52 protein-coding genes, 2 tRNA genes and 1 pseudogene (1 of these 55 cut by a window edge) are annotated in these 56,386 nt (G+C 71.2%); 25 read left to right on the top strand and 30 right to left on the bottom strand.

Annotation, left to right across the window (positions count from 1 at the left end; all coding sequences use genetic code 11):
• The 3 genes from ACZ4YL_RS30945 to pknB form a co-directional block, all read left to right on the top strand.
• Positions 1-666, top strand: partial view of an FtsW/RodA/SpoVE family cell cycle protein gene (locus ACZ4YL_RS30945; RefSeq protein WP_468121119.1) — the 3' end only. It extends 759 nt beyond the left edge of the window; the window shows 666 of its 1,425 coding nt (coding positions 760-1,425); its start codon lies beyond the left edge, outside the window; the stop codon is at positions 664-666.
• Positions 663-2,126: a peptidoglycan D,D-transpeptidase FtsI family protein gene (locus ACZ4YL_RS30940; protein WP_468121118.1), complete on the top strand. Its 1,464-nt coding sequence runs from the start codon at positions 663-665 to the stop codon at positions 2,124-2,126. The genes ACZ4YL_RS30945 and ACZ4YL_RS30940 overlap by 4 nt, the downstream gene beginning before the upstream one ends.
• Positions 2,127-2,321: 195 nt before the next feature.
• A complete protein-coding gene (pknB, locus tag ACZ4YL_RS30935; RefSeq protein ID WP_468121117.1) occupies positions 2,322-4,343 on the top strand; it encodes a Stk1 family PASTA domain-containing Ser/Thr kinase in 2,022 nt (673 codons plus the stop codon).
• A gap of 219 nt (positions 4,344-4,562) precedes the next feature.
• Here the strand turns inward: pknB and ACZ4YL_RS30930 are convergent, their stop codons facing one another.
• The 6 genes and pseudogenes from ACZ4YL_RS30930 to ACZ4YL_RS30905 all read right to left on the bottom strand — a co-directional run bounded on the left by ACZ4YL_RS30930 (position 4,563) and on the right by ACZ4YL_RS30905 (position 8,533).
• A complete protein-coding gene (locus ACZ4YL_RS30930) occupies positions 4,563-5,288 on the bottom strand; it encodes a class E sortase (protein ID WP_468121116.1) in 726 nt (241 codons plus the stop codon).
• Positions 5,289-5,301: 13 nt separating this feature from the next.
• Positions 5,302-6,141: pseudogene (locus ACZ4YL_RS30925) on the bottom strand (class E sortase); the annotation flags it as partial.
• Positions 6,123-6,761 (bottom strand): aminodeoxychorismate/anthranilate synthase component II, encoded by a 639-nt coding sequence (locus ACZ4YL_RS30920; RefSeq protein ID WP_468121115.1) that lies wholly within the window; start codon positions 6,759-6,761, stop codon positions 6,123-6,125. The gene ACZ4YL_RS30920 and the pseudogene ACZ4YL_RS30925, both read right to left, overlap by 19 nt.
• On the bottom strand, positions 6,758-6,934 hold the full coding sequence (locus ACZ4YL_RS30915; protein WP_030011120.1) for a hypothetical protein: 177 nt from the start codon (positions 6,932-6,934) through the stop codon (positions 6,758-6,760). Before ACZ4YL_RS30915 ends, ACZ4YL_RS30920 begins: the two co-directional genes overlap by 4 nt.
• 89 nt (positions 6,935-7,023) lie before the next feature.
• The gene (locus ACZ4YL_RS30910) at positions 7,024-7,788 is read right to left on the bottom strand and encodes a class E sortase (RefSeq protein ID WP_468121114.1); all 765 of its coding nucleotides are present in this window, start codon (positions 7,786-7,788) and stop codon (positions 7,024-7,026) included.
• The gene (locus ACZ4YL_RS30905) at positions 7,760-8,533 is read right to left on the bottom strand and encodes a DUF881 domain-containing protein (protein ID WP_468121113.1); all 774 of its coding nucleotides are present in this window, start codon (positions 8,531-8,533) and stop codon (positions 7,760-7,762) included. The genes ACZ4YL_RS30910 and ACZ4YL_RS30905 overlap by 29 nt, the downstream gene beginning before the upstream one ends.
• Before the next feature lie 91 nt (positions 8,534-8,624).
• On the opposite strand from ACZ4YL_RS30905, the gene crgA reads away from it, so the two are divergent.
• Positions 8,625-8,879, top strand: coding sequence for a cell division protein CrgA (crgA, locus tag ACZ4YL_RS30900; protein ID WP_030383881.1), 255 nt, complete (start codon positions 8,625-8,627; stop codon positions 8,877-8,879).
• Between the two features lie 115 nt (positions 8,880-8,994).
• Here the strand turns inward: crgA and ACZ4YL_RS30895 are convergent, their stop codons facing one another.
• Complete coding sequence (locus ACZ4YL_RS30895; protein ID WP_468121112.1) at positions 8,995-9,876, bottom strand: rhomboid family intramembrane serine protease; 882 nt, start codon at positions 9,874-9,876, stop codon at positions 8,995-8,997.
• Between the two features lie 121 nt (positions 9,877-9,997).
• A complete protein-coding gene (locus ACZ4YL_RS30890) occupies positions 9,998-10,525 on the bottom strand; it encodes a peptidylprolyl isomerase (protein ID WP_301374589.1) in 528 nt (175 codons plus the stop codon).
• A gap of 147 nt (positions 10,526-10,672) precedes the next feature.
• Between ACZ4YL_RS30890 and ACZ4YL_RS30885 the strand changes: the two genes are divergently transcribed.
• A complete protein-coding gene (locus ACZ4YL_RS30885) occupies positions 10,673-11,380 on the top strand; it encodes a DUF5324 family protein (RefSeq protein ID WP_468121111.1) in 708 nt (235 codons plus the stop codon).
• A 76-nt stretch (positions 11,381-11,456) separates the two neighbouring features.
• Here the strand turns inward: ACZ4YL_RS30885 and ACZ4YL_RS30880 are convergent, their stop codons facing one another.
• Complete coding sequence (locus ACZ4YL_RS30880) at positions 11,457-11,999, bottom strand: LysM peptidoglycan-binding domain-containing protein (protein ID WP_468121110.1); 543 nt, start codon at positions 11,997-11,999, stop codon at positions 11,457-11,459.
• A 209-nt stretch (positions 12,000-12,208) separates the two neighbouring features.
• Between ACZ4YL_RS30880 and ACZ4YL_RS30875 the strand changes: the two genes are divergently transcribed.
• Complete coding sequence (locus ACZ4YL_RS30875) at positions 12,209-13,114, top strand: ATP-grasp domain-containing protein (RefSeq protein WP_468121109.1); 906 nt, start codon at positions 12,209-12,211, stop codon at positions 13,112-13,114.
• 85 nt (positions 13,115-13,199) lie between these two features.
• On the top strand, positions 13,200-13,382 hold the full coding sequence (locus tag ACZ4YL_RS30870; RefSeq protein ID WP_468121108.1) for a hypothetical protein: 183 nt from the start codon (positions 13,200-13,202) through the stop codon (positions 13,380-13,382).
• 70 nt (positions 13,383-13,452) lie between these two features.
• Here ACZ4YL_RS30870 and ACZ4YL_RS30865 read toward each other — a convergent pair whose 3' ends face one another.
• Positions 13,453-16,659 carry an AfsR/SARP family transcriptional regulator gene (locus tag ACZ4YL_RS30865; RefSeq protein WP_468121107.1) on the bottom strand — a complete coding sequence of 1,069 codons (3,207 nt, stop codon included), beginning with the start codon at positions 16,657-16,659 and terminating at the stop codon, positions 13,453-13,455.
• Positions 16,660-16,833: 174 nt separating this feature from the next.
• Between ACZ4YL_RS30865 and ACZ4YL_RS30860 the strand changes: the two genes are divergently transcribed.
• A complete protein-coding gene (locus tag ACZ4YL_RS30860) occupies positions 16,834-18,306 on the top strand; it encodes an NB-ARC domain-containing protein (protein ID WP_468121106.1) in 1,473 nt (490 codons plus the stop codon).
• A 26-nt stretch (positions 18,307-18,332) separates the two neighbouring features.
• On the opposite strand, the gene ACZ4YL_RS30855 is transcribed toward ACZ4YL_RS30860, so the two are convergent.
• Genes ACZ4YL_RS30855 through ACZ4YL_RS30800 form a run of 12 tightly spaced genes read right to left on the bottom strand, consistent with a single transcriptional unit; the run spans position 18,333 to position 31,154 of the window.
• On the bottom strand, positions 18,333-19,310 hold the full coding sequence (locus ACZ4YL_RS30855; RefSeq protein WP_468121105.1) for an MmcQ/YjbR family DNA-binding protein: 978 nt from the start codon (positions 19,308-19,310) through the stop codon (positions 18,333-18,335).
• 29 nt (positions 19,311-19,339) lie between these two features.
• Positions 19,340-20,485, bottom strand: coding sequence for an NAD(P)/FAD-dependent oxidoreductase (locus ACZ4YL_RS30850; protein ID WP_468121104.1), 1,146 nt, complete (start codon positions 20,483-20,485; stop codon positions 19,340-19,342).
• 36 nt (positions 20,486-20,521) lie between these two features.
• On the bottom strand, positions 20,522-21,784 hold the full coding sequence (locus ACZ4YL_RS30845; protein ID WP_468121103.1) for an ATP-grasp domain-containing protein: 1,263 nt from the start codon (positions 21,782-21,784) through the stop codon (positions 20,522-20,524).
• 5 nt (positions 21,785-21,789) lie between these two features.
• Positions 21,790-22,293 (bottom strand): YbaK/EbsC family protein, encoded by a 504-nt coding sequence (locus ACZ4YL_RS30840; protein ID WP_468121102.1) that lies wholly within the window; start codon positions 22,291-22,293, stop codon positions 21,790-21,792.
• Positions 22,293-24,071, bottom strand: coding sequence for an ABC transporter substrate-binding protein (locus ACZ4YL_RS30835; RefSeq protein WP_468121101.1), 1,779 nt, complete (start codon positions 24,069-24,071; stop codon positions 22,293-22,295). Before ACZ4YL_RS30835 ends, ACZ4YL_RS30840 begins: the two co-directional genes overlap by 1 nt.
• Entirely contained in the window at positions 24,068-24,403 is a 336-nt protein-coding gene (locus tag ACZ4YL_RS30830; RefSeq protein WP_189738075.1) for an avidin-fold protein, read from the bottom strand. The genes ACZ4YL_RS30835 and ACZ4YL_RS30830 overlap by 4 nt, the downstream gene beginning before the upstream one ends.
• Positions 24,400-25,224: a dimethylargininase gene (ddaH, locus tag ACZ4YL_RS30825; protein ID WP_468121100.1), complete on the bottom strand. Its 825-nt coding sequence runs from the start codon at positions 25,222-25,224 to the stop codon at positions 24,400-24,402. Before ddaH (ACZ4YL_RS30825) ends, ACZ4YL_RS30830 begins: the two co-directional genes overlap by 4 nt.
• Entirely contained in the window at positions 25,217-26,470 is a 1,254-nt protein-coding gene (locus ACZ4YL_RS30820) for an ATP-grasp domain-containing protein (RefSeq protein WP_468121099.1), read from the bottom strand. The genes ddaH (ACZ4YL_RS30825) and ACZ4YL_RS30820 overlap by 8 nt, the downstream gene beginning before the upstream one ends.
• Before the next feature lie 14 nt (positions 26,471-26,484).
• Positions 26,485-27,789 carry an MFS transporter gene (locus tag ACZ4YL_RS30815; protein ID WP_468121098.1) on the bottom strand — a complete coding sequence of 435 codons (1,305 nt, stop codon included), beginning with the start codon at positions 27,787-27,789 and terminating at the stop codon, positions 26,485-26,487.
• 15 nt (positions 27,790-27,804) lie between these two features.
• Positions 27,805-29,424, bottom strand: coding sequence for a class I tRNA ligase family protein (locus ACZ4YL_RS30810; RefSeq protein WP_468121097.1), 1,620 nt, complete (start codon positions 29,422-29,424; stop codon positions 27,805-27,807).
• A complete protein-coding gene (locus tag ACZ4YL_RS30805; protein WP_468121096.1) occupies positions 29,421-29,789 on the bottom strand; it encodes a cupin domain-containing protein in 369 nt (122 codons plus the stop codon). Before ACZ4YL_RS30805 ends, ACZ4YL_RS30810 begins: the two co-directional genes overlap by 4 nt.
• Before the next feature lie 54 nt (positions 29,790-29,843).
• Entirely contained in the window at positions 29,844-31,154 is a 1,311-nt protein-coding gene (locus ACZ4YL_RS30800; protein WP_468121095.1) for a lysine N(6)-hydroxylase/L-ornithine N(5)-oxygenase family protein, read from the bottom strand.
• Positions 31,155-31,472: 318 nt separating this feature from the next.
• Between ACZ4YL_RS30800 and ddaH (ACZ4YL_RS30795) the strand changes: the two genes are divergently transcribed.
• The 11 genes from ddaH (ACZ4YL_RS30795) (at position 31,473) to ACZ4YL_RS30745 (ending at position 42,647) form a co-directional block, all read left to right on the top strand.
• Positions 31,473-32,339, top strand: coding sequence for a dimethylargininase (gene ddaH / locus ACZ4YL_RS30795; protein ID WP_382510533.1), 867 nt, complete (start codon positions 31,473-31,475; stop codon positions 32,337-32,339).
• A 107-nt stretch (positions 32,340-32,446) separates the two neighbouring features.
• Positions 32,447-33,001: a methylated-DNA--[protein]-cysteine S-methyltransferase gene (locus ACZ4YL_RS30790; protein WP_468121094.1), complete on the top strand. Its 555-nt coding sequence runs from the start codon at positions 32,447-32,449 to the stop codon at positions 32,999-33,001.
• Between the two features lie 32 nt (positions 33,002-33,033).
• A complete protein-coding gene (locus ACZ4YL_RS30785; protein ID WP_468121093.1) occupies positions 33,034-33,789 on the top strand; it encodes a 2OG-Fe(II) oxygenase in 756 nt (251 codons plus the stop codon).
• Positions 33,790-34,064: 275 nt separating this feature from the next.
• On the top strand, positions 34,065-35,150 hold the full coding sequence (locus ACZ4YL_RS30780; RefSeq protein WP_468121240.1) for a 50S ribosomal protein L11 methyltransferase: 1,086 nt from the start codon (positions 34,065-34,067) through the stop codon (positions 35,148-35,150).
• 78 nt (positions 35,151-35,228) lie between these two features.
• Positions 35,229-36,644: an iron-containing redox enzyme family protein gene (locus ACZ4YL_RS30775; protein WP_468121092.1), complete on the top strand. Its 1,416-nt coding sequence runs from the start codon at positions 35,229-35,231 to the stop codon at positions 36,642-36,644.
• A complete protein-coding gene (locus tag ACZ4YL_RS30770; RefSeq protein ID WP_468121091.1) occupies positions 36,635-37,009 on the top strand; it encodes a Rieske 2Fe-2S domain-containing protein in 375 nt (124 codons plus the stop codon). Before ACZ4YL_RS30775 ends, ACZ4YL_RS30770 begins: the two co-directional genes overlap by 10 nt.
• A 123-nt stretch (positions 37,010-37,132) precedes the next feature.
• A complete protein-coding gene (locus ACZ4YL_RS30765) occupies positions 37,133-38,383 on the top strand; it encodes an ATP-grasp domain-containing protein (protein WP_468121090.1) in 1,251 nt (416 codons plus the stop codon).
• Positions 38,380-39,666 carry an MDR family MFS transporter gene (locus tag ACZ4YL_RS30760; RefSeq protein ID WP_468121089.1) on the top strand — a complete coding sequence of 429 codons (1,287 nt, stop codon included), beginning with the start codon at positions 38,380-38,382 and terminating at the stop codon, positions 39,664-39,666. Before ACZ4YL_RS30765 ends, ACZ4YL_RS30760 begins: the two co-directional genes overlap by 4 nt.
• Positions 39,667-39,728: 62 nt before the next feature.
• Positions 39,729-40,688: an alpha/beta hydrolase gene (locus tag ACZ4YL_RS30755; RefSeq protein ID WP_468121088.1), complete on the top strand. Its 960-nt coding sequence runs from the start codon at positions 39,729-39,731 to the stop codon at positions 40,686-40,688.
• Positions 40,675-41,970 carry an ATP-grasp domain-containing protein gene (locus tag ACZ4YL_RS30750; RefSeq protein WP_468121087.1) on the top strand — a complete coding sequence of 432 codons (1,296 nt, stop codon included), beginning with the start codon at positions 40,675-40,677 and terminating at the stop codon, positions 41,968-41,970. The genes ACZ4YL_RS30755 and ACZ4YL_RS30750 overlap by 14 nt, the downstream gene beginning before the upstream one ends.
• 20 nt (positions 41,971-41,990) lie before the next feature.
• Positions 41,991-42,647 (top strand): LysE family translocator, encoded by a 657-nt coding sequence (locus tag ACZ4YL_RS30745; protein ID WP_468121086.1) that lies wholly within the window; start codon positions 41,991-41,993, stop codon positions 42,645-42,647.
• A 29-nt stretch (positions 42,648-42,676) separates the two neighbouring features.
• On the opposite strand, the gene ACZ4YL_RS30740 is transcribed toward ACZ4YL_RS30745, so the two are convergent.
• Complete coding sequence (locus ACZ4YL_RS30740; RefSeq protein WP_468121085.1) at positions 42,677-44,863, bottom strand: BTAD domain-containing putative transcriptional regulator; 2,187 nt, start codon at positions 44,861-44,863, stop codon at positions 42,677-42,679.
• A gap of 481 nt (positions 44,864-45,344) precedes the next feature.
• Between ACZ4YL_RS30740 and ACZ4YL_RS30735 the strand changes: the two genes are divergently transcribed.
• The 4 genes from ACZ4YL_RS30735 (at position 45,345) to ACZ4YL_RS30720 (ending at position 48,886) form a co-directional block, all read left to right on the top strand.
• The gene (locus tag ACZ4YL_RS30735) at positions 45,345-45,995 is read left to right on the top strand and encodes an RNA polymerase sigma factor (RefSeq protein WP_468121084.1); all 651 of its coding nucleotides are present in this window, start codon (positions 45,345-45,347) and stop codon (positions 45,993-45,995) included.
• Positions 45,992-46,768 carry an MGMT family protein gene (locus ACZ4YL_RS30730; protein ID WP_468121083.1) on the top strand — a complete coding sequence of 259 codons (777 nt, stop codon included), beginning with the start codon at positions 45,992-45,994 and terminating at the stop codon, positions 46,766-46,768. Before ACZ4YL_RS30735 ends, ACZ4YL_RS30730 begins: the two co-directional genes overlap by 4 nt.
• A 157-nt stretch (positions 46,769-46,925) precedes the next feature.
• The gene (locus ACZ4YL_RS30725; RefSeq protein WP_468121082.1) at positions 46,926-47,390 is read left to right on the top strand and encodes a hypothetical protein; all 465 of its coding nucleotides are present in this window, start codon (positions 46,926-46,928) and stop codon (positions 47,388-47,390) included.
• Complete coding sequence (locus tag ACZ4YL_RS30720; RefSeq protein ID WP_468121081.1) at positions 47,387-48,886, top strand: FAD-dependent monooxygenase; 1,500 nt, start codon at positions 47,387-47,389, stop codon at positions 48,884-48,886. Before ACZ4YL_RS30725 ends, ACZ4YL_RS30720 begins: the two co-directional genes overlap by 4 nt.
• 52 nt (positions 48,887-48,938) lie before the next feature.
• Here the strand turns inward: ACZ4YL_RS30720 and ACZ4YL_RS30715 are convergent.
• A tRNA-Ala gene (locus ACZ4YL_RS30715) sits at positions 48,939-49,011 on the bottom strand.
• Positions 49,012-49,174: 163 nt separating this feature from the next.
• On the opposite strand from ACZ4YL_RS30715, the gene ACZ4YL_RS30710 reads away from it, so the two are divergent.
• Both ACZ4YL_RS30710 and ACZ4YL_RS30705 read left to right on the top strand, forming a co-directional pair.
• A complete protein-coding gene (locus ACZ4YL_RS30710) occupies positions 49,175-49,723 on the top strand; it encodes a helix-turn-helix domain-containing protein (protein ID WP_468121080.1) in 549 nt (182 codons plus the stop codon).
• Between the two features lie 44 nt (positions 49,724-49,767).
• Positions 49,768-51,060 carry a serine/threonine-protein kinase gene (locus ACZ4YL_RS30705; protein ID WP_468121079.1) on the top strand — a complete coding sequence of 431 codons (1,293 nt, stop codon included), beginning with the start codon at positions 49,768-49,770 and terminating at the stop codon, positions 51,058-51,060.
• Here the strand turns inward: ACZ4YL_RS30705 and ACZ4YL_RS30700 are convergent.
• The 6 genes from ACZ4YL_RS30700 to ACZ4YL_RS30675 form a co-directional block, all read right to left on the bottom strand.
• On the bottom strand, positions 51,047-52,354 hold the full coding sequence (locus tag ACZ4YL_RS30700; RefSeq protein WP_468121078.1) for a hypothetical protein: 1,308 nt from the start codon (positions 52,352-52,354) through the stop codon (positions 51,047-51,049). The two genes, ACZ4YL_RS30705 and ACZ4YL_RS30700, sit on opposite strands and share 14 nt — an antisense overlap.
• Before the next feature lie 122 nt (positions 52,355-52,476).
• A complete protein-coding gene (locus tag ACZ4YL_RS30695) occupies positions 52,477-52,611 on the bottom strand; it encodes a DLW-39 family protein (RefSeq protein ID WP_208809277.1) in 135 nt (44 codons plus the stop codon).
• A gap of 144 nt (positions 52,612-52,755) precedes the next feature.
• A tRNA-Ile gene (locus ACZ4YL_RS30690) sits at positions 52,756-52,829 on the bottom strand.
• 118 nt (positions 52,830-52,947) lie between these two features.
• Positions 52,948-53,580, bottom strand: a complete 633-nt coding sequence (locus tag ACZ4YL_RS30685; protein WP_468121077.1) for a DUF3566 domain-containing protein — start codon at positions 53,578-53,580, stop codon at positions 52,948-52,950.
• 3 nt (positions 53,581-53,583) lie between these two features.
• Positions 53,584-56,190: a DNA gyrase subunit A gene (gyrA, locus tag ACZ4YL_RS30680; RefSeq protein WP_468121076.1), complete on the bottom strand. Its 2,607-nt coding sequence runs from the start codon at positions 56,188-56,190 to the stop codon at positions 53,584-53,586.
• A 43-nt stretch (positions 56,191-56,233) separates the two neighbouring features.
• Positions 56,234-56,386, bottom strand: a 153-nt coding sequence (locus ACZ4YL_RS30675) for a hypothetical protein (RefSeq protein WP_468115648.1), incomplete at its 5' end; no start/stop codon positions are given.

Raw genomic sequence — 56,386 nt, 5'->3', positions numbered from 1 at the left:
TCGCTGCTCTTCTTCGGCATGTTCGTGATCATGCTGTACGTGGCCACCGAGCGCACCAGCTGGATCGTCATCGGCCTGCTGATGTCGGTGGGCGGCGCCGTGGTCGTCGGCACCTTCGCCAGCCACGTCAAGGTCCGTGTCACCGCCTGGCTCGACCCCTTCGCCTGCTACACCACCTCGGGTGCGTGCGAGCAGGTCGGCCAGTCGATCATGAGCTTCGGTTCCGGCGGCGTCCTCGGCGCCGGCTGGGGCCAGGGCAACTCCGACCTGATCGGCTTCGCCGCCAACTCCGACTTCATCTTCTCCACCGTCGGCGAAGAGCTCGGCCTCGCCGGAGTGATGGCCTTCCTCCTGATCTACGGGCTCATCATCGAGCGGGGCGTGCGCACCGCGCTCGCCGCCCGCGACCCCTTCGGCAAGCTCTTCGCCATCGGCCTCTCCGGCGCCTTCGCCCTCCAGATCTTCGTGGTCGCCGGCGGCGTCATGGGCCTCATCCCCCTCACCGGCATGACGATGCCCTTCCTCGCGTCCGGCGGTTCCTCCGTCCTCGCGAACTGGATCCTCATCGCCATCCTCATCCGGATCAGCGACACCGCACGCCGCCCCGCACCGGCCCCCGCCCCGTCCCCCGACTCCGAGATGACCCAGGTGGTCCGTCCGTCATGAACAAGCCCCTGCGCCGCATCTCGCTGTTCTGCGGGCTGCTCGTCCTCGCCCTGCTGATCCGCACCAACTGGCTGCAGTACGTGCAGGCCGAGGAGCTCAGCACCCGCAAGGAGAACCGCCGGGTCCAGATCGCCCAGTACGCGACCGAGCGCGGCAACATCATCGTCAAGGGCGAGCCGATCACCGGCTCCAAGGTGACCGACGGCAGCGACTACAAGTACAAGCGGACCTATACGAACGGCGAGCTCTGGGCTCCCGTCACCGGGTACGCCTCGCAGGCCTTCGGCTCCACCCAGCTGGAATCCCTCGAGGACGGCATCCTCACCGGCAACGACGACCGGCTGTTCTTCGACCGCACCATCGGCATGTTCACCGGGGAGAAGAAGCAGGGCGGCAACGTCGTCACCACGCTCAACCCCGATGCCCAGAAGGCCGCCTTCGAGTCGCTGGGCACGAAGAAGGGCGCCGTCGCGGCCATCGACCCGCGCACCGGCGCCATCCTGGCCCTGGTCTCCACGCCCTCGTACGACCCCTCGCGCTTCGCGGGCAACTCCAAGGACGACGAGAAGGCCTGGGTCGAGCTGAAGGACAGCGAGGACAAGAACCTCGTGAACCGCGCCCTGCGCGAGACGTACCCGCCGGGCTCCACCTTCAAGGTGGTCACCGCGGCCGCCGCCCTCGAACACGGCGTCGTCCAGGACATCAACGCTCCGACGGACACCCCGGACCCGTACTTCCTGCCCGGCACCAAGACCGAGATGATCAACCACGCCAAGGGCTGCGAGAAGGCCAGCCTCAACGAGGCGCTGCGCATCTCCTGCAACTCGGTCTTCGCGAACATGGGCGACAAGGTCACCCGCGACAAGATGGTGGAGACCTCGGAGAAGTTCGGCTTCAACAACGACAAGATCGACATTCCGGTCCGCGCGTTCGCCAGCATCTACGACAAGAAGATGGGCAAGGACGGCAACGCCCAGAGCTCCATCGGGCAGTTCAACACCGCCGCCACCCCGCTCCAGATGGCCATGGTCACCGCCGCGATCGCCAACGACGGCAAGCTGATGAAGCCGTACATGGTGGACAACCTCGCGTCCCCCGGCCTGGACATCATCGAGAAGCACGAGCCGCAGGAGATGAGCCGGCCGCTCTCCGCCGCCAACGCGGAGAAGGTGCAGCAGATGATGGTCAACGTCGTCCAGAACGGCACCGGCACCAAGGCCAAGATGAACGGCGTGACGGTCGGCGGCAAGACCGGTACGGCGCAGCACGGCGAGGGCAACAAGAAGCGCCCGTACGCCTGGTTCATCTCCTACGCCGAGACCCCGGACAAGTCCTCGCCCGTCGCCGTCGCCGTCGTGATCGAGGACAGCGAGGCGGACCGTGAGGACATCAGCGGTGGCGGTCTGGCCGCTCCCGTCGCCAAGGCGGTCATGCAGGCGGTGCTGAACAGCCAGAAGTGACCGAGGGACGACGGACCGGAGTGCAGTGACCCACATCACAGAATTCCGGCCCGGTCCGCGCGTACGGTACCGGTCCAGTATCAGCCTGTGGCCACGAACCGATCACGGACGATCGGCCGGTAGCCTTTGCGCGAACAGCACACCGCCGGACCACACACAGGTGCGGTCGGGACTGACGGAGAGGGCTGCAACGTTATGGAAGAGCCGCGTCGCCTCGGCGGCCGGTACGAGCTGAGCCACGTGCTCGGCCGTGGTGGCATGGCCGAGGTCTACCTCGCCCACGACACCCGGCTCGGCCGTACCGTCGCCGTCAAGACCCTGCGCGCCGATCTCGCCCGTGACCCGTCCTTCCAGGCCCGGTTCCGGCGCGAGGCCCAGTCGGCCGCGTCGCTGAACCACCCGGCGATCGTCGCGGTCTACGACACCGGCGAGGACTACGTCGACAACATCTCCATCCCGTACATCGTGATGGAGTACGTCGACGGTTCCACGCTGCGCGAGCTGCTGCACTCGGGCCGCAAGCTGCTGCCCGAGCGCACTCTGGAGATGTGCATCGGCATCCTCCAGGCCCTGGAGTACTCGCACCGCGCCGGCATCGTGCACCGCGACATCAAGCCCGCCAACGTGATGCTGACCCGCACCGGCCAGGTCAAGGTCATGGACTTCGGCATCGCCCGCGCCATGGGCGACTCGGGCATGACCATGACGCAGACGGCCGCCGTCATCGGCACCGCCCAGTACCTCTCGCCCGAGCAGGCCAAGGGCGAGCAGGTCGACGCGCGCTCCGACCTCTACTCCGCGGGCTGCCTGCTCTACGAGCTCCTCAGCGTCCGGCCCCCGTTCGTCGGTGACTCCCCCGTGGCCGTCGCCTACCAGCACGTACGGGAAGAGCCGCAGCCGCCGTCGAACTTCGATCCCGAGATCACGCCCGAGATGGACGCCATCGTCCTCAAGGCGCTGGTCAAGGACCCCGATTACCGGTACCAGTCGGCCGACGAGATGCGTGCCGACATCGAGGCCTGCCTCGACGGCCAGCCCGTCGCCGCCGCCGCCACCATGGGTGCGGCCGGCGGCTACGGCTACCCCGACCAGGGGCACGGCTACGGGCACCAGGGCTACGACCAGCCCACCGCCGCCCTGCGCACCACCGACCCCGGTGGCCAGACGTCGATGATGCCGCCCATGTCCCCGGGCGACGGCGGATACGGCTACGGCGACCAGGGCGGCTACGACCAGGGCCCGAACCGCCGCCAGAAGAAGAGCAAGGCGTCCACCGTCCTCCTCGTCGCGGCGGGCATCCTCGTCCTGGTCGGCGCGATCCTCATCGGCCGTTCCCTCTTCGGCGAGGGCGCCGACAACCGGCCCACCGTGCCCAAGCTCATCGGCCAGACCTTCGAAAAGGCCCAGAAGAGCGGTACCAACGTCGGCCTCAACGTGGTCAAGGGCCCCGACGCACCCTGCGACGACCAGCCCAAGGGCAACGTCTGCAAGCAGGACCCCCCGGCCGACACCAAGGTCGACAACGGCACCACCGTCACGGTGACGGTCTCCACGGGCGCGCCCAAGGTGACGGTCCCCGACGTGGTCAACCTCAAGTTCGAGGACGCGGAGAAGGTGCTCAAGGAGAAGGGCCTGCAGGTCGACCGCAAGCCCCAGGAGTCCGAGCGCACCGCCGGGACCGTCCTCGACCAGAGCCCGAAGGGCGGCGAGGCGGAGCGGAACAGCGTCGTCACGCTGACCGTCGCCAAGGAGATCTCCAAGGCCGATGTGCCGGAGCTCAGGGGCAAGAAGAAGGACGAGGCGGTCAAGGCACTCACGGACGCCAAGCTCAGGCTCGGCAGCGTGACGGAGACCGAGTCGCCCGGAGCCGTACCGGGCACGGTCGTCGAGCAGCAGTTCGCGGCGGGCCAGCAGCTTGAGGTGGGCAAGACGGTGAACATCACCATCGCCAAGGCCTCGGCGCAGACCACGGTGCCCAACTTCGCCGGCCGCACCGTGGACCAGTACAAGGAGGAGCTGCGGCGCGCCAACCTCCGGCTCGGCATCGTCACCGGGGCGACGGACGGCAACGCGATCGTCGTGACCACCGACCCGCAGCCGGGCACCCCGGTGACCACGGGCCAGACCGTGAACGTCATCGCCTTCGGCGGCGGCGGCCAGCAGCAGGGCGGCAACAACAACGGCGGCGGCTTCGGCGGCCTGGGCGACAACCGCTGACGCGACCGCCGTCGCGGCCGCCGGCACAGCGAAAAGGTCCGGCCTCCCTCCCCGATATCGGGGAGGGAGGCCGGACCTTTGTGCGTCGCGCCGCTGTACGGCCGCCTGCGGCCGCAGCCGGGACGCGTGGGCCTCGTGGGACCCGGGAGGCGTCAGCGCCGCCCACAGGGGCTTTCCGGGGCCTGGTGGGGCCAGGTCCGCTCCGGTCCCGGCCGGCGCTCAGCGCAGTTCGGCCGGCGGGGTCCGCTTGGCGTCCACCTTCTCCGTCCGGACCAGCTCGCCCCACACGATGTACCGGTACTTCGAGGTGTAGACCGGCGTGCAGGTGGTGAGCGTGACGTACCGGCCGGGGGCGGTCTTCCCGGAGTCCTTGGGGACCGCGTTGATCACGTCGGTGTTGTACTTCGAGGTCTGGCGCAGCTCCGCGAAGACCTTGTAGACGTACCAGGTGTCGCGGGTCTCGAAGACGATCGCGTCGCCGCTCTTCACCTTGTCGATGTTGTGGAACTTCGCCCCGTGGCCGTCCCGGTGCGCGGCCAGCGAGAAGTTGCCCTTCTCGTCCCACGGCAGTGCCGACTTCACCGGCTGCGTGTAGTACCCGGCCACGCCGTCGTCGAGGATGTCCGGGTCGGTCCCCGGCTTGACGAGCACCTCGCCGTTCCTCATCGCCGGTACGTGCAGGAAGCCGACGCCGTCCTGGGTGTCCAGCGCCCCGGGTCCGGCGGCCTGCGGGGAAGGGGCCTGCCACTGCTGGCGGACCTCGTCGCCGCGCGCCGACGCCTGCCGGTCCGCGAGCACGTTCGTCCACCACAGCGAGTAGGCCACGAACAGGCCCAGCACCAGGCCCACGGTGATCAGGACCTCGCCCAGCAGGCTCAGGAATCCGGCGAGCACACTGCGGTTGCCGACGGGCGGGGCCGCGGCGCGGCGGCGGGCACGAGACACTGCTGATTCGTCCTTAGCTGGTCAGCGCGGGCGGCGGGCCCTGGCTGCGGGGGCGTTCCTCGGTCATCCTGCCCCATACGATCATCCGGTAGGTGCTGGTGAACTCCGGGGTGCAGGTCGTCAGCGTGATGTACCGGCCCTCGGATGTGAATCCCGACCCTTCCGGCACAGGCTTGATCACCGCCACGTTCGTCGGCGGTGTCTGCGCGAGCGACGAGGTCATCTCGTACGTGTAGTAGGCGTCCCGGGTCTCGACCACTACGGGATCCCCGGGCGCCAGCCGGTTGATGTAGCGGAACGGCTCGCCGTGGGTGTTGCGGTGTCCGGCCACCGCGAAGTTGCCCACCTTGTCGGCCGGCATCGCCGTCTTCAGCGCGCCCTCGCCGTAGTGCCCGACCATGCCCTTGTCCAGCACCTTCGGCTTGCTGATGCCCTCCGCCACCGGGACCTTCACGTCCAGCTTCGGGATGTGGAGGATCGCGAAGCCCTGGCCGGGCTCGAAGGCCGTCACGGGCGGTGCGGCGGGACCGGAGCCGCCCGGATCTTGCTCCCAGGTCTGGCGCAGGGAGCCGGCGGCGCCGTTCGCCACCCGCTCCGCCAGCAGGTTCGTGTACCAGAGCTGGTAGGCGACGAACAGCAGCATCACCAGGCCCAGCGTGATGAACAGCTCTCCGCCCAGCCGGCTCGCGATGACCACCGGGCCGCCCGAGGCGGGCCGCCTGCGCCGTCGGCCGCCCCGCCTGCGGGTGCGCCGGGCGGCCTGTTTCGCGGCCTCCTGAGCGGCCCTGCGTCGCGCGGCCCGGCCCTGCGTGGGCGCGGACGGCGCGACCGTGGTCACGCGACGGCCTTGCCCACCACCGGGGCCAGCCCCACCGAGCGCTTTACGGCACCCGCGTCACCGCACCGCACCAGCCAGTTGGCGAGCATCCGGTGGCCCCACTCGGTCAGCACCGACTCGGGGTGGAACTGGACGCCCTCGACGTCGTGCTCCCGGTGGCGCAGGCCCATGATGATCCCGTCCTCGGTCCGCGCCGTGACCTCCAGCGCGTCCGGCAGGGTCCCGGGCTCGGCGGCGAGGGAGTGGTAGCGGGTCGCGGTGAACGGCGACGGCAGTCCCTCGAACACCCCGAGCCCCTCGTGGATCACGGGTGAGGTCTTGCCGTGCAGCAGCTCGGGAGCCCGGCCCACGACGCCTCCGTAGGCGACCGCCATCGACTGCATGCCGAGACACACGCCGAAGACGGGAACGGCCGTGCGCGCGCAGTGGCGGACCATGTCGATGCAGACGCCCGCCTCCTCCGGCGTACCGGGGCCGGGGGACAGGAGCACGCCGTCGAAGCCGTCCTGCGCGTGCGAGAGCTCGACCTCGTCGTTGCGCAGCACCTCGCATTCGGCACCGAGCTGGTAGAGGTACTGGACCAGGTTGAAGACAAAGCTGTCGTAGTTGTCCACAACCAGAATGCGCGCGCTCACGGAGTGGCTCCCGATCCCTCGTCCACCGTCACATCGTTGAACGGAAGAAGCGGCTCGGCCCACGGGAAGACGTACTGGAACAGCACGAAGACCACCGCGAGGACCAGTACGAGTGAGATCAGCGCGCGTACCCACGCGTTTCCCGGCAGGTGCCGCCAGATCCAGCCGTACATGCCGCCTGATTCCTTTTCGTCCACGTTCGTTCAACGCACCGCGGGGGCGGTACGCGAACAGACTAAAGGCAGCGGCCCGAAAGGGTGGGTCACCCGGACAAACCCTCCGGCCGCCCCTGGGCCGCGGGGCGCGTACCGGTCAGCTCCGCCCACACGACCAGCCGGTGGCTGTGACCCCATTCCGGATCGCAGGTCGTCAGCGTCAGATAGCGGCCGGGCGCCCGGAACGGTGATTTCTCCGGAACCGGGTCGACCACGGCGACATCGGTGGGCAGGGTGCGCAGGGGCGCGGACCGGAGCGTGTACGTGTACCAGGTGCTCGCGTCCTTGAGGATCACCTCGTCGCCCGGACGCAGTTGCGGGAAGTCCTTGAAGGGGTCCCCGTAGGTGCGCCGGTGGCCGGCCACCGAGAAGTTCCCGACGGCGCCGAGGGGGGCGGTGGCGGCGTAGTGGCCGAGGCCCTTCTTCAGCAGTTCGGGGTCGGTGCCCTCCAGTACGGGCTTGACCCAGTCCGGGCCGAAGCGCGGGACGTACATCTCCGCGAAGGCCCGGCCGGCGGGGTGGCGCTCCGGCTCCGCGGTGGGCGGCGGGGACACCGGCGGGGCCTTCGGCGGTTCCGGCTGCGGCGCGGCGGCCGGGGCTGCCGGGGCGGCCGCCCAGCGGTCGCGCATCCGGTCCATCTCCCCGTCCATGGCCCGGTCGGCCTTGACCCCGGTCCACAGCAGGACGTACGCGACGAAGAGCACGATCAGCGTGCCCGCCGTCAGGCACACCTCGCTGAACGTCCGTACCACCAGGCGCAGTACGACGTCAGGACGGACCCGATCACGGGGTGGGCGCCACCGGCTTCGCATAGTGGAGGTCCACTGTGCCGGAGTAGCCGGGAAGTGTCAGCGCCTTGTGCTCGTCCACTTTCCAGCCGAGCCCGTACGCGTTCACGTACAGCTGGTAGTTCTGCAGGGCCGGGGAGGCGGCCAGGGCCTTCTTCATCGCGCCCGGGTCGCCGACCGCCGAGATCTTGTACGGCGGCGAGTAGACCCGGCCCTGGAGGATCAGGGTGTTGCCCACGCAGCGCACCGCGCTGGTGGAGATCAGCCGCTGGTCCATGACCTGGATGCCCTGGGCACCGCCGTGCCAGAGAGCGTTGACCACGGCCTGCAGGTCCTGCTGGTGGATCACCAGGTCGTTGGGCTGCGGCTCGGGCACGTTGGGGATGCGGGCGGTGGCGTTCGGCGGGGCGTCGTTCAGGGTGACCGTCAGGCCCTTGCCGGTCAGCTCCTCGGTGCCGGAGGCGGCGCGCAGGGCGGCCAGCTTGGCGTCCTCGGCCTTGGTACTGCCGTCGTCACGCTCCGCGAGGGTGTCCACCCGGCCGCGTGCGGCCGCGGTGCTCTGCTCCAGCGCCGCGTTGTCCTGGCTGCGCTCCTTGATGAGGTCCGACAGTTTCAGGAGTGAGGCATCCGTCCGGATGTTCGTACCCTTGGAGGTGTTGAAACTGGTGACGAAGAGCAGCCCGGCCAGGGCGAAGACGGCGGCCGTCAGCAGCCGGACCGGCCTGGCCCGGCGACGGGGACCCGCGGAGGAGTCGTCTGAATTGCTCAACGTACCCTTCTCCTTCAACGCCACAGGTCCACTACGCTAACGGACGCCCGGGGCAGGCAAGGTCCCCAGCGCATCGACAGGAGAGCCCCTCGTGCCGAAGTCACGTATCCGCAAGAAGGACGACTACACGCCGCCGCCGACCCGGCAGCCGCAGAGCATCCGGCTCACGAATCGCAGCTGGGTCGCACCGGTCATGCTGGCGTTCTTCCTGATCGGACTCGCGTGGATCGTCGTTTTCTACGTGACCGAGACCCAGCTGCCGATCGAGGCTCTGGGCAATTGGAACATTGTAGTCGGTTTCGGCTTTATCGCTGCCGGATTCGGCGTATCCACGCAGTGGAAGTAGCACCCGACAGCCCCTGATGGAAGCTCTCCCCATGAGTTATCCACAGCGTCATCCACACCTGAGGAAAAGACAGAAGATCTGTGGATAACTCTGTGGAGAGTTGACGCCGGTGTGATCAGGTGAGTTCCGCGGTGCGGACCAGGATCAGCATCGCGGCCAGCAGGAATGCCACCGCGCAGGTGCCCCACTGGACCAGTGCGCGATTGCGGCCGGCGGCTGGCATGAGCATGCCCAGACCCACCAGCGCTCCGGTGACCAGGCCACCCACATGGGCCTGCCAGGACACCGTGAGCGCGCCGCCGAGCGGTACGAAGGTCAGCACCAGCATCAGCACGACCATGACGATCACCGGCCGCATCTCGTAGCGCAGCCGCTTCGCCAGGACGACGGTGGCGCCGAGCAGGCCGAAGACGGCGCCGGAGGCGCCGAGGGTCGGGACGTTCGGCTCGCTCAGCAGGTAGACCAGCGCGCTGCCGCCCAGGCCGGAGAGCAGGAAGACCGCGAGATAGCGGACCCGTCCCAGCGCCGCTTCCAGCGGCCCGCCGATGACCCACAGCCCGATCATGTTGCCGACGATGTGCCACCACTCGACGTGCAGGAAGACCGAGGTCAGCAGCCGGTGATACTCGCCTGTGGAAACTCCGCGGACGGGGCCGACGAGGTATGCGAACTCCCGGTACCGGCCGATCAGCTCCATCTGGACCGCGAGCGCCGGGTCGAAGAGCGCCGCGAGGAACACCAGGACGTTGATCCCGATGAGGATCTTGGTGACCAGGTGGGGATCGGCGGCGACCACCCCGCCCGCGACGGTGCGCGGGGCGTTCGCGGTCGGGTGGTGCCCGGTGCCGGAGCCCGCGCGGACGCACTCGGGACACTGGAAGCCGACCGAGGCGCTGATCATGCACTCGGGGCAGATGGGGCGCTCGCAGCGGGTGCAGCTGATCCCCGTGTCGCGGTCCGGGTGGCGGTAGCAGCCCGGCAGACGGTCGGTGTCCATCGGTTCCCTAGGTCAGCGGCGAGGCAGGGGGGCCAGGAGGCCAGGGGGCGCCCCGCCGGTCCCGTACGTATCCAGTACGGACGGGCGGGGCCGAAAGGTTCCCGGCGTCAGCGCTTCCCGGTCAGCGCTTCTCGACGACCACGGACTGGATGATCACGTCGTCCAGGGGGCGCTCGGTCCGCGGGTTGGTGGCGCTGGCGGCGATGGCCTGCACGACCTTCTGGCTGGCCGGGTCGGTGACCTCGCCGAAGATGGTGTGCTTGCGCGTCAGCCAGGCGGTGGGCGCGACGGTGATGAAGAACTGCGAGCCGTTGGTGCCCGGGCCCGCGTTGGCCATGGCGAGCAGGAAGGGCTTGGTGAAGGCCAGATCGGGGTGGAACTCGTCCGCGAACCGGTAGCCGGGGCCGCCGGTGCCGTTGCCGAGCGGGTCGCCGCCCTGGATCATGAAGCCGCTGATGACACGGTGGAAGACGGTGCCGTCGTACAGCGGGTCCGTGGTCTTCTGGCCGTCGGTGGGGCGGGTCCATTCCCGGGCGCCCGTGGCCAGCTCGACGAAGTTCCTGACGGTCTTCGGAGCGAAGTTCTCCAGCAGCTCGATCTCGATGTCGCCGTGGGTCGTCTTCAGGGTGGCGTAGAGCTTCTCGGCCACGGATCTGCCTTCCATAGTCATCACTGTCGGTCCAGATGGTCGCACGGAGCGCTCCGCGGCACTGAAATCCTCCACCCGTATGCCCTGTCACGCATGCCTGTCCGCGATATGGCAGGCATGATCCGACAAAGGGTGGAAAGGTGAACTGTGTCCGCCACCGAGGAGGAGGATCCCGTGACCGGCAAGGAGAGCATGCGCCTGGCAGCCGAGAGCGCCAGGGAGAGTGTGCGGCACGCGACGGAAGTGGTGGCACCGTACGCGGAATCCGCCAGGGAAGCCGCGGTGCACTACGCCCAGGAAGCGAACGAGCGGCTGGCGCCCAAGGTGTCGTACGCGGCGACCAGCGCCGCCCAGCACGCCCGTACGACCTACGACTGCCATCTGCATCCACGGCTCAAGGCGGCGCGGGCCCATGTGCCGCCCTCCGTCGACCGGGCGGCGACACAGGCGCGCCTGGCGGCGCGGCAGGCCGCCGACTACACCCAGCCGAAGATCGAGAGTGCGATCGCGGCCGCCACGCCGGTGGCCGAGGAGGCCGCGTCCCGGTCGACGGCGGCGCTCGCGGCGCTGCGCGGCCAGGTGACGGCCAGGGAAGTGCAGAAGCTGGTGCGGCGCCACGAGCGGCACGCGCGCAACAAGAAGATCCTGCGCGGTGCCGCGCTGGTCGGCGTACTGGCGTGCGCCGCCTACGCGGCGTGGCGGTGGTGGGACCAGCAGTCGAATCCGGACTGGCTCGTCGAACCGCCGGCGGCCACCGAGCTGTCGGCGCGCGACGCGGCGCCGTCCGCCTTCGACGAGGAGCTGGCGGAGAAGGAGCGCGAGGCCGAGACGGGCCCCGACGACAAGCAGCTCTGAGCGGCGCACGCGAAGGGGCCCGGATCCCGTCACGAGGATCCGGGCCCCTTCCGCGTCCGCCGAGCCGTCGGCCGCGTCAGCTGGGGAGGGTGAGGACCGTGCCCGGGCGGACGAGGTCGGGGTTGGAGCCGACGACACCCTTGTTCATCGCGTAGAGCTCACGCCAGCGGGCCTCGTTGCCGAGCTCGTTCCGGGCGATCGCGGCGAGCGAGTCGCCGGGCTTGACGGTGTACGTGCGCTTCGTGGCGGTGGGCACGGGCTTGGGCATCGGGGCCGCCGGTACCGCCTTGTGCGCGGCCGAGTGCGGGGTGGGCGAGTGCATGGCGCCCGGCGCGGCGGCGGAGGAGGCCGCGGGCTTCGGCATCACGGTCGGCCTGGGGGCCACGGGCACCGCCTTGTGCGCGGCGGACGTGGGGGTCGGGGTCGCGTGGGCGGGCCTGGGCGGCGCGGCCGCCGCCATGCGCTCGGCGGTGGCCCGGGTGGCCGAGGCGGCGTCGGCCGCCGAACCCGAGGGAGGCCTCCTGGCCTCGCCCGCCTGCTGCTGCACCTGCTCCTTCGCCTTCTCGGCGGCGTCGTGCGCCTTCTGCTTGTCGGACTTCAGGAAGTCGAAGAGTCCCATGTCTGTACGCCTCCGGCGTGATGCTGCCCCCCGGGATCGGTACCTCCTTCCACTGTCCTGCACCGGGCGCCCCACGGCCCTGCGACGGGGCCGTCCGGGGGACACCCGGCCCAGGTCACGGCCCAGGTCACGGCCCGGCCGGGAACGCGGCGGGAAGGGACCGGGAAGGCCCGGCGCCACCATCGTGGGACACGATGGAGGAGATTTCTGTGATCATCAGACAGGCCGCGGAGCGGGTAATGCTGGTCAGGCCCGGACCCGGGCTCGTGAGCGCCGCGATCGTGGCGGGCCTGGACGTGTGGGTGGTGTCCGATCCCGGACCCCGCCCACCGGACGCGCCGCTACCCGCGGAGCTGCCCCCGCAGCGGCTCCTTCGGGTGGACTTCGATGACACGGCCGCGCTGCGCACCCTGCTGACGGACACCGTCCTCGAACACGGGATCGGGCAGGTCCTCCATCTCGCGAGCGATCTCGAACGGGGTCTCGGCAGCAGGACCGCGGCCGCCGCCGAGGAGGTGCTGAGGGAGCTGTCCGCGAGCCGCGGGAAGCCGGCCCGTGGGCTGCCGGACGCGGTGACGATCCGGCGGATCCTCAATGAGAGCCGGACCTCCGCGGTACGTGCCGAGGAGGCCCGGTCCGTCACCGAGGCGTGTTCGCTGGCGGAGGAGTTCCCCCTGCCCGTGGTCATCAAGTCCGCCGACAAATCCGGGTGTTGGTGGACCGTCCCGGTGCACGACCGGCCCGCACTGGCCCGGTGGGCCGAACAGGCCGTCACCGCACGGCACTCGGCCCCCTACCTCGTCGAAGAGCTCCTGACCGGAGCCAAGTTCAGGGTGGAGACGCTGACCGTCGACGGCATGCACCTGGTCGCCGACATCGCCCCCGAGGGAACGGCGGCGCCGCTGCGCGACGCGGAGCAGGCCGGGATCCGCGCGACGGTCCGGGCCCTGCTGGATCTGGCCGGGTACGAATCCGGCACCACGCGGACAGATGTGCTGGTCAGCGCGCGGGGATCACGTATCGCGGCGGCCACGGAGCCGGACCGGGAACGGCGCGGTGACGGCCGTTCCCGCGCCACGGTCACGAGCGGTATCGAGAGGGGAACGGACCGGTAAGGGCTGCGGCCAGTCTGTGTCTTGTCGAGAGCGGCCACCGCACCACACGGGAGCCGCACCGGGTACACACCAGGGGGTTCCACACATGCGCAGCAAGCTGGCCGGACTGATCGGGATCATCGCGGCGGCCCTGGCGTTCGGGTTCGGTGTGACGGTCGACAGCCAGACCGACACCGGTCAGTCCTCCGGCTACCAGGTCCTCGCGGAGGACAAGGGCCCCGGGGTCCCCTCCCCGGCCCCGTCCCCGGCCCCGTCCACCCGTAGGTGACCCGCTTGCCGCGCACATCACGGAACTGCCCCGCACCGGAGTCCGGTGCGGGGCAGTTCCGTTTCCGCGCTCAGTACCTGCGGCGGTGCGCCGGCAGGCCCATGAAATCGGACAGCTCCTCGGCGGCCGCCCGGTGTCCGGCAGCGGCCACGGCATCACCGAGCGCCTCGGCCGCCAAGGCGAGGCCCACCAGCGCGGACGCCTCCTCCGCCCGGAAGCTCATCGGCGCCGCGATCTTGTGGGCGTGGCCGTGCAGGGCCAGCGCGACCTCGTGCTCCCCCCACAGCAGGTGGAGCTGGCCCAGGACGTTCTCGACCCTCGCGAGCCGGATCGGGGCCCCGCTCGTGCGCCCGAGCACCAGGGAGCGCTCGGCGAAGGCACGCGCCTGCAGCACGTCGCCCCGCTCGTGCGCGACCTGGGCGGACAGGGCCAGCACCAGGGCGACGTCCCCCGGCGACCTGGTCTCGTCGCACAGTTCCCGGGCCCGCCTGAGGCCGGCGTCCGCCTCCGCGAACTCGCCGAGGCCCACCTGGGCGAAGGCCAGATCGGTCAGGGCCACGATCTCGTTGCTGCGGTAACCGAAGTCACGGTCGATCTCGATCGCCCGGCGCGCGACCTCCGCCGCTTCCGGGAAGCGGCCCCACCGCTCGTACAGCGTGCTGAGGATGGTCAGGCTCTCCGACTCCGCACGCGGATTTCCCAGTTCCTGAGCCATGGAGACGGACCGCTCCACCAGCGGCAAGGCCTCCTTGTACCTGCCGAGCATCGACATCAGCAGCCCGATGGTCGATTCGCTGTTCGCCTCGGTGTGCCGGTCCCCGGCCCGGATCGCCGTGTCGCGCGCCTCCGTGGCCACCTCCAGCCCCTCCTCGAAGCGGCCCAGCTTCCAGCAGGCGGCGCCCAGGTTGGCCAGGCTGATGCCGAGGAGCGCGGGATCGTCGAGCCGGCGGGCCGCCGCCACCGCGAGGTGCCCGACGCTCCAGAACTCGTCGAGCTGTCCGTGCGTGTGCAGGTGGAAGCCGACGTTGCGGCTCAGGCAGGCCGCGTATCGGTCGTGGCCGAACCGCTCGGCCAGGGACACGGCCGCCAGCAGCCCGGCCTGTTCCCGGTCGAACCAGCTCAGGGCCTGCTCGGTGTCCCTGAAGGCCGGCCGTTCGCCCTGGTACGGCGGGATACCGGTGGGGCGGCGTTCACGGCTGGGGAACAGCACCTCGCAGGCGGCGTCCGAGGTCGTCAGGTAGTAGCCGAGCAGCCGCTCGACCGCCGCCGCGTCGTCGTCCGCCGTCGCCGGGCCCCGCAGGCTCTGCGCGAAACTGCGCACCAGGTCGTGGAAGGTGTAGAGGCCGATGTCGGGCTGCTGGACCAGGTGGACGTCGAGCAGGAACTCCAGGGCGTCCTCGGCGTCGCGGACGGCGGTGCCGAGGAGCGCCGCCGCCGAATGGACGTCCGTCCCGGCGCACGGGTACAGGCTGAGGATGCGGAACGCGGTCCGGTACTCCTCGTCCATCGCCAGGTACGACAGACGCAGGGTCGCCGCGACGCTGCGTTCTCCCGAACTCAGCTCGTCCATCCGGCGTTTCTCGTCGCGCAGCCGCTCGACCAGATAACGCACCGTCCAGCGCGGCCTGTTGCGCAGCCGGGCGGTCGCGATCCGCAGCGCCAGCGGCAGGTGCCCGCACAGCTCGGCCAGTTCGGCGGAGGCCGCCGGCTCGGCGGCCACCCGGGTGGTACCGAGGGTCTCCGCCATCAGGCTGGTGCTGTCCTCGGGCTCCATCATCCCGATGGACACCCACTCGACGCCGTCGAGGTCCAGCAGCCGCCCGCGGCTGGTGATCAGGGCGAGACAGCCGGGCGAGGCCGGCAGCAGCGGCCTGATCTGCGCCGCGTCGACCGCGTTGTCGAACAGGAGCAGCATCCGCCGGCCGTCCAGCTTCGACCGCCACAGGGCGGTGCGCCCCTCCAGGTCCTCGGGAATCCGGTCGCCCGGAGTACCGAGGGTCCGCAGCAGGCCGTCGAGCGCGGCGGTGGGCGTCACGGGCTGGCGGCCCGGGGTGAATCCGTGCAGGTCGATGTGGAGCTGCCCGTCGGGATACCGGCCGGCCAGCCGGTGCGCGGCGCGCACGGCCAGGGTGGTCTTGCCCATGCCGCCCATGCCGTCGATGGCCACGATCCGGGCGTACCGGTCGCCTCCCCGGCCCTCGTCCTGCACGTAGTCGAAGAGCTCGGCCAGCTCCTTGGCGCGGCCGGTGAAGTCGGGCAGGTCGTACGGCAGGGTGCACGGGGCGTCGGCCGGCGCGACCCGCGTTCCCGGCTCTCCTTCCCGGTCCGGTTCCGTGCGGGCCGGGGCCTCGGGGGCCGCACCCTCGGCGACCGCGGGCACGGGAACGGCCGGTTCGGGCACCGGCTCCACGGGGGCCGCCGGCCCGGGCACCGTACGTACGGGCGGCGTGATCACCGGCGCCGGCCGTTCGGGCGCGGCCAGCTCGGGGCTGTCCCGCAGGATCGCCTCGTACAGCTTGGCCAGCCGGGGGCCCGGGTCGATCCCGAGCTCGTCCACGAGCAGCTCGCGGACCTCTCCGTACTCCCTGAGTGCCTCGGCCTGCCGCCCGGAGCGGTACAGGGCGAGCATCAGCTGGCCGCGCAGCGTCTCCCGCAGCGGGTGCTGGGTGATCAGGGCCCGCAGGCCCGATATGAGCTCACCGCTCTCGCCCAGTGCGAGGCTCAGGTCGAAGAACTGCTCGGCGGCGGCCAGCCGGCGCTCCTCCAGTGCGATCGCCGCGGCCTCGATCACCGGTCCGCCGGCACCGGAGAGGACCGATCCCCGCCACAGTGCGAGGGCGGACCGCAGTGCCTCGGCGGCCTCGGACCGCCCGCCTTCGCGCAGGGCCTGGCCCGCCGTCTTGGTGAGGGCGTCGAACTCCAGGAGGTCGACCTGCCCGTCCGCCACCACCACGCGGTATCCCGGCCCGTCGGTGGCGATCACCTCGGTGCCGGTGGGTATGCGCCGCCGCAGGTCGGCGACGGCCTTGCGGACCTGGTGCGCCGCGGTCACCGGCGGGTCCTTCTCCCAGGTCGCCTCGACGAGGCGGGCCACGGGCACCACCCGGCCGGCTTCGAGCAGCAGGACGCACAGGACCCGTTCCTGAATCGCTCCCCCCAGCCTCAGCCGTACCTCTCCGAACCATCCCTCAAGCGATCCGAGCACGTTGAAGCGCAGCCTGCCCCCCGCAGGTTCCACGCTTCGTCTTTCCCCGGATTCCGCATCCGCCCCCGGCATCGGACATCCACCCCCAAATGAACAAGACCCCTGGCCAGGTCATGTCAGCCGGATCATAGGGGTTACCCCTAGCAGGCGGTAAGCATCCGGTAGCAGATCAGGAAGGGCGACACGGACAGTTCATGGGCGGCCCGGAGCAGGCAGCACACGGAGCGAGTACCGAAGGAGCAGGCTGTGGGAAGACTGGAGAGACCGCTGGCCCCCGATGCCGGACCAGTCACCGCGTTCGCCCGGGAGTTGCGCAGGCTGCGGACCGCGGCCGGCAGTCCCGGCTACCGCGACATGGCAACCCGTGCCATGTTCTCCGCGTCCGTGCTCTCCGACGCGGCCGCCGGCTACCGCCTCCCGACCCTTCAGGTGGCCCTCGCCTTCGCCGAGGCATGCGGCGGTGACCGCGCCACCTGGGAGCGCCGCTGGCACGAGGCGGCACGCGCCGACGGGGACGACGGAACCGCCCGTCCGGCGGTCAAAGCCGTGCAGCAGCACCAGGAGAACGAGCTGCGCGCGGCCGACGTACGCGCCGTGCTGCCGCCCCCGTCACAGCTGCCGATGGAGTCTCATCCCCTGGTGGGACGGCGTGAGCTGCTCCAGCGGGCCCGGGCCCTGACCGCCCCCTCGTACGGCGGGCAGCGCCCCGCGGCGCCCTTGGTGATCAGCGGTCAGGTGGGCGTGGGCAAGACGGCCTTCGCCCTGCGGCTCGCCCACGAACTCGCCGTGAACCTGCCCGACGGACAGCTCTACGCGAACCTCGACCCGGCCGCGGACGGACGCAAGGACGCCGCCGGGATCGCGGGCGGTTTCCTGGAGGCGCTCGGTATCCCCACCGACCGGATCCCGAACGATCCCGGTCAGAGAATTGGCCTGTACCGGTCGCTCCTCAACCGGCGGCGGCTGCTCGTGGTGCTGGACGGCGTCCAGCACGAGCGGCAGATCCGGGAACTTCTCATCGCGGCGCCCGAGAGCCGCATCATCATCACCAGCCGATCGCGGCTACTGGGCCTCGACGGAATTGGCCGGATCCGGCTCCCCGCACTGGACCGCGACGAGTCGATGGAGCTGCTCGCGCAGCTTCTCGGCGGCGACCGGGTCGGTACCGAGCCGCGCGCCTGTCTGCGCCTCGCCGACGCCTGCGGGGACCTGCCGCTGGCGCTCAACCTGGCCGGCCGGCGCATCGCGGCCCGCCCCGAGTGGATGCTCCAGGACTCCGTGTCCGAGCTGCTCGGGGACGAGCCGGGCGGCCACGACGGGCGCGACGGGCAGCGGGCACCCGGCCGCTTCCTGGGCCGGCTGCAGATCGGGGACGACGCGCTGACCAACCGCCTCGACAGCGCCTACCGGCTGCTGACCCCGTGGGCGCGGCTGATGCTGCGCCAGTTCGCCGGCTCCGACAACCCGCCCTCCGTGGACAACGTGGTGTACGAGTCCGCGGACGCGCTCGCCATGCTGGTCGAGCGGTCCGCCCAGCCGGTGGAGGACCTCCTCGAACGGCTCCTCGACGCGGGGCTGCTCGACCACTCCGACCTGCCGGGGCAGTACGGACTGACGCCGATGGCCCGGGCGTACGCGCTGACGCAGCCGGACCCCACGGAGGAGGACCCGGCGCCCGCGGCGGCGCGGGGCCAGGCGCACGCGCGGCAGCCGGGGTAGGCCCGGCCCGGGGGGTGTCCTGGCGGTCAGGCCGCGTGGGTGATCGTGACGTACAGGTACTCGTCGAGGATCTTGGCGAGGGACACCCCGGGCCGGCCGATCCCGGCGCACAGGGCCGCCTCGTCCAGACCGCCGCCCTCCTCCAGCGCCGCACGTGCCCAGCTCCGGCCGAGCTCCAGGTGACGGGCGAAGGCGGCCCCGTCCCGGACCCCGTGCAGCCGCTGCGCGATGGCCGCGTCCCACGGCATGACCGAGTCGGGCCGCAGCGCGTACAACGCCTTGGCCGCGGCGGTCGGGCCGAGGCTGCGGCGGCCGATCGGCAGCGCCGCCAGCTCCTCGTAGGCGGCGGCGAACCGGGAGATCTCCCGCGGGGTGAGCCGGGCCAGCGGTGCGTACGCCAGGGTGTGCCGCTCCCACCATGTGGCGAGCCCCGCGCCGAAGGTGTCGGGTTCGCCCTCGCGCGGGTAACGGATGCGGCAGCCCCAGGAGTTCAGCCAGCGGTGCAGGGCGCTGCGGTGCGCGGCGAGCGAGAGGTCGAGGGCGGATCCGGTCTCCTCGCGCAGCGCCTGCCAGCTCCGGTCCACGCCCGCGAAGCCGTTGAACACCTCTGCCGAGGACCGCAGTTCGGCCAGGGACGGCGCGGGCGGGAGCGGCGGCGCGGCCGGCGGGTCCAGGTGGGCGCGGGCGACCTTCGCGGGCACCACCATCCGCCAGGCCTCGGTGACCAGCTCCGTCAGCTCCTTGTGGTCCAGGGCCCCGAGGTGGGCCTCGACCCAGTTGAAGCGCAGATCGGACTCCCGGGGCAGGAAGAACTTCTCCGGTTCGGCGGCGACGAGCGCCGCCCGTTCCTCCTTGGGGAAGGCGAAGCCCAGTTCGCTCTCGTCCCGGGAGAGGGCCAGGTAGACGATGCTGCCGATCCGGAACTTCACCCGGTCCCGGATCAGGTGCTCCTCGGTCCTCGGCAGGGCCATCGCGAGCCGCCGTACGTCGTCCACCGTTGCCACTGCCCGCTCCTTGCGCATCCGGCCGCCGCTCACAGTCCCGCGAGCTGCGGGGTGTGGACGTCCAGCGGTGGCCCGTCGAGCGCACCGAGGCCGATCAGCGACGGAGTCCTGCCGATCAGCCGGTCGGCCAGCGACCGCGCGATGAGCGGCGCGAACTTGAAGGATGTGCCACCGCAGGCCGCGTACGCGAATCCCGCGCCGCCCAGGGCGACCAGCAGCGGGCCGCCGGTCGGCGAGAAGGCCGAGTAGTAGGCGTCCTTGGCCGCCGTGACCCAGGCCGGGCCGAAGCCGGGGAGGATGTCCCCGAACTCCTTCTCCAGCTTGCGCTGCCAGTACGGGTCGGTGGCGTAGTCGCTGATCGCGTCCACCACCCGGCAGGCGGTGGCCGAGGTCAGTTTGAGGGCCGTGCCCGCCACCGGCGGGATCAGCCAGGCTCCGCCCGCGGTGCCGAGGGCCGGGACGGCCGGAGTGGCCGCCCAGGCCTGCGACTGCTGCCGGGGCACCCGGCAGTAGAGGAGGGACTGCCGGTACAGGGTCAGCTGCTCGGAGATGCTCTGCGGCAGCAGGTCCCGGGACCAGGGGCCCACGGCCACCAGGACCGCGTCGCTGCGCAGCACCCGCCCGTCCACCAGCCGTACGCTGCCGCTCTCGCCGTCGACGGCGGTCACGGCCCGGTGCTCGATCAGCTCGATGCCCCGCTGCCACTTCAGCCAGCCGACGCAGGCGGCGAGGACCCGTTCGGCGAGCAGTACGCCCGCCTCGTCCTCCAGTACCGCGCCGAGGCCGCCGCCCACGTGCAGGTGCGGATAGCGGTCGGCCAGGCCGGCCGCCGTCAGTTCCCTGGCGTGGCCGCCGACGTCGGCGAGCATCGCCGCCGCGTCGGCCGCGGCCTCGGGCGGCAGGACGGTGAGGGAGCCGACCTGCTCGTAGAACCGCGTCAGGAACAGTTCCTCCAGTTCGACCCAGCGGCGGTGCGCACGCAGAGCGGCCGCCGTGGTCCGCGGGTCCGACGGGTGCAGGGCCCGCAGGATCCGGTGCTGGTCGAAAGAGGTGGCTCTGCTGTGCGGGATGGGGCCTTGGTCCACGACCGTGACCTTGTGTCCGTCGAGCACGCACTCGACCGCCGTGAGCAGGGCGATCACTCCGCCGCCCACTACCGTCACCCTCGTCGACATCACACACCTCCCTTCAGTTTTCGTTGAGCCGACGGGTCAGCTGTCGAGGACGATCGTGGTCAGTGCGGCCGCCTTGGCGAGGGACTCCTCGCAGCTCAGGAAGTCGTCTCCGGCGCAGATCAGGTTGGCGTACCGGCTGAGGTAGCCCTCGGGCGGCAGCAGCAGCGTCACCCCGGGCGCCACCATCACGTTCGTCTCCAGCAGCCCCGGCACGTCCGAGGGGGCGGGTACGTCGACCGAGCGGACCGTGCCGTTCTCCGGCGGGTACAGGAAGCGGATCCCCACGGTGCGGGACTCGGCCGGGGCCCACTCGGGGCGGACGCCGGCGGCCACTTCGGCGGCCAGCTCCCCGGGCTCCACGCCGGTGGCGAGACTGCCGAGGTAGGGGATGAGGTCGCCGCCGAGGCGGGCGTTCACCTCGATGATCACCGGGCCGCGGGTGGTGAGCTTCACCTCGGTGTGGGTGATCCCGTAGCCGATGCCCAGTTCCCGGTGGGCGTCCCGGAGGACGCCCAGCAGCTCCTCGTCGGCGAGCAGCGGGTCGGTGGCGCTGACCACGTGGCCGGTCTCCTCGAAGTAGGGCGCGAGGCCCACTTCCTTGTGTGCGAGGAAGAGCGGGGTCCAGGCGCCGTCGAAGACCACTCCGTCGATGCTGATCTCGGGGCCCATGACGCACTCCTCGACCAGCACCCCGCCCTCGTAGTCGCTGTTCCCGCCGTGGCTGGCGGCGTCGGCGACCTCGAAGGCCGCACGGATCCCGTCCGGGCCGTCGACCCGGATGACGCCGATGCTCGCGCCCATGCCGCGGGGCTTGAGGACGACCGGGTAGCCGAAGGAGTCGGCCGTGGCGAGGGCCGTCTCCGCGTCGGTCACGTAGGCGAAGTGCGGCTGGGGCAGTCCGGCGGCGGTCAGCAGTTGCCGGGTGTTGTGCTTGTTGCGGCAGTTGTCGGCGCCGCGGGAGGTCAGGCCCGGCAGTCCGAGCCGCTCGGCTATCAGGGCGGTGGTCACCACGAGCGTCTCGTCGTAGCTGAACACGCCGACCACGCGGTGCTCGGCGGCCACCGCCTCGGCGGCCTCGATCAGGCCCTCCGTGTCGGGCACCAGGCGTTCGCGGTCGAGCAGTTCGACGGTGGTGGAGCCCAGTACGTACTGCTCCTGCCAGGTGGGATCCACCGCGTCCAGGATCCAGATCGGGCGGCGCCGGGCGGCGCCGGCGAGCAGGTACTCGCGGTAGGCGCGCTGTCCGCTGCCGACCAGGATCACCACGCCGTCATCGGCCGGGCTCGTGTCATCAGTCATCTTCGTCACCTCGCGGAGTGGGTCAGGACCCGGTCGCCGGCCGTCGCGATCGCCGCGAGCTGCGGCTGGGCGACGGCCAGGTAGTCGGGGGTGGACAGGGCCACGGAGCGGTCCAGGCGGGCCGCGTTGAAATAGATCTCTTCGGTGAGGATCAGGCCCTCGTCGACGACGAGGTGCAGATCGGGGTGGAAGCTGAGCGGCATCACCGTGCCGCAGACGCTGCCGGCCAGGCGCTCGGCGATCTCGGGCGTGGCGAATGCCGTCCGCCCGCCGCCGAACAGGGCGCCGACCGCCTCCAGGTCGACCTGCCGGTCACCGGGAACCACCGCGAGCACGTACTTGCCGACCCGCTTGGTGATGCTCACGCGGACGACGATGCACTTGGCGGCCTGCTCCAGCGGGTGGCCGCGCAGGACGCTCGCCAGGTCGGTCCGGCCCTCGGCCACGTGGTCGATCAGCCGGTAGCGGGCCTGATTGCTGTCGAGGAGGCCGATCAGCCGCTGATACATCAGAGCACCTCGCCGACGTAGTGCCAGTCCTCGGGGTTGATCAGTCCGAAGGGGTTGATCGGAGCCACGCCCTTCAGGTTGTTGGCCACTTCCAGCAGGCGGAAGGGGAAGTTGGGCATCCAGACGACCGGGACCTGCTGCGCGATGTAGTCCTGGTAGGCGTACAGGTCCTCCAGGTCGTCGCTGACCACGGTGCGGGCGATCAGCTCGTCCGCCTTCGGGTCGCTGTAGCTGCCGAAGTTCACCGAGGAGCCGGTCGAGTAGAGCGCCTCGCCGGTCGGGTAGAAGCCGGGTCCGTAACCCCAGCCGCCGTTCCAGTCGCTGAACTCCCACAGGCAGGGGCTGTCGGGGCCCGGGGTGCAGGTGGTGTCCTCCAGGACCAGGACGCTCGCCTCGACCTCGGTCAGCACGATCTCGATGCCCGCCTCGGCGGCGTCGGCGGCGAACTTGCGCATGACCGCGGTCAGCGTCTCGTGCCCCTGGGCGTACCGCATCGAGAACCGCAGCGGTGTGCCGGCCGGGATGCCCTCGCCCGCCTCCCCGGGGCTGGTGCCCTCGCGGACGCAGGTGGCCGGGGTGGTGCTGGTGTCCCAGCCGTTCCCGGTCAGGAAGGCGCGGGCCGCATCGACGTCGAAGGGGTACGGGTCCTCGTGCGCGGCGGGCGAGAGCAGCGGGCTGTCGGGCAGGGCCGGGATGGGCCCGGTGGTCGGGTAGCCGTAGCCCTTGTAGACGTCGCGGATGGCGCCGCGGGAGTCGAGGCAGGACTGCAGTGCCTGGCGGAAGTAAAGCTGCTTGAAGATCTTTCCGGCGACGGTGGGGTTGTTGAAGTTGATCGGGAAGTAATGGATTTTGTAAGTGAGCTGGGGGACGAGGTCGTAGTGCTCGCCGAGCGGGTTGGGCCCGCCCGCCAGCAGGTCCTCGGCCGGCTCGGCGACCTCGTCGAAGGGCAGGAAGCCGATCTGCACGCCGTCCAGGGCCTCGGGGCCGCGGCGGAGCATCTCGTACTGCTCGGTGTCCGAGCCGGTGGGGATCAGGCGGAACTCGTCCAGGTAGGGCTTGTTGGGGCCCGAGTAGCTCTCGTTGGGTACCAGGACGGCCTCGCCGGAGATGCCGTCGATCGTGTAACTGCTCAGCTTCCAGGGTCCGTTGACCACAGTCCAGACGGGGCTGGTGTCCCAGCTCTTGCGCTCGTCGTTGCAGGCCCGCAGATAGGCGTAGACCGCGGAGGCCTGGGCGGGGTCGTGGGTGGCGTCGGCCGGCCGGTCGTCGGCGGTGCGGTCCCAGGCCTTCGGCAGCGGGGTGATGGTGCTGAACTGGTTCATCAGCACCCAGTTGTGCGAGTAGGCGCGGTCGAAGGTGAAGCTGACCTTGTCCTCGGCGACCTTCTCGTAGCCGGTCAGGTTGTCCGGGAAGAACCCCGGTGTGTACCCGCCGAAGCTGTCCTTCTCGGCCTCCAGGAGGTGCATCCACAGCATCACGCCGTCGGCGTCGACCGTCTCGCCGTTCGACCACTTGTAGGGCTTGACCGTGATCGTCGCCGTGCGGCCGTCCTCGCTCCACTCCGGGGGCTCGGCGAGGCTGCGGTCGTAGTCGACCGTCGGCTGCCCGCCGGTGCCGTACCAGTACAGCGGCCGGTACATCAGCGTCTGGAACTCGTGCAGGTTGGCCACCCCGTAGTACTCGCCCGGGGTGAAGGGGAAGATGAAGACCGGGCTGAAGCCGCTGGTGCAGGCCCAGGTCACGCTGCCCCCGCGGAGCGGGGTGGTGGGCGGGGTCATGTCCTTACCTCCTCCAGTGCGGATTCACCGCTGTCCGAGTGGGCTCCGTAGCGCTCCCAGCGCTCGTTGAGCCGGATCCGTCCGTCGTCCAGGAATTCGGGGGTGCTCCAGCACCGTCCTGCGACCACCTCGCCGTCCGCGAGGACCATCGTGTAGGCGAATTCGAGGTTCCCGTCGGGCTCCACGCGCCCGTTCAGCGAGCCCCTGCGGACGGGGCCTCCGTCGAAGTCGGCCCAGAGCAGGTCGCCGTCCTGGCGGTAGTGGCCGACGGGGGCGTCCTCGCCCGCCGGGTAACCGGTGTTGCGGAAACTTCTGCCGTCGTAATCGATCACGGGCGTCGTATCTCCTGAGTGATGCATTTGACCGCGCCACCGGCCTTCAGCAGTTCGGACATGTCCACGCCGTGCACCTCGAAGCCGCGTTCGCGCAGCTCACCGATCAGGTGCGTGGCGGTCTCCGTCACCACCACGTTCAGTCCGTCGCTCACCGCGTTCAGGCCGAAGGCATCGGCGTCCTCGCGGGTGGCGAGGATCGCGTCCGGGTACAGCCGGCGCAGGGCGTCCTGGCTCTCTTCGGAGAAGGCGGCGGGGTAGTACGCCACCAGGTCCTCGTCGAGGACGAACAGCGCGGTGTCCAGGTGGTAGAAGCGGGGGTCGGTCAGGGTCAGGCCGACCACCGGCAGGCCGAAGAACGCGCGGAGCTCCTCGTGCGCGCCGGGGTCGCTGCGGAATCCCGCACCGGCCAGGATCCGCCGGCCGGCGGGGGCGAAGTCGCCCTCGCCCTCGTTGACGTACTGCGGGACGTGGAGGTCGGTGTAGCCGCGGGCCTCGAACCAGGCCCGGTGGGCGTCGGCCTCGGCCGCCCGCTCCTGGTGGCGGAACTTGGCGAGCAGCACCCTGCCGTCGACCACGGTGGCGCCGTTGGCGGAGAACACCATGTCCGGCAGGCCCGGGACCGGGTCGATGTAAGAGACCTCGTGTCCGAACCCGAGGTAGAGGTCCCGGATCCGCTCCCACTGGGCCAGCGCCAGGCCGGCGTCCATGGGCTTCTCGGGGTTCATCCACGGGTTGATCGCGTAGGTCACCTCGAAGTGGGTCGGCCGGCACATCAGGTAGTGCCGCCTGGTGGCCGTGCGCCGCGGGGTCTCAGCCATGCTCCGGCCTCATCTCGGTGCGGATCCGGCCGGCCGCGACGTGCGCGGTGGTCAGCGCCTCCGTCAGGGAGGTGCCCGTGGCGCCGATGAAACCGAGGATGTTGTTGCCGGCCGGCGGGCGCTTGATGACGGTCCCCGCCGTGGCCGTGATCTTGAGGAAGAACAGCGCGGGGTCCTCGGCGACCTCGGTCGGCACCTCGATGGACTCGACCGTTCCCGCCCCGCTGATCAGGCACATCGCTGCGGTGTGCACACCGGTCGGCGCGTAGTGGGAGACGTCGGGCCGGATGCCGCGCGCCACGTCCGCCACGCACCGGATGGGGTCGTGGCCGGCGCTGATCCGCGCCATGTGGTCGAGACCGCCGCCGCCGGGACGGATCGCTATCTCCAGGATGAAGGGCTCGCCCTGGTGGAACCTCACCTCGGCGTGCAGCACGGACCGGCGCAGTCCCTGCGCGTGCGCCGCGTCCCGGACCACCTCGTGGACCGCGGCGATCTGCTCGGGGGTCAGGGAGCTCGGCGCGTGGTGGACGTCGTCGTCGAAGGTCCCGCTCTCGACGGTGATCCGGTCCACGATGGAGCCGAGGTACACCTCGTCGTCCCAGGCCAGCGCCTCGATGAGGTGCTCGTGGCCGTCGAGGTAGCCCTCGACGATGATCCCGTTCGGGCCGAGGTCCAGTCCGTCGGCCTCCATCAGGGCCCAGGTCATGGTCTCGATGCCCGAGGTGGCGTCCGCGAAGCGGGCCCGCATCTCCTCGGGGTCGTCGACCTTGAACACGAAGTTGCTGGCGGCGCCCAGGGTGGGCTTGAGGATCAGCGGGTAGCCGAGCTCCTCACCGGCCGTCAGGGCGGCCTCGACGTCGGGGGCGTACCGGAAGCCGGGGTGCGCCGCGCTGCCGCGCTCGTGAGCCTGACGCATCAGCAGCTTGTTGCGGCTGGTCCGGGCGGCTTCGAAGCCGATGCTCGGCAGTCCGAGCGCCTCGGCGACGGCCGCCACCGTGACGACCCCGGACTCCGAGAAGGTCAGGACCCCCTCGAACTCCTCCTCCGCGTGCCAGATCTTGGCGGCGGTGACGATGTCCTCGATCTGCTTGGAGCCGGCGATCCGGTAGCGCTCCGCGTCCCAGAAGTCCTCGGTGCCTATGCCGTTGAGTACGTGGACCTCGGCTCCGAGGGCCTCGATCTGCTGGTAGCGCGAGATGTAGTAGGTGGCGTTCTGGCTGGCCTCGATGGCGAGCAGCTTCATCTGTGCTTCTCCCCTCAGACCTTGGCCGGGACGGGCTCGGCGGCTTCGGTGGCCTCGGCGGTCTCGGCGGCCGGCTCGGACACGATCTCGGCGGCGGCAGCCTCGGCGGCGGCGACCTCGCGGTCGTGCTTGCGGAGCGAGATGACGGTGAGGGTGGCGATGACGACGACCAGGGCGGAGAGGGCGTAGAAGCCGTTCTTCACGTTGGTGGAGTCGACCAGGAGCGAGATCAGGACGACGGCGGTGGTGCCGGCCGCGAGACCGAAGGCGTTGGTGGCGCCGAAGACGAAGCCCGTCTTCTCCTCGGGCGCCGCGCTCATCAGGGCGGTACGGGCCGAGATGCGGGCCACGCAGAAGGCGATGGCGGCGAAGGGGATGACGGCCATCATCGCGTAGAGGTGGACGGACTCCAGGGACAGGAGCACCGCGAAGGCGAGGTAGCCGATCAGGGCCGTCTTCAGCACGGTGGCCTTGGAGCTGATCTTCTTGAAGGCCCAGGCCGCGAACAGCGCACCGATGCCGAACAGGGCGTCGACGATGCCGAGGTAGCCGGCGTTGGACTTGAAGCCCTCGATGACCAGGACCAGCATGATGCTGTTGCCGACGATGATGACGATGTTGCCGATGATGTACAGCAGCGCGAGACGGGCCAGCGGCGGGCGGGAGCCGGTCGCGGCGGCCTTGGCAGCGGCGGCGGCCTTGGCCGCGGCCTCCGGGGCGCTGGTGCCGTGGCCGGCCGGGCGGCGGCCGATGAAGAACAGCAGGACGGCGGAGAGCAGGAACGTGATCGCGTTGAAGTAGAAGAGCGACGTGGTGCCGACCCAGACGATCACCCAGCCGCCGAGGGCCGCCGAGGCGAGCGTGCCGCCCTGGATGGCGATCTCGGCGTTGCCGTTGAACTGGGCGAGCCGGGACTCCGGGATGCGCTCCTTGATCAGGGCGTTGCTGGCCGGGAAGAAGAGGGCCGCGGAGATCGACAGGACGAAGCTGGCGACGTAGCTGACGGTCGAGGGGTTACCGCCGAGGGCCAGCCAGACCGGCAGGCCGATCGCGGCGGCCGCGCTGGCCAGGTCGGAGATCATCGCCAGGGTGCGGCGGTCGAAGCGGTCGGCGAGCTTGCCGAAGAAGAGGGACAGCGCCACCTGCGGGATGGTGACGGCGATCATCAGCCAGCTGACCGCGAGCATGGTGTTGGCCTCGGTGAAGACCAGGTACGAGGCGGCGGTGAGCTGGATGCCGTTGCCGAGGTTGGTGATGAAGGTCGCGGGGATGAGCAGTCGTTCTGCCCGATTGGGACGGGGCGGGGCGATCGTGGACACAGTGCTCCTCGGAGGTCAGGCTCGGATGTCGGCCGGCTCGGCCACGGGCGCGAAGGCCCCGACCGCGGTCGACAGGAGGGGGAGTCGCAGCGGAGCGACGGGGTCGGCCGGGAAGGCACCGGCCGGCAGGCTCAGATCGGCGCCGGCCCGCTCGGCACGGGCCGCGAGGTCGACGAGCAGCGGAGCGGCGCACGCGGTCAGCGTCCGGACGGCGAGGACCAGGTCGCCGAGGTCGCTCGGGACGTCCGCCGCCACGCGGTCCGCCTGCTTCAGCAGCCGGTCGAGGTGGACGACGATCAGGTCCGCGGCCCGGTGGAGGCTGAAGCTCTCCAGCTCGTAGTGGGAGCGGAACCGCTCGACGACGATCCCCGCCTCCTGGGCACCGGTCTCGGAGACCGGCAGCAGCGCGTCCGCCGGAACGCCGGTGAGCAGCGCGTCCAGCCGGCCCGCGAGGTGGTTCCACGGATCGACCAGCCGGGAGCTCGACAGGCTGTCGAGCGCCTCACGGCTGAAGTTCGTCCGGGAGTGCTCCGGCGCCGTCAGCGCCAGGTAGAAGCGCACCAGGTCACGCGGTACCTCGGCCACCAGATCGGCGGCCCACACCACGTGACCTTTGCTTGTGGAGAACTTCTGGTTCTCCAGTTCGTAGAACTCGTTCGACACGATGGCGTGCGGCTCGACGTACCGGTCGCCGTGCGCCATCAGCAGGGCCAGGTGCGTCATCCCCCAGAAGTAGACGTTGTCGAATCCGAGGAAGTACACGAGGTCGATGCCGTGCTCGGACAGCCAGTGCTCGTCGAAGCGGTCGGTGTGCTCACCGAGCTGCTCGGCCGCGTACCAGGTGCAGTACATCGAGGCGGCCATGCCCTCGGCCCAGGCGTTGAGGACCTGGCCCGGCGTCTCGGTGAACGGCGCCGGGATGCCCCACGCGGTCGGGTACGTGATCGGGAAGTCCGGCAGCGGGCGGTCCAGCGCCTCCCGGACGAGCTGCGCGGTGTGCGGGCGCAGCACGTCCCGGTGCCGGACGTAGTAGTCGGCGAGCCGGTCGCGGTACTCCTCCATCGGCAGCACGAGGATCTGCGCCTCGCGGTGCGTGACCACGGCGTCCGCATCGACGGTGGAGCGCGGACGCAGCAGCTCGTCGAAGTTGTTGGGGTGGCCGCAGGACTCGCACAGTCCGCCGCGGCTCTCCACGAGGCACACCGGGCAGTCGCCGGCGACCAGGCCCTCCATCAGGTACTCGCCGGTGGCCTCGATGTACGGCAGCCGCACCGTCTTGAGCCGGAACGCCCCCTCGCTGTGGAGGTCGGTGACGAAGTCGATGACGGTCTGGCGGTAGCCCTTGTCGAAGGGGGCGAAGCCGTCGACGGAGACGCCGGCCGCCTCCAGGGTGGCGCGGATCTGTGTGGCGGAGCGCAGGGCCAGCTCCTCCGGGGTCAGCCCGGCGCGGGCGGCGCTGGCCACCACGTAGGTCTGGCTGTCGTCGGTACCGCTGGTGAAGATCACCGGCCGGTCCGACGCCCGCAGGTAGCGCGCGTACACGTCGCCCGCCAGGTAGGGGCCCGCCAGGTGCCCGGTGTGCAGGTCCCCGTTCGGGGTCGGCGGCGGCGCGATGATGACCGTACGGCGTGTCATGCCTGGACTCCTTCGTGGCGAGCTGCGAACCGCTGTGTCATGTCGAGGTCCCACCAGACGCTGTACATCTCGAAGTCCTCGTCGGACTCGTTGATCACCCGGTGGTCGGAGCCCGGGGTGAAGTGCACGATGTCCCCGGTCGTGAAGGGCTTGCGGACGCCCTGCGACTCCAGGACGGCGGTGCCGGCGACGGCGATGAAGATCTCGTACTCGTGGTGGGCGTGGGCGGTCGATGCGGTGCCGGGGCGGATCACGCACCAGGACCCTTCGAACGGGGCGTTGAGCTCGGGCCAGGGCAGCAGCCGCTGCGCGTCGAGGCCGTTCTCGTGCGTCAGTCCTTCGCGGTCGAGTGGCTGGGTGAGCATGTGCTTCGGTCTCTCCTCGTCGGACGGGTACGGCTCGTGAGGGGTGCGCGGGTCTCAGACCGCGCCGGCGAGCGCGAGCTCGCGCGGGGCCGGGGCCTCCGCGGAACGGCTCCGGCGGTGCGCCAGGATGTCCTGGGTGATCTCGGCGGAGCGGCCCGCGAGCACGCTGAGCAGCGAGTCGGCGATGCCGTGGGTGGCCTCGTTGACGCCCTGCAGGTAGCAGGCGGCGGTCGCCGGGCGGCCGAGGTCGAGCCGGTAGTTGCGGCTCACGTTGATCGCCTCGACACCGATCGACTCCGCGAGGGCCTTGACCGCCCACGGCATCTCGCGGACGAAGCCGGTGCCCAGGAGCACCAGGTCCGTGCGCATCTCCCGCTCGGCTCCCGACTTGCGGTCGACGAGGGTCAGGACGACCTCGTCGCCGTCCATGCGGGCGCCGGTCACGTCCGTCATGGGGTGCATGCCCAGGCGCTCCTGCCCGGAGCGGCGGTCCTGGTAGAACTGCCGGTACAGGCCGTCGAGCGTGGCGGGGGAGAGACCGCCGTAGTTGGAGCGGTACATCTCGCCGAGGAGCTGCTGGCGGGCCTCGGGCGAGGAGCCGTAGAACTCGTCGATGAAGGACGTGTAGTAGAGCTCGTTGGTGAACTTGCTGCTCTCGTAGCCGTTCAGACCGATGGAGCGCATGATCATCGTCGGCTTGCACTCGGGCAGGTCCCGCAGCGCGGCGCCGAACAGCTCGGCCGCGCTCTGCGCGCCGCCGATCACCGCGACGCGGTGCGGCAGGTCGGCCCGCACGTCGGCGATGCGGTGCGTGTACTGGGTGCTGTGGATGACGCGCTCGGCCGGCAGGCCGTCGAACACGGCGGGGACGTGGGCGTCCCGGCCCGCACCGATCACGAGGTAGCGGCAGCCGATGGTGTCGCCGTCGGCAAGGGTGACCAGCCAGCCGGCGATCTCGCCGTCGTCGCCCGTCACCGCCTCGACGCCGGCGCATTCGCGGCCGTATTCGACCTGCACCGTCTCCAGTTCATTGGCGACCCACTGCAGGTACTCGGATATCTCGCTGCGGTAAGGCACGAAGCTCGCCAGGTTGACGAAAGCGTCGAGACGTTCCTGCGAGTGAAGGAAATTGACGAAGGAAAATCTGCTGCACGGATTGCGCATGGTGACCAGGTCCTTGAGGAAGGACACCTGGCTGAGCGCGTCGGGCAGCAGCATGCCGCGCTGCCACACGATGTCCTGCTCGCGCTCGATCAGCAGGGTGTCACCGGCCAGCTCGGGTGCGAGCTCCTCGACGGCGACCGCCAGCGCCAGGTTCGCCGGGCCTGCGCCGACTGCGAGCAGTTCGACATTGCGATGCGCCATGGAAGTACCTCCAGATGGAACAGGTGGACAGGTTCGTACGGTCAGGCAGGACGGTTCGCGTCCTTGCGTTGCCTCCCGGGTGATGACCACATTCCATGGCAGTGCCCGATTGCCCGGAAGCCGTCTCGGCCACGGACAATCAACTCGGCGGCGGCCCTCGCGGGCGCGTTGATTGGCCGGTGTCCACGATTACTTCCGGTCAACTCCGAGCCCCATTTCCATGGGGTCTTGTGATCAGTTGCGTCACACGCATCCGGCTGGCCGAACCATCCCTCGGGCAGCCGGGCTTCCATCGAAACCCCATGAGAAGGAGCCCTCGTGCCGCTCACCGAGCCCATCACCCCTGCCGGCGCGCTCTACCGTTCCGAGAGCCCCACACGGGTCGCCACGCGCCGACGTCTGCTGATGTGCCGTCCCCGGCACTACGACGTCACGTACTCGATCAACCCGTGGATGAACCCGCAGCACGCCACGGACAACGCGCTCGCCGTCAGCCAGTGGGAGGGCCTGCGCGACCTGTACCTCGAACTCGGCCACGTGGTCGAGGAGATAGACCCCATCGAGGGCCTGCCCGACATGGTGTTCGCGGCCAACGGCGCCACCGTCGTCGACGGCAAGGTCTACGGGGCCCGGTTCCGGCACGCGGAGCGCACCGCCGAAGGGCCCGCGTACCTGCGGTGGCTGGAGGGGCGCGGCTACACGGACACGCTGTGGCCCGAATTCGTCAACGAGGGCGAGGGTGACATCCTCACCGTCGGCCGCCGCCTGCTGGCCGGTACCGGCTTCCGCACGGACCCGCGTTCCCACGCGGAGGCGCAGGAGTTCTTCGGCCTCCCGGTCACCTCGCTGACCCTGGTGAACCCGGAGTACTACCACCTGGACACCGCGCTCTCCGTGCTGTCCGAGGACGAGGTCATGTACTACCCGGCCGCCTTCTCCCAGGGCAGCCAGGCCGTACTGCGCGCCATGTTCCCCACGGCGGTCCTGGCCACCGCCGAGGACGCGGCCGTCTTCGGCCTCAACGCCTTCTCCGACGGCCGCCACGTGCTCCTGCCCGCCGCGGCCACCGGCCTGCACGCCAAGCTGCGGGCGCGCGGTTTCGAGCCGATCGGGGTCGAGCTCTCCGAGCTGCTCAAGGCCGGCGGCAGCGTCAAGTGCTGCACGCTGGAACTGCGCGATCGCTGACCGCGCAACCCTTTCGGCGGCGACGGTGTTTCTACCGTCGCCGCACGGCCCTGGCGGTGGGCCGGGTCGTGACGAACGAAGATCATGACGAACGAAGGAGTCCCGCCATGCCGACCCCCGGTCCGCTCAGCGCTGCCACCGCGACGGTGGAGATCCATCCCACGGCCTTGGGGCCGCTCGTGCTGGCGGCGACGGACGACGCGCTCGTGCTGTGCTGCTACGGCACCACCGAGGAAGCCGCGGAGCGCCTGGGCCGGGCCGGACTGCGCCCGGCCGGACCGGGGGAGGCGGGCGCACCGGGGCACAAGGTCCTGGACGAGGCCCGGGAACAGATCGACGCGTACCTGGCCGGGACGCGCCGGGACTTCACCGTCGCGACGGACCTGCGGCTCGCCACCCCGTTCAGCCGGCGCACCAACCTGATGCTCGCCGAGTTCGTCCCGTACGGGCGCACCGCGACCTACGCGGAACTCGCCCGGGCGCTGGAGCGGCCCGGCGCCGCGCGTGCCGTCGGCACGGCGCTGGGAGCGAATCCGCTGTGCGTGGTGCTGCCCTGCCACCGGATCATCGGCTCCACGGGCAGTCTCAGCGGCTACGCGGGAGGGCTGGAGGCCAAGCGCCATCTGCTCGCCCTCGAAGCCGCGGCCGCGCCGGCCGCCTGAATCCGTCCTCCCCGCCGCAGAAAGCAGAGCATGTGAGTGCGTACGAGCCGTCCCAGCTCCCCGGCCTCGAACTGCCCGGCCCGGTCTTCGCCCCCTCCGCGCCCGGAACCCTCGACTGGACGCGGCTGGCCGCGGAACTGAACACCGAGGGGGTGGCGGTGACCCCGCCGCTGCTGTCGGCCGAGCAGTGTGCGGAGCTGCGGGACCTCTTCGACCACCCCACGGCCTTCCGCAGCACCGTGACCATGGCGCGGCACCGCTTCGGCGAGGGCCTCTACCGCTACTTCGCCTACCCGCTGCCCGAGCTCGTCCAGGACCTGAGGGAGCGGCTGTACCCGCCGCTCGCCCTGATCGCCAACGACTGGGCGCGGCGTCTGGGGCAGCCGGCCTTCGCCCCCGACCACGAGGGGCTGGTCGAGGCGTGCGCGGCCGCCGGGCAGCACCGCCCGACCCCGCTCCTGCTCCGGTACGGGCGGGGCGGCTACAACTGCCTGCACCAGGACGTCTACGGTGACCTGACCTTCCCGCTCCAGGTGGCGATCATGCTCGACCGCCCGGACGAGGACTTCACCGGCGGGGAGAGCGTGTTCGTCGAACAGCGCCCGCGCGCCCAGTCCCGCCCGCTCGTCAGACGGCCGACCCAGGGCCAGGGCCTGATCTTCACGGTCGACCACCGTCCGGTGCGCTCGGTGCGCGGCTGGAGCCGGGTGACGCTGCGGCACGGCGTGAGCGCCGTCCTCAGCGGGCAGCGCCACGTGCTGGGCGTCATCTTCCACGACGCGCGCTAGGGGATGTCTATACCGGGAGGCGGCGGAATCAACCGGTCCGAGGACCCGGTTTCTGCCGCCTCGTTCCAGTGGACCGGCGGAACCCGCGGTTCCCGCGGGTCAGCGCCCCGTACGGCGCGCCCGCCCCCGGCAGAACCGCCGCTCGCGCTGGAGTTCCGCTGAAGTTCCGCACCACCGGGCTTCCGTACGGTCGCCTTGCGACGGAGCGCCGATCTTGACGAGCCGTCGTGCACCACGGCTGATCGGGCGGTCCAACGTGAGGAGCGGTGGCGAACATGCAGCACGTCCAGGGCGCACAGGTCGCGACATCAGGGCACGATCCCGGACCCGGCGGTCCGAACCTGTCGGTCAACAGCTCTCAACACCGGCTCATCACCGCGTCCCTGCAATCGCTGGCGCAGGAGATGAACGACATCGCCGAGCAGGCGTCCGCCCTGCTCACGACACCGGCGGGCCGTCCGTCGACCGACTCCGAGGTCTTCGCCCGGATCGCCCGCAGAACCGTTCCCCGCTGGCACTTCGCGATGCTGAACGACACCGAGCGCAATGACGCCCTGGCCGGCGCCCTGGCTCGTGGGATCCCATCCGGAGCGACCGTGCTGGACATCGGCTCGGGGAGCGGGCTGCTCGCCATGGCGGCGGCCCGGGCGGGCGCGGCCCGCGTCATCACCTGCGAGATGAATCCGCTGCTCGCGGAGGTGGCCCGGCAGGTGATCGACGCCCACGGCTTCAGCGACGTCATCACGGTGATCGGAAAGCCGTCGACCTCGCTGGAGACCGGCCGTGACCTCGACGGCCCGGTGGACGTACTGGTCTCGGAGATCGTCGACTGCGGGCTCATCGGCGAGGGCCTGCTGCCGTCCATCCGGCACGCCCGACGGCATCTGCTGAAGCCCGGCGGGATCATGTTCCCCTCCGCGGCCCGGATCCTGGGCCGGCTGGTCAGCAGCGAGGACATCCTGCGGCTCAACCAGGTCACGACGGCCGGCGGATTCGACGTCTCGCTGATGAACACGCTGTCCACCCGGGGCCACCTCCCGGTGCGCCTCGGCACCTGGCCCCACCGGTTCCTGTCCGAGACCGCCACGGTCGTGGAGTTCGACCTGGCCGAGGACCCCCTGGAGCCGGGCGAACGCCAGGTCGACCTCACCGCGAGCACCGACGGGGAGGCGCACGCCCTGGTCGTCTGGTTCGAGCTGGACATGGCGGCCGGCACCACGCTGACCAACTCCCCGGAGAACACCCGGTCGCACTGGATGCAGGGCTGGGTCCCGCTGGAGAAGTCCGTCCAGGTGAAGGCGGGCGAGAGCGTCCCGCTCCGGCTCCGGTGGAGCGACTTCTCCCTCAGCGTGCACGTCTGACGCCCGACCGACACCGCCTGCGGACCCACCCCGCGCCGCCGGCCGTACCTCCTGCGCATCCGGACCAAGGAGAACGCAATGAGTCACGTACCGCAGCACGTCCCGTTCGAACTCAGCGGCACCGAACTGCGCGATGCGATCGTGCAGTACGCCACGAACCCGATCTTCCTCGACAACCTGGACTGGCAGAACGACGACAACCCCTACCGTCGCCAGCTGCGCCCGCAGGTCCTGCCGCACCTCGACTTCGACAAGGTGCCGGGCCGGGAGAACATCCTCGACTACACGAGCCTGGCCGTGCAGCGCCTGCTCACCTCGATCTACGAGGCGGACCTGGTGTTCTTCCCCAAGTCCGGCCTGGAGGGCAAGGAGGAGGACTTCCGCGCGTTCTACAGCCCGGCCAACCGGGCGCTCGGGGAGCGAATACGCCCGGCTCTGGAGCGGTACGCCTTCGGTTTCCTCGACGACGAGGTCGAGACGTCCGGGAAGTGGACCAGGGCGAGCCTGGACAGCTACCTCGACTCGCTCGACATGGGCGGCGGCGAGGGACTGTCACCGATCGAGGCGGCCGTCACCGGCTCCACCGACCCCGAGCGCGCCGCCCGCATGTGGCTGGTGCAGTTCGCCCCCGACTTCCTGTCCGAGGCGTCGCCGATGATGCGCAACGTCCTCGGCTACTACGGACCGGTGCAGTCCGAGTGGTTCAAGGTCGTCATCGACGAGTACGGCTACGGCGTGCACGACACCAAGCACAGCACCCTGTTCGAGCGGACGCTGGAGTCAGTCGGCCTGCAGTCCGACCTCCACCGGTACTGGCAGTACTACCTCAACAGCAGCCTGCTGCTGAACAACTACTTCCACTACCTGGGCAAGAACCACGAGCTGTTCTTCCGCTACGTCGGCGCCCTGTTCTACACCGAGAGCTCGCTGGTGGACTTCTGCCGGCGCGCCGACCGCCTGCTGCACGGCATCTTCGGCGACTCCGTCGACACCACCTACTTCACCGAGCACGTCCACATCGACCAGCACCACGGCCGCATGGCGCGCGAGAAGATCATCGCGCCGCTCATCGAGGCGCACGGCGAGGGGATCATCCCCGAGATCGTCCGGGGCATCGAGGAGTACCGGGTGCTCCTGGAGGTCGCCGACAAGGACTTCGTCGCGCAGATCTCCTGGATGGACGACCAGCCGGAGCTCAAGAAGCTGCACGGTCCCGTCTACGAGGCCATCAGGGAAGGCCGGGTCCAGGCGCCGGTGGCGCACCTGGTCGAGCCGTTCAACGAGCTGTCGAACACGCACTGCCACGAGGGCGACGAGCTCTGCCACATCGTCTCCGGCACCATGCGCTTCGAGAGCGGGCTCGGCTCGTCGCTGACGCTGGAGGCGGGTGAGGGAGTCGTCATCCGGCGCAACCGGCTGCACGGCGCCGACATTCTGTCCGAGGAGTGTGTCTACGAGATCCACTCGGTGGGGGATTACCGCAAATGCCTGTAGTGAGCTTCCCCGTCGCGGGGCGGGACAACTGCGTGGTCGTCTCCGGGACGGCGTACGTGTACGCCACGGTCGGCGGCCGCGGCTTCGTGATGAACGCCCAGTGCCCCCACCGCGGCGGCCCGCTCCACCTGGCCGGTGTGACGCCGGACGCCGGCCGGCTGATCTGCCCCTGGCACGACCGCAAGACGTCCGCGGCGCGGCTGCGGGCCGAGGTCCCGGCCGTACGGACCGGGAACCGGGTCACGGCGGTCTTCCCCGACCGGCCCGCCCGCGCCGCGACGGCCCCGGCCGACGTATGCGGCCGCACCAGCCGTGAGTACCGGCCATTGTCGGCCGAACTCGCCCGCCCGGGTGCGGCGGTCTGATCCCATCCCGTTGCACCCGGCGCCGGACACCCGGCGCCGGGTGCAACGGCCCGGACCGCCCCGGTGTTCTACAGGTGGCGGCGCACCGGCCGAAGGCATCACGACGAACGAGGAGTGTGGACCATGGCGTGGGACGGCGAGAAGCCGCTTCTGCTGCTGATCGGAAGCAGCGGTCAGCGCAGCAGGGAGTTCATTCTGCGGACGGTGAGCACGCGTTACGCGTTATGGCTCCTCCAGCCCGCTCCGGTGAGTTGGGAAGAGCCGTACGTCGTGGGCTCCACGACCGTGGACAACACCGACCCGCAGGCGCTGACGGCGGCCGCCCGGCAGTTGGCCGCCGAGCACGACGTGGCCGGCGTGTTCTGCTACGACGAGGGGCTCGTGACCCCCGCCGCGCACGTGGCACAGGCGCTCGGGCTGCCGGGCAACTCCCCCGAGTCCGTCATCGCCTGCCGGGACAAGGCCGCCACGCGCTCCGCGCTGGAGACGGCCCGGGTGCCGCAGCCGGCCTCGATCGGCGTACGGTCCCTGGCCGAGGCCCGGGCGGCGGCGGAGAAGATCGGCTTCCCCGTCGTGCTGAAGCCGCGCGGGCTGGCCGGCGGGATGGGCGTGCGCAAGGCCGACGGCCCCGATGACGTGGAGAACGCCTACCGGGCGGCCTCCGGCGCCTCCTACCCCGGTGTTCCCGTCTTCGACGTGTCGGTGCTCGTCGAGGAGTTCGCCGACGGCCCCGAGATCAGCGTCGACGCGGTCTTCTTCGACGGGGAGTGCGTGCCGCTCGTCGTCGCCCGCAAGCAGGTCGGCCTGGCGCCCTTCTTCGAGGAGACGGGTCACGAGGTCGACGGGGCCGACCCGCTGCTGACCGATCCCGGGCTGCTGGAGGCGCTGCGGTCCGCGCACGCCGCGCTGGACTTCCACACCGGCGTCAGCCACACGGAATTCCGCATCACCGCAGGCGGACTGCGCCTGATGGAGGTCAACGCCCGCCTCGGCGGGGACATGATCCCCTACCTCGGGGAGCTGGCCACCGGTGTCGACGTCGCGATGGCGGCGGCGGACACCGCCGCGGGGGTCCGCCCGGACACCGGGGTCCGCCACCGCAAGGCCGCGGCCATCGCCTTCCTGTACCCGGACGAGGACATCGAGATCGATGCCGTGACCGTCCACGAGGACCGCTTCCCGGCCGGTGTCCACAGCGCCGACGCGATGGCGGGCCCCGGCGCGGTGCTGCGTCTGCCGCCGCGCGGCTACATCTCCCGCTACGCCCGCGTGATCGCCCTCGCCGACTCGGTCGAGCAGGCCCGCACCGCCCTGCTGAGCGCCCCCGAGATCGTGGAGCTCGACTCCCGCCCGGTGGAGGTACCCGCTCCGTGACGAACACCGGACACGACTCTCCGGAGGGCCGCAAGGCCGCCCGGCCGTCCGTCGTACAGACCCTGCGCGGGATCCCGGGACCGATCTGGCTGGTCCTGGCCGGCATGCTGATCAACCGGCTGGGCAATTTCCTCCAGATCTACCTGGTGCTCTACCTCACCGACAAGGGCTTCAGCACGTCCGCGGCCGCCTTCGCCCTCGGTGCGTACGGGGTCGGCTCGGTCGTCGGCGTCCTGGCGGGCGGCTCGATCTCGGACCGGGTCGGCTACGCGTGGACCATCGTCGGATCGATGGCCCTCGCCGGCCTGCTCACCCTCAGCCTGGTCTTCCTCGACAGCCTGCCCGTGGTGATCACGGTGGCCGCCGTGATCGGCATCGCGGCCCAGGCCTACCGGCCCGCCTCCTCGGCGCTGCTGGTGGAGGCCACCCCCGAGGAACACCACGTGATGGTGTTCGCGGTCTACCGCATGGCGTTCAACCTCGGCACCACCGCGGGCCCGCTGCTCGGCGCCCTGCTCATCAGCTACTCGTACAACCTGATGTTCTATATCGACGCGGTGACCTCGGTCGGCTTCGCCCTCTTCGCCCTGGTCCTGGTCCGCACGGGCACGACCCCCGGTCCCGGTGCCCGGGACCCGCAGGCCGACGGCGCGTCGTACCTGGCCGTACTCCGCGACCGGCGCTACCTGCTGTTCCTGCTGGCGCTGTTCCTCAACGCCGTCGTCTACATCCAGCACACCTCCGCGCTGCCGCTCCAGCTCAAGGCCGACGGCCACGGACCGACCTTCTACTCCACCCTGCTCTCGCTGAACGCGGCCATGGTCATCTGCCTGGAACTGCTGTTCACCAAGTACGTGCAGCACCTCCCGGGCCGGTTCGCCGTCGCGCTGGGCGTCGGTCTCGTCGGCGTCGGCATGAACCTGTACGTGGCCGGTCCCGGCATGGCCATGTTCGTGATCGCGACGGTGGTGTGGACGGTCGGCGAGATGATCGGCACCCCGACCGCCTCCGCCTGGCCCGGCAAGGTCGCCCCCGCGCACCTGCGGGGCCGCTACATCGCGGCCTCCGCCTTCCCGATGCAGATCGGCTACGCGGTCGGCCCGGTGATCGGCATCGCGGCGTGGCAGGCCTCGGCCGCCTCCGTGTGGTGGCTGTGCGGAGCACTGACCGCCGTCGCCGTCGTCGTCACCCTGATCGGCATGGCCGAACCCCCCGCCGGCCGGCAGCAGCGGACCGCGGACGCCGAGCCGGCCGCCGCGCCGGCGCCCGCCGAAACCTCCTGAGCCCTCTCCCCCGTGCCGCGGTTCGCCGGCACGCCGTGATCCGGAAGTGAGCGAAGCTGCCCATGGCCTACGCAGACGGCATCGAGAATTTCGTGAAGACGGTCGACGGCGCCCTGCCGCCGGACTTCTACACCTACCCCGTCGAACGACAGCGCGCCCTGTACGACGGGCTGACCGAGGTCCTCCCGATCCCCGTGCCCGAGGGCGTCAGCCACCGGGACGCGAGCGTCACCCACGGCGGCCGGACCGCCCGGATCCGCATCTACGAGCCGGCCCGGCGCACCGGCGACGCCGTGCTGTTCTACATACGCGGCGGCGGCTTCGTCATCGGCTCCCTCCACAGCCACCACAGCCTGGTCGCCGAACTCGCCCACCGCACCGGCCTGGTGGCGATCGCCCTCGACTTCGGCATGGCCCCGGAGAACCCGCACCCCGGCCCGCTGGAGGACTGTTACGCCGGACTGTGCGGCACGCTGGCCGACCTGCCCGGGCTCGGGCTCGACGGCATCGACCCCGAGGGCGCGGTGCTCTGCGGGGAGAGCTCCGGAGCCAACATGGCCGTCGTCCTCTCGATGATCGCCCGCGACCGGGGCGGCCCCCGGCTGCGCGGCCAGGCGGTGATCAGCCCGGTGCTCGACTTCACCCGGTGGCGGCACGGCGGCGAGGACGCGCCCCTGCTCTCCGGCGGGGAGATGGAGTTCTACACCGCGTGCTACTGCCCGGAGCCCGGACAGGCGGAACTCCCGTACGTCTCGCCGCTGCTCACCGGCACCTTCCACGACCTGCCGCCCGCCTACGTCGTGGGCTGCGAGATGGACTCGCTGCGCGTGGACGCCGAGAAGTACACCGCCCGGCTGCGGCAGAACGGCACGCCGGTGACGTACGTGATGGAGGAGGGGATGGTGCACGCCCCGGTGCGCGCCCGCCGGATCAGCGAGCCGGCCGGGAAGTTCTTCGCGCGCTACTGCGACGCCGTGGCCGCCCTGGCGGCCGGAGAGGCGGCCGGCCGTGACGAGCGCTGAGCGGACCCCGGACGCACCGCAGGGCCCCTGCGTGATCGTGGACCCGTACTCCTCGGGGGCCCTGTTCGCACAGACGCTGGCCGATCACGGCGTCCCGGTGGCGGCGGTGGTCACCGGCCCCCGGCCGCCGGAGGCCTACGCCTCTTCCTACCAGCCGCAGGACTTCCCCGAGATCATCGTCTACGAGGGCGACCTGGAGGCCGTCGCGGAGCGGCTGCGGGCGCTGGACCCGCGCTGCGTGGTGGCGGGCTGCGAGTCCGGGGTGGAACTGGCCGAACGGCTCGCCCCGCTCGTGACGCCCGAGCGGTGCAACGTCCCCGGACTCGCGGCGGCGCGCAGGGACAAGAGCAGCATGGCGGATGCCGTCGCGGCGGCGGGCCTGCCGGTCATCCCGCAGATCTGCACCGCCGACGCCGACGAGGTGGCGGCCTGGCTGGAGCGCGAGGGCCTGGCCGGGGCGGACCTGGTCGTCAAGCCGCCCAAGAGCGCCAGCACGGACGGTGTGATCAAGCTGGCGGGCGGCGAGGACTGGCGGACGGTGTTCGCGCGCCAGCTCGGCCGGGTCAACCAGTTCGGCGAGGTCGACGACCGGCTCCTGGTCCAGAAGTTCGTCACCGGCACCGAGTACGTGATCGACACCTTCAGCCACGACGGCAAGCACGCCGTGGTCGACGTGTGCGCCTACCGCAAGGTCGACAACGGTCCGCACATGGCCGTCTACGACACCATGCGATGGCTCCCGCCGGACGATCCGGCCCTGCCCGGCCTCACGGAGTACGTCTTCGGCGTCCTGGACGCGGTGGGCCTGCGCTTCGGCTCGGCCCACGTCGAGGTGATGGGCACGGCGGAGGGACCGCTGCTCATCGAGCTCGGTGCCCGGCCGCACGGCGGCGGCCAGCCGCGGTTCAACCGCAACGCCACCGGCGACAGCCAGATCGACCGGACCGTGCGCTGGCTGACCGGGGGTGAACTCCCGCAGAGCTACGAGCTGCTCGTCCACCAGATGTGCGTCTTCCACATCGCGCCCCGCTCCGGAACCGTCCACGGCACGGCCGCCCTGGACGGCGTCCGCGACCTCCCCAGCCACCACTTCTCGGTCCAGAACCTGTCCGACGGCGACCACGTCCCCGCCACCCGGGACCTGGTCGACAGTCTCAACTTCGGATTCGTGATCCTCGCCCACCCCGACGCCGGGCAGATCCAGCGGGACTACGAGGCCGTCCGGGCCGCGGAACGCCTGCTTTCCATCGAGGAGCAGCGATCAACACCGCCGCTTTCCTGATCAGCTCCCTGGTGGTGATCATGACGCCCGGGCCCGATCTCGTCATGATCACCAACCTGGTGCTGAACGGCTCCCTGCGGGTGGCCACCGCCGCCGCCCTCGGCATGATCACCGCGGGGGCCGTCCAGGCCGGGCTCGGCGCGGCCGGGCTGGCCGCGCTCCTCGCGGCCAGCCCCGGGCTCTTCGCGGCCTTCCGCTGGGCCGGCGCGGTGGTGCTGCTCGGCTGGGCCGTGCTCGCCGTGCGGCGGGCCACCGGCCGGGCCGGCGCCGGGGCCCCGGCGCCGTCCCCCCAGGCCACGGTCGCGGTCCCCGCGCACGCGACGGGCGAACCGCCCGCCGGCCCCCCGCCGTCCGGACGAGCGGCCGGCCACGCCGGCCCTTCGGTGCGCCAGGCCTTCGGGCAGGGCCTGCTGTGCACCGGGTCCAATCCCAAGGTGGGCATCTTCCTGATGGCCTTCCTGCCCCAGTTCGTGCCCGCGGGCATGGCCCCCGAGGCCGGCGTCCCGCTGCTGGCCGCCTGCTACCTGGCCCTGGGCCTGCTCTGGCTCCTCACCTGGATGAGGGTGGTCCACCGGCTCGCACCGCACCTGCGCTCACCGCGGGTGCTGCGGATCGCCGACAGCCTCACCGCCGCCGTGTTCGGGCTCTTCGCGGTCCGGCTGGCGCTCGGCGGGTGACCCGGCCGCCCGCCTGCGCCCCGCTGCGGTCACACCGACCGCAGCGGGCACTGCGCGTCCTCCGACAGCGCCAGTCTGCGCGCATAGCGCAGCAGCGGAGCGGGGAGCGAGAACCGGTTGGGCGCGCACTCCCGGAGCAGGCTCACCCCGACCAGGCGGCGCAGTGCGCGCGTCGCCTCCAGCGGAGTCGTCCCCGCCAGGTCCGCCATGGCGTAGCCGCTGACGAGCCGTCCCTCGGTCCGCGCGAACAGCCGGAACCAGCGGCGCAGGGGCTCCGGCAGGGACACGTAGGAGAGTTCGAACGCCGCGTGGACCGCGGTGAACAGGTCGTCCGTCTCGACCGGCAGCTCCCGGAACGCCCCGGCCTCCTGCAGCTCCACGCAGAGCTGGGCGATCCCGACCCGTGGATGCTCCTCCAGACGGGCCGCGAGCAGCCGGATCGCCAGCGGCAGACCTCCGCACTGCCGGTTCAGCGCCCGCGCGGCCAGTGGTTCGGCGTCCACCCGCCCGCTGCGCAGCAGCCGGGACAGCAGGGTGAGCGCCTCGTCCTCACCGAGCACGTAGAGGTCGAGCCGCGGCACACCGTCCCGGGCCACCAGTCCCGGCAGGGTGTCGCGGCTGGTGACGAGGACCGCGCAGCCGGCCGCGCCCGGAACGAGCGGACGGATCTGGCTCTCCTCGCGCGCGTTGTCCAGCACGATCAGCATCCGCCGGTCCGACAGCAGGGTGCGGTACAGGTTCGCGGCCTCGTCCAGGGACCGGGGGAGCTCCCCGTCGGGGACGCCCAGGGCGCGCAGGAACGAGGCGAGGACCTCCTGCGGGTGCAGCGCCCGCCGGTCGGCGTACCCGTGCAGGTCGACGTACAACTGCCCGTCCGGGAACCGTTCGCGCACCCGGTGCGCCCAGCGCACGGCCAGCGCCGTCTTGCCCACCCCGGGGAAGCCGGTGACCAGCACGGCCGGGACCTGCCCGACCCGCTCGCCGGTGGGCAGGAGCAGCCGGTCCAGCCGTTTCAGCTCGGCGGCGCGGCCGACGAACCCCGGGCTCACGGCCGGCGTCTGGGACGGCCGGGGCCTCGGCGCGGGCGCGGCCGGCCGGGGCACGGGTGCGGCCGGCACGTCGAACGCGGCCCACGCGGCCGCCGGTCCCGTCCGCGGCCACGGCAGCTCCTGGTGCAGGATCCGCAGGTGGGCGCGGCGCAGTTCGTCACCCGGCTGGACGCCCAGCTCCCGGTCGAGTCCGCGGGCCACCTCGGAGTAGATCTTCAAGGCCTCCCGCTGCTCCCCGCAGCTCGCCAGCACCAGCATCAGCCGCGCCTGGAGTCCCTCGTGCAGCGGTTCCTCCTCCGTGGCACCGCGCAGGGCCCCCAGCACCCGCTCGGGGCGCCGCACCTGCAGGGAGAGGTCCGTGTAGAGCAGCAGGCTCTCCACCCGCTGCCGGGCGGCCGCCATGGCGGCGGGATGGTGCGGCAGCAGCGGTTCGCCGGCCAGCAGCGGGCCGCGCCAGCAGCCGTAGGCGCGTTCGGCCAGCTCGTGGGCCGCTTCCGCGTCCCCGGCCCCGTGCGCCTGCCTCGCCCGTGCCCACAGGTCCTGGAACTGGGTCAGGTCGACCTGGTCGCGCTCCAGTTCCAGCACGTAGCCGGTGTGCGTGCGCGCCAGGAACGAGGGGGCCAGTGCCCCCTCCCGGCCGCCGGGGAGCAGCAGCACCCGGCGCGCCTGGCTGACGTAGGTGTGCACCAGGTTCTGGTACGAACGCGGCGGGTCCTTCGGCCACAGCGCGTGGGTGATCTCCCCCAGGCCGGCCGCCTCGGGGTACCGCAGGGCGAGCAGGGCCAGCAGGCGCCGCACCTTGGCCGCGTGGACGTGGGTCTCGACGCCTCGGTACCGGACGGACAGCGGACCGAGGATGCCGATGTGGAGCCGCTCGCTCCCCGGGCGTACGGGCTCACGCGCGGGCGGCGCCAACTGCCGTGCGGTGTCCGCGTCGAGGCCCAGCACACGGGCCAGGAGCCGCACGGTCCGCGTCTGGGGCCGGTGCACCCGGCCGTGCTCGATGTCCCGCAGGACCCGCACGCTCACCCCGGCGCGTTCCGCCAGCTCGCGCTGGGTCAGTCCCTCCCGTCCCCGGAACGAGAGAAGCCGTTCGCCGAACGACCAACTGCCGCTGTTTAAGTCCTCGTCCGGGGTCGCCGTGCCGCGGACACGGTTCCCCATCATGCCTGGAATGCGGGAACGGCCGAAAGGAAGGCAGGAAGGAAACGTCTTGTGAATCGTTTTTCCATTGCTGTGTGCAGAACGGTCGCCACCACGCCTCCCCCGAGACCTCGCCGGATCTTGACCAACCCGGACCGTGAGCGACCCGGCTGAGCGCCCACAACTCGTTCGCAACTCTAGCTTCGCGGTGCGACCACTGGTCAAGGGGCTCGCCCCCTTTGTTCCGAACCGGTCGCATCGCACCCCTTGCACCTCCGGTTTTCGGAATCCCTCTAATACCGGCCAGGTGGCGAGAAATAGCCAGTCCCTCACGATCTCACCCGAACACGATCTCCGTCACGCCCCGGAAAGGTCGCACCGCGCGCCCGATATCCGGATGACGTAAAGGGAACCGGATATCGCACCGAATGCGAATGGCAGGCAAAGTAGAAGAACTTTTCCGTGAGGCGCAACGTTCTCACGCGGCCCGGTGTTCACAAGGAGGATGGACGAGACGACTCTCCCGCTGACGGAACTGCTCGCGACCGACCTGGACGACGGGTTCACCGAACTCGTACGCACCCAGGCCGGCACCGTGCGCTCCGTCCTGCTGCGTCTCTCCGGCTCGGCGCGGGACGCCGACGACCTGGGCCAGGAAACGTTCCTGCGCGCCTACTCCGCCCTGCGCGAGTACCCGCCCGAGCGCCGCGGGCAGCTCCAGCCGCGCGCCTGGCTGCTGACCATCGCCGCCAACGTGTGGCGCAACCACGTCCGCACCCTGAGCCGGCGGCCCGGCGTCGCCGACGGCATCGAGGTGACCGCCATCGAGATCCCGGACGGCTCCCCCGGGCCGGAACAGCGCGCGCTCGACGGAGCGCGCCGGGCCCGGCTGGTGGCCGCGCTGTCCGGACTGCCGGACCACCACCGGCTGCCCGTGGTCCTGCGGCACATCGGAGAGCTGAGCTACCAGGAGGTGGCCGCGATCCTGGACTGTCCGGTCGGCACGGTGAAGGCCCAGGTGTCGCGGGGACTCGCCGCCCTGCGCGCGGAGCCGGGCCTGGCCGCCGACCGCAGGACGTACGGGGCGGCCGGGGGAACGACGGCGAAGACGGCACACGAACCGGCCCGGACGGAAAGGAAGGAGGCGACGGGATGAGACTGCCGGACGAGTTGGACACGTTGCGCGAGGCGGCACCCGCGGGGTTCGCGGCACGCGTGCTGGACCGCGTCGGCGTTCCGGCCCATCGCTACGACTGCTACGTGCGGGCCGATTCCCCGGTCGGCCCCCTCTACGTCGCCCACGGGCGGGGCGCGGTGACCGGCGCCGCCGCGACGGACTGGTACGCCGACGACCGGGCCTTCGAGGACGCCTACCGGTCCCGGACCCAGCGGTCGGCGCTCTCCGGGGTCAAGCCCCCGCCGGGTCTGGCGCGGGCCCTGCGCGGCCGGGACCGGACCCTGCGCTACGAATTCGGGCCGCTCGCCGACGAACAGCGCGCCGTCCTGCAGGCGACCCGGGCCATCCCGTTCGGGCAGCTCCGTCCGGCGGCCTGGCTGGCCCGCGAGGCCGGAATGCCGGGTCTCGCACCCGAGACGGTCCTGGCGGCGGTCCGGGCCAACCCCGTCCCGGTGCTCGTGCCGGCGCACCGGCTGTGCACGGACGACGGGCTCCCGGCGGACTGCGGGCTGCCGGCCGGGTTCGAACAGCGGCTGCGGGAGTGGGAGGGCGTGGACGCCGAGCGCGTGGAGCGGTTCGTGCGGGCGGGCGCGCGGTTCCTGGGCAGCGGCACCACGCGGATCTTCTGCTACCCGACGTGCGCGCACGCGCGCCGCATCACCGCCCGCCACGAGGTGCCCTTCACCTCGGCCGACGAGGCCTCCGCCGCCGGGTTCCGGGGCTGCCTCAGCTGCCGCCCGGCCGTCGTCTGACCTCCGGCCGACGGGCCGGTCCCGGGTCGGTCCCGGCCGGCCGGCTCATCCTCAGCGGTCGGCGGCGATCAGGTCGAGCAGGCCGGGGAAGCGCAGGTCCAGGTCCGCGCGGCGCAGCGTGGCCGCCCGGCTGTTGCCCCGGTCCACCTCACCCGACGTGACGGTCCTCGCCGTCGCCCTGCCGATGCTCGTCACCGGCGCCGGCATGGGCCTGTCGGCGGGGCTCGTGGACGGCCAGGTGCCGGAGATGGCCGACCCCGCCAAGGCGGGCATGGCGGCGGGCTTCCTCAACACCCTGCGGCTCGGCAGCGAGGCCATCGCCGTGGCGGTGTACGGATCGGTCCTCGCGACCGTGCTCCGCTCCCGCGTCGAGGACGGCATCGGCGGATACGCCGGCGCCGCGCAGGCGGACCAGGTCGCCGACCGGGCGGCCGGCGGTGACCTCGCCCGGGCCACCGAACTGTCCGGTGCGCTGGACACCGAGGGCTTCGCCCACTTCCTCGCCCGGTCCTACGACTCCGCCTTCCACACCGTCCTGTGGGCACTCGCGGCGGTCTGCGCCGTCCTGTGCGCCGTGATCGCCATCCTGCTGCGCGGCAGCTCCCCCAGGAGGACCGCATGACCCACGCCCACACCCACACCCAGGTCCTGGTCGTCGGGGGCGGGCCCGTCGGGATGCTCGTCGCCGCCGAGCTCGGGCACCACGGCGTCTCCACCGTCCTGCTCGAAGCCGAACCGCGGACCGTCGACCGGCCCAAGGCCGGCACCCTGCACGCCCGCACCGCGCAGGGCCTGGCCCGGCGCGGCCATCTGCCCGCGCCCGTCGCGACCGAGGAACTGCTGGGGCGCGGCCGCGCCGACGCGTTCCACTTCGCGGGCATGCCGGGACTCGCCATCACCGCCCCCGCCACCGAGCCCGGACCCGTGCTCGGCCGCTCCCAGGCCGACCTGGAACGGGACTTCGAGCACCGGGCCCGCGAACGGGGCGTCACCGTACTGCGCGGACACCGCGTGACCGACATCGTCCCGGGACCCGACGCCGTCCAGGTCACCGCCCAGGGGCCGGACGGCTTACGGCAGTTCACCGCCGAGTACGCCGTCGGTGCGGACGGCGCCCGCAGCACGGTGCGCGAGCGGCTCGGCTTCGCCGCGGACACCCACCCGGCCACCATGTCCGCCCTCCTCGGCCTGGTACGGCTGACCGACCCGGACAGCGTGCCGTACGGCTGGCACCGCACCCCGCGCGGCTGGACGGTCGCGGGCGTCTCCCCGTACGGACACAGCAGGTTCATCACGATGGACTTCCGCGGCCCGCACCCCGACCGGCACTCCCCGCTCACCCTCGACGAGCTGCGCCGGGAGGCCGAGCGCGTCATCGGCCACCGCGTGCCGATGGCCGACCCGCGATTCCTCTCCCGTTTCAGCGACTTCGCCCGGCTGGTGCGCCATTACCGCCAGGACCGGGTGTTCCTCGCCGGCGACGCCGCCCACATCCACTTCCCCGTGGGCGGGCAGGGCCTCAATCTGGGTCTGCAGGACGCGCTCAACCTGTCCTGGAAGCTCGCGCACACCCTCGCGGGCACCGCGGGCAAGGACCTGCTCGACACCTACGACGCCGAACGCCGGCCCGCCGGTCAGCGCGTCATCGACAACACCCGGGCCCAGCTCGCCCTGATGCGGCCGGACCCCGGGCTCGACCCCCTGCGCGACCTCGTCACCGAACTCCTCGCGATCGACGCGGTCAGCACCCACGTAGGCCACATGATCAGCGCCCAGGAGACGGTGTACCCCGCGCGCACCGGGCGCGGCTCCCGCTGGGAGGGCCGCTTCCTGCCGAACCTGCCGCTCACCACCAACGGCGGCCCGACCGACCTGACCCGGCTGCTGCTGCCGGGCCGTCCCCTCCTGCTCCTGCTCGGGGAGGCCGGCCGGGCCCACGGCGAGCAGGGCGCGGGCTGGACCCACGTGGTGCGCACGGTGTCCGCGACGTCGGCCCGGCCGCTGCCCTGGGACGCGGTCCTCGTCCGCCCCGACGGGTACATCGCCTGGGCCCCGGACGGCGGCTCCCTGGCCGGCGCCCTGGACCACTGGTTCGGCGAACCCCGTCGGCAGGCATGAAAAAAATGCCCTCCGGCACTGCGTTTACGCAGGTCGGAGGGCATTTGAGATGTGGAGCCTAGGAGATTCGAACTCCTGACATCTGCCTTGCAAAGGCAGCGCTCTACCAACTGAGCTAAGGCCCCATGGAAGTGGACGCACCGGTCCCCTGCGGGAGGTGTGGTCGTTCCGCAGAACAGACTACCGGGTGTACCCCCTCATCTCGCAAAATGATAGGGACTCCCGCCGTGCGACCACTCTCCGTAAGATGCTCGCGAGGTTCGCACCAGCGAAGGGGAGTAGATAAGAGTGGACGCAGTACAACAAGAGGCCACGGCCAGAGCCAGAGAGCTTCAGCGCAGTTGGTACGGGGAGCCGCTGGGAGCGCTCTTCCGCCGGCTCATAGATGACCTCGGCTTGAACCAGGCCCGCCTCGCTGCCGTCCTCGGACTGTCGGCGCCCATGCTGTCCCAGCTGATGAGCGGCCAGCGAGCCAAGATCGGGAACCCGGCCGTGGTCCAGCGCGTCCAGGCCCTCCAGAATCTCGCCGGCCAGGTGGCCGACGGTAGCGTCAGCGCGGGGGAGGCCACCGACCGGATGGACGAGATCAAGAAGACCCAGGGGGGCTCCGTCCTCAGCAACAGCGGCCAGACCACCACCAGCTCCGGCGCACCCACGGTCAAGCGGGTCGTCCGCGAGATCCAGTCGCTGCTGCGCTCGGTCTCCGCGGCCGGCGACATCATCGACGCGGCGAACACCCTCGCCCCCAGCCACCCGGAACTGGCAGAGTTCCTCCGGGTGTACGGCGCGGGCCGCACCGCCGACGCGGTCGCCCACTACGAGGCCCACCAGAACTGACACGCACGGGGGCGGACGACGGGTGACGGGGGACGGGCGCAGCGATGGGTGAGGTCTTCGCCGGTCGGTACGAGCTGATCGATCCGATCGGACGCGGTGGCGCAGGTGCCGTATGGCGGGCCTGGGACCACCGCCGCCGTCGCTACGTGGCCGCGAAGGTCCTCCTGCAGAGCGATGCACACACGCTCCTGCGGTTCGTACGGGAGCAGGCACTGCGGATCGACCATCCGCACGTACTGGCTCCGGCCAGCTGGGCGGCCGACGACGACAAGGTCCTCTTCACCATGGACCTGGTCGGCGGCGGCTCGCTCGGCCATGTGATGGGGGACTACGGGCCCCTGCCGCCCCGTTTCGTGTGCGGCCTGCTCGACCAGCTCCTGTCGGGGCTCGCGGCGGTGCACGCGGAAGGCGTGGTGCACCGCGACATCAAACCGGCCAACATCCTGATGGAGGCCACCGGAACCGGGCGGCCGCACCTGCGCCTGTCCGACTTCGGCATCTCCATGCGCAAGGGCGAGCCCCGGCTGACCGAGACCGACCTCGTGGTCGGCACGCCGGGCTATTTCGCCCCCGAGCAACTCCTGGGCGCCGAGCCCGACTTCCCCGCCGACCTCTTCGCCGTGGGGCTGGTCGCCCTGTACCTCCTCCAGGGCCGCAAGCCCGATTCCCGGGCACTGGTGGAGCACTTCTTCGCGCAGGGCACCCCGGGCGCCCCCGAAGGCGTTCCCGCACCGCTCTGGGACGTCATCGCCGGTCTCCTGCAGCCGGACCCCCAGAGCCGCTTCCGGACGGCCACAGGGGCGCGCAAGGCCCTTGCCGAGGCCGTGGAACTGCTGCCGCCGCCCGCCCCGGACGAGGATCCGGTGGAGGTGTTCGACCAACTCGGTCCGCTGCCGCCCGGATTCGGCCCGCAGGGCCCGCTGAGCACGGCGGCCGCGACCCCGCAGGCGCCCGCCGCCGAGGCCGTGGCACCGGGGGCTTCCGCCTCCGTGACGGTGCCCGCGGAGCCGATCCGGCCCGACCCGCGCGGTACGGCGGGGACGGCCCCGGTGGCCCGCACCGCGCCGACGACCCCGTACCCGGCCGCTCCCGCCTCTCCCACCGTCCCCGTCACCGCCGTCCCGGCCCAGGTGCCCGCGTACGGGCCTTCGGAGACGGGCAGCTTCCACCTGCCGCCGCCGAGCGCGCCGGCCGCCCCGGTCCCCTCGGCCCCCGCCGGGACGCCGGTCCGGTCGGGCGGCGGGATCGCCCCGCCCCCGGCGAAGGCGGTGGCCTCGCTGCTCGCCGCGGCGCTGCTCTGCTTCGCGGTGGGCGTCTGGGCCCTCACCCGGCTGTAGGACCGCGCCCCCGCCGCCCGAGCAGCGTCCAGCCGCCCAGCACCAGCAGCAGGACGGTCCCGGCACCGAATCCGGCGCCGGCCACGATCCGCATCGTGGAGTGCCGCTCGGCGGCCTCGGCGGCCTCCGGGGCGGTGAGCCCCTCCTCGGCCGCGGCCCGGTCCCCGTCGCCCACCCCGAAGCCTCCCGCGGCCGGACTGCCCTGGTACGCGGGCGCCTTGGCCGGCGTACCGGTGACGTCCAGGCGCAGGGTCAGCGGCACGGGCGCCGCGTCCTCGGTGAAATCGGCGACCTTCGCGCCCATGGTCACCGCCACGTAGTACCAGCCCGCGAGGGAGACCGGCTTCACGCCCGGGTCAGCTGCGAAGCGGTTCTCGTACGCGACGGGCGGGGTCTTCTCCAGGGTGATCCCGGCCTGCTTGCCGTCGTACGAGGTGTCCTTGTCGGAGATCAGGCCCCGGTACGGGCTGTAGAGGGACACGGTGAGCCCGCCCGAGGCGGAGCCGTAGGTCTTGGTCATCTTCGCCGCGGCCAGTTCGGCGCCGAGGCCCAGCTGCTGCCCCCAGTCCAGCGGGACCCGGTAGAAGCGGGTCTGCCCGGGCCGCATCTCGTCGCGCCACACACCGGCGCCCAGGGCGCGGGCGTCGTTGAAGCCGGTGCCGCCGCTGCGGGGCACCGCCTCGGTGCCGGGCAGCACGGGGGCGCCCGAGGGCCAGGTGCTGGGCGCGGTGGTGGGGACGGCCGCGCCGAGTCCGGGCTCCCGCTGGACCTTGATCTCCAGCGGCCAGGGGCTCTGGTCGTAGCCCTTGGCCGAGGTCCGCGTGACCTTGGCGTAGTAGACGCCCGCGGGCGCGCAGTCCTCGTCCTCGGCGCCCCGGCGGACGCCGGCGGCGCCGATCGGGTAGGGGTCGTAGCCGAAGTTCGCCCGGCCGGCGCTGCGCGGGCAGGAGCGCCCGGCGGTGGTCATGACCTCCACGGCGATGCCGTCGCCGCCGGAGACCTTCGCGCCCGCCGCGGGGCGGACGACGGCGGAGACGTAGACGTCGGACCCGTCCTGGCCGAGGACGAGCCGGTACACGCGTTCCCCGGGCCCGAGCGTGTCCTGGTAGACGTTCCCGGCCTCGATCTGCGGGGCGTCGGCCGTGGAGGGCTTGCCCTCGATCACCTTGGCGCCGTCCGCGGCCCGGTAGGTCGGCAGGGGCCCGGGCGCGGCCCCCTCGGCGTACGCGGCCCCCGGCGCTCCCGCCACCAGGCCCAGGGCCGCCGCCCACGCTGTCGTCCGTCCCCGAACCATCACGCCCACCCCGAGTTTGCTCGCGCAAGCCAAATCTTTACATAACGGAAGTTTTCGTCACAGAGCAGCACAAAGCCCCGGCCGCAGCGGCAGCCGGGGCTTCATGAGATCAGCCTTGGGTCTCACACACCGGAACCAGAGGGCACGGAGTCAGTTGCCTCCGTCCACAGGTCCTGCTCGGCGCGGTCCGCCTGGATCTGGCGGTACACGAGGAGCCCGCCGATGGCGGCCAGTGCGACCAGGAGCAGCTTCTTCACCGCGCGACCTCGTCTTTCGTTGACGTAGGGGACTTCTGGCGCCCAACAATACACACCGACCGATACCGATCGGTGACCTGCCGGTCCACCAACTGACCCAACGACAAAGACCCCCAGGCCTTGGCCTGGGGGTCTTCGACACTGTGGGGCTAACAGGATTTGAACCTGTGGCCTCATCCTTATCAGGGATGCGCTCTAACCAACTGAGCTATAGCCCCATCCGCGCTGCGCGCTGACTCCTGAAGATTAGCGCACAGACCCGGTCAGGCCAAAATCCGTTGTCCGGGGGCGTCTGCGCAGGTCATCCGACCCGTCGCGGGCGCCCGGGCGGAGGGCCTACTCGTCCTCGGCGAGGGTGAGCTCCACACCGCCGACGAAGCCCGCCGACAGGTTGTAGATGAACGCGCCCAGCGTCGCCAGTGCCGTCGCCAGCACCACGTCGATCACCGCGATGACCGATGTGAAGATCAGAACGCGCGGCAGCGACAGGAACGACTGGAGGTCGAAGCCGTTGCCCTCGTTCGAACCGGTCGCCTCGCTGATCGTGCCGCCGACGGTCGAGAAGACGCCCATCGCGTCCATGACCATCCACAGCACGGCCGCCGCCACGATCGTGCAGATGCCCAGCGCGATCGACAGCAGGAAGCTGACCTTCATCACCGACCACGGGTCGGCCTTGGCCACCCGCAGCCGCGCCTTGCGCGTGCGGGGGGCCGTACGGACCCCCGTGCGCGGCTTGCGCTGCGCGCCCGCTCCCGTGCCGCCCTGCGCCGTCGCGGGGCCCGAGGGCGCCGGGTAGGCCTGCGGCGGGTGGTACGGCTGTGCGGGCTTGTCCTGGCCGGCGTCCGCGCCGGCCGACGGCTTCGGACCTCGGGTGTCCGTCACGGTTCCCCCCTGGGAGTCCGCGGCAGGGCCACGGGCACCGTTCGCTCCAGTCTTGGCCGGTCCGGCGCCCGTGGCTCCACTCACGACTTACTCCTCGTGCTCCCCGGCCGAGGGCTGCGTGCCCTCGGCGGCCTCGGCGGCCTGTCCGTCGGCCACCTCGGTGTCGTTCTCGTCGGCCTCGACCTCGTCAGCTTCCTGACCGGCCTCGGCGTTCCGGGCGATGCCGACCACGGCATCGCGCTTGCCCAGGTTGATCAGCTGGACGCCCATGGTGTCACGGCCGGTCTCCCTGACTTCGTTGACGCGCGTACGAATCACACCACCGCCGAGCGTGATGGCGAGAATCTCGTCGCTCTCGTCGACCACGAGCGCCCCGACGAGCGATCCGCGGTCCTCCACGATCTTGGCGGCCTTGATACCCAGACCGCCACGGCCCTGGACGCGGTACTCGTCGACCGGCGTCCGCTTGGCGTAGCCGCCGTCGGTCGCGGTGAAGACGAACGTACCCGGCCTGACAACGTTCATGGAGAGCAGTTCGTCACCTTCTCGGAAACTCATGCCCTTCACGCCCGAGGTGGCGCGGCCCATCGGACGCAGCGCGTCGTCGGTGGCCGTGAAGCGGATCGACTGCGCCTTCTTGCTGATCAGCAGCAGGTCGTCCTCGGCGGACACCAGCTCCGCACCGATCAGCTCGTCGTCGCTGCCGTCCGCGGTCTCCCGGAGGTTGATCGCGATGACGCCGCCCGAGCGGGGCGAGTCGTAGTCCTTGAGCGCCGTCTTCTTCACCAGGCCGCCCTTGGTGGCCAGGATCAGGTAGGGCGCCGCCTCGTAATCGCGGATCGCGAGGATCTGGGCGATCTTCTCGTCCGGCTGGAAGGCCAGCAGGTTCGCCACGTGCTGCCCGCGGGCGTCGCGGCCGGCGTCCGGGAGCTCGTACGCCTTGGACCGGTAGACCCGGCCCTTGTTCGTGAAGAACAGCAGCCAGTGGTGCGTGGTGGAGACGAAGAAGTGGTCGACCAGGTCGTCCTGCTTCAGCTTGGTGCCGCGCACGCCCTTGCCGCCGCGCTTCTGCGAGCGGTAGTCCTCGGTCTTGGTGCGCTTGACGTAGCCGCCGTGCGTGATCGTGACGACGATGTCCTCTTCGGCGATCAGGTCCTCGATGGACATGTCACCGTCGAAGGGCACCAGCTTGGAACGCCGGTCGTCGCCGAACTTCTCGACGATGGCCGCCAGTTCCTCGCTGACGATGGTGCGCTGACGCTCCTCGGAGGCCAGGATCGCGTTGTACTCGTTGATCTTGGCCTGGAGCTCGTCGTGCTCGGCGACGATCTTCTGCCGCTCCAGGGCCGCGAGGCGGCGGAGCTGCATCTCCAGGATCGCGTTCGCCTGGATCTCGTCGATCTCCAGGAGGCCCATCAGGCCCTCGCGCGCGATCTCGACCGTGTTGCTGCGCCGGATCAGCGCGATGACCTCGTCGATCGCGTCCAGCGCCTTGAGCAGACCGCGCAGGATGTGGGCGCGCTCCTCCGCCTTGCGCAGGCGGAACTTCGTGCGCCGGACGATGACCTCGATCTGGTGCGTCACCCAGTGGCGGATGAACGCGTCGATCGACAGCGTGCGCGGCACGCCGTCCACCAGCGCCAGCATGTTCGCGCCGAAGTTGGTCTGCAGCTCGGTGTGCTTGTAGAGGTTGTTCAGCACGACCTTGGCGACGGCGTCGCGCTTCAGCACGATCACCAGGCGCTGGCCGGTCCGCGACGAGGTCTCGTCACGGACGTCGGCGATGCCGCCGACCTTGCCGTCCTTCACCAGGTCCGCGATCTTCTGCGCGAGGTTGTCGGGGTTGGTCTGGTACGGGAGCTCCGTGACCACCAGGCACTGGCGGTTCTGGATCTCCTCGACCTCCACCACCGCGCGCATCGTGATGGAGCCGCGACCGGTCCGGTACGCCTCCTCGATGCCCTTGCGGCCCACGACCAGGGCGCCCGACGGGAAGTCGGGGCCCTTGATCCGCTCGATGAGCGCGTCCTGGAGCTCCTCGTGCGTGGCCTCCGGGTGTTCCAGCGCCCACTGGGCGCCGGCCGCGACCTCGCGGAGGTTGTGCGGCGGGATGTTGGTCGCCATGCCGACGGCGATGCCGGCGCTGCCGTTGACCAGCAGGTTCGGGAAGCGCGCCGGAAGGACCGTCGGCTCCTGGTTGCGGCCGTCGTAGTTGTCCTGGAAGTCGACGGTCTCCTCGTCGATGTCCCGGAGCATCTCCATGGCCTGCGGCATGAGCTTGCACTCGGTGTAGCGCATCGCGGCCGCCGGGTCGTTGCCCGGGGAGCCGAAGTTGCCGTTGCTGTCCACCAGCGGCATGCGCATCGACCACGGCTGGGCCAGGCGGACCAGGGCGTCGTAGATCGAGCTGTCACCGTGCGGGTGGTAGGTACCCATGACGTCGCCGACGACACGGGCGCACTTGTAGAAGCCCTTCTCGGGCCGGTAGCCGCCGTCGTACATCGCGTACAGCACGCGGCGGTGCACCGGCTTGAGGCCGTCGCGCACGTCCGGCAGGGCGCGCGAGACGATGACGGACATCGCGTAGTCGAGGTAGGAGCGCTGCATCTCCGTCTCGAGCCCGACGGGCTCGATGCGCATCACGGGCTGCTCCTCCGCGGAGTTCTCTGCGGTAGGGGTGGTTTCGTCGGCCATTGCTGGTCAGAAGTCCTTTCAGGCGGCGGTCAGCGGAGCCGACTCAGATGTCGAGGAAGCGGACGTCCTTGGCGTTGCGCTGGATGAAGGAGCGCCGTGCTTCGACGTCCTCACCCATCAGCACCGAGAACAGGTCGTCGGCCTGCGCCGCGTCGTCCAGCGTGACCTGGCCGAGGACACGGTGGTCCACGTCCAT

It is taken from the genome of Streptomyces sp. NPDC030021, assembly GCF_055574035.1.
This window is presented reverse-complemented; position numbering and strand designations above follow the sequence as displayed.

Excerpts from the sequence above, each read along its gene's own strand:
- ACZ4YL_RS30700 (WP_468121078.1), bottom strand. The coding sequence starts at position 52,354 with ATGGTTCGGGGACGGACGACAGCGTGGGCGGCGGCCCTGGGCCTGGTG.
- ACZ4YL_RS30915 (WP_030011120.1), bottom strand. The coding sequence starts at position 6,934 with ATGTACGGCTGGATCTGGCGGCACCTGCCGGGAAACGCGTGGGTACGC.
- ACZ4YL_RS30870 (WP_468121108.1), top strand. The coding sequence starts at position 13,200 with ATGCGCAGCAAGCTGGCCGGACTGATCGGGATCATCGCGGCGGCCCTG.
- ACZ4YL_RS30880 (WP_468121110.1), bottom strand. The coding sequence starts at position 11,999 with ATGGGACTCTTCGACTTCCTGAAGTCCGACAAGCAGAAGGCGCACGAC.
- ACZ4YL_RS30790 (WP_468121094.1), top strand. The coding sequence starts at position 32,447 with ATGCCGACCCCCGGTCCGCTCAGCGCTGCCACCGCGACGGTGGAGATC.
- pknB (WP_468121117.1), top strand. The coding sequence starts at position 2,322 with ATGGAAGAGCCGCGTCGCCTCGGCGGCCGGTACGAGCTGAGCCACGTG.
- ACZ4YL_RS30895 (WP_468121112.1), bottom strand. The coding sequence starts at position 9,876 with ATGGACACCGACCGTCTGCCGGGCTGCTACCGCCACCCGGACCGCGAC.
- ACZ4YL_RS30755 (WP_468121088.1), top strand. The coding sequence starts at position 39,729 with ATGGCCTACGCAGACGGCATCGAGAATTTCGTGAAGACGGTCGACGGC.
- ACZ4YL_RS30745 (WP_468121086.1), top strand. The coding sequence starts at position 41,991 with ATGACGCCCGGGCCCGATCTCGTCATGATCACCAACCTGGTGCTGAAC.
- ACZ4YL_RS30835 (WP_468121101.1), bottom strand. The coding sequence starts at position 24,071 with ATGACCCCGCCCACCACCCCGCTCCGCGGGGGCAGCGTGACCTGGGCC.
- ACZ4YL_RS30730 (WP_468121083.1), top strand. The coding sequence starts at position 45,992 with ATGAGACTGCCGGACGAGTTGGACACGTTGCGCGAGGCGGCACCCGCG.
- ACZ4YL_RS30840 (WP_468121102.1), bottom strand. The coding sequence starts at position 22,293 with ATGTATCAGCGGCTGATCGGCCTCCTCGACAGCAATCAGGCCCGCTAC.
- ACZ4YL_RS30850 (WP_468121104.1), bottom strand. The coding sequence starts at position 20,485 with ATGTCGACGAGGGTGACGGTAGTGGGCGGCGGAGTGATCGCCCTGCTC.
- ACZ4YL_RS30865 (WP_468121107.1), bottom strand. The coding sequence starts at position 16,659 with ATGCCGGGGGCGGATGCGGAATCCGGGGAAAGACGAAGCGTGGAACCT.
- ACZ4YL_RS30805 (WP_468121096.1), bottom strand. The coding sequence starts at position 29,789 with ATGCTCACCCAGCCACTCGACCGCGAAGGACTGACGCACGAGAACGGC.
- ACZ4YL_RS30780 (WP_468121240.1), top strand. The coding sequence starts at position 34,065 with ATGCAGCACGTCCAGGGCGCACAGGTCGCGACATCAGGGCACGATCCC.
- ACZ4YL_RS30735 (WP_468121084.1), top strand. The coding sequence starts at position 45,345 with ATGGACGAGACGACTCTCCCGCTGACGGAACTGCTCGCGACCGACCTG.
- ACZ4YL_RS30845 (WP_468121103.1), bottom strand. The coding sequence starts at position 21,784 with ATGACTGATGACACGAGCCCGGCCGATGACGGCGTGGTGATCCTGGTC.
- ddaH (WP_468121100.1), bottom strand. The coding sequence starts at position 25,224 with ATGGCTGAGACCCCGCGGCGCACGGCCACCAGGCGGCACTACCTGATG.
- gyrA (WP_468121076.1), bottom strand. The coding sequence starts at position 56,190 with ATGGCCGACGAAACCACCCCTACCGCAGAGAACTCCGCGGAGGAGCAG.
- ACZ4YL_RS30740 (WP_468121085.1), bottom strand. The coding sequence starts at position 44,863 with ATGATGGGGAACCGTGTCCGCGGCACGGCGACCCCGGACGAGGACTTA.
- ACZ4YL_RS30820 (WP_468121099.1), bottom strand. The coding sequence starts at position 26,470 with ATGAAGCTGCTCGCCATCGAGGCCAGCCAGAACGCCACCTACTACATC.
- ACZ4YL_RS30765 (WP_468121090.1), top strand. The coding sequence starts at position 37,133 with ATGGCGTGGGACGGCGAGAAGCCGCTTCTGCTGCTGATCGGAAGCAGC.
- ACZ4YL_RS30775 (WP_468121092.1), top strand. The coding sequence starts at position 35,229 with ATGAGTCACGTACCGCAGCACGTCCCGTTCGAACTCAGCGGCACCGAA.
- ACZ4YL_RS30940 (WP_468121118.1), top strand. The coding sequence starts at position 663 with ATGAACAAGCCCCTGCGCCGCATCTCGCTGTTCTGCGGGCTGCTCGTC.
- ACZ4YL_RS30705 (WP_468121079.1), top strand. The coding sequence starts at position 49,768 with ATGGGTGAGGTCTTCGCCGGTCGGTACGAGCTGATCGATCCGATCGGA.
- ACZ4YL_RS30910 (WP_468121114.1), bottom strand. The coding sequence starts at position 7,788 with ATGCGAAGCCGGTGGCGCCCACCCCGTGATCGGGTCCGTCCTGACGTC.
- ACZ4YL_RS30770 (WP_468121091.1), top strand. The coding sequence starts at position 36,635 with ATGCCTGTAGTGAGCTTCCCCGTCGCGGGGCGGGACAACTGCGTGGTC.
- ACZ4YL_RS30720 (WP_468121081.1), top strand. The coding sequence starts at position 47,387 with ATGACCCACGCCCACACCCACACCCAGGTCCTGGTCGTCGGGGGCGGG.
- ACZ4YL_RS30800 (WP_468121095.1), bottom strand. The coding sequence starts at position 31,154 with ATGGCGCATCGCAATGTCGAACTGCTCGCAGTCGGCGCAGGCCCGGCG.
- ACZ4YL_RS30810 (WP_468121097.1), bottom strand. The coding sequence starts at position 29,424 with ATGACACGCCGTACGGTCATCATCGCGCCGCCGCCGACCCCGAACGGG.